Source organism: Flexivirga aerilata (assembly GCF_013002715.1).
Classification (GTDB): Bacteria; Actinomycetota; Actinomycetes; order Actinomycetales; family Dermatophilaceae; genus Flexivirga; species Flexivirga aerilata.
Map to the genome: position 1 here is coordinate 561,417 of NZ_JABENB010000003.1, position 57,009 is coordinate 618,425.

The following is a 57,009-nucleotide window of genomic DNA, read 5'->3' on the forward strand; positions in this document are numbered from 1 at the left end:
CGTTCGGCATGGTCGGCCGACAAACCCTGGGCGGCACGAGACTCCACCCACAAAGCGGCGAACCGCTCCTCGTCGCCCGGGCTGACCCGCGCGACCTGTACGGCCGATCTGGCCATTGACGTCCCTCCGTGGGAGACCCGGGTGAGTAACTGAGTAATTGGAACCCAGCAGTCGAAACCCGGTAGTCGAAAACCCAGTAATTGAAACTACGACTGCAAAGACTGCAAAGACTGCAGACCGCAGCGTACGCCTCTCACCCGGGTGCCCGACATAGGCCCTGCACAGTCAGGCGTCAAAACCGACTGGCCAGTAGCCCCAGCACGCCGACCCGGTCAGCCGCCGAGGTATGCCGCCTTCACCGAGTCGTCGGCGGCGAGCTCGGCGCCGCTGCCCTCACGGGTGATCCGGCCGGTCTCCAGGATGTAAGCCCGGTTGGCGAGCTTGAGCGCCTGGTTGGCGTTCTGCTCCACCAGCAGCACCGTGGTGCCCTGCTGGTTGACCTCCTTGATGATCCGGAAGATCTGCCGGATGAACTGCGGCGCGAGCCCCATCGACGGCTCGTCCAGCAGCAGCAGCTTCGGGTGCGCCATCAACGCCCGGCCGATCGCGAGCATCTGCTGCTCGCCGCCGGACATCGTGCCGCCGCTCTGCTTCTGCCGCTCCTTCAGGCGCGGGAACAGGTCGAAGACCCGGTCGAAGTCCGCCGACATGCTCGACTTGTCCTTGCGCGCGTAGGCGCCCATGTCGAGGTTCTCCAGCACGGTCATCGAGGGGAAGATGCCCCGGCCCTCCGGGGTCAGCGAGATCCCGCGCACCACCCGCAGATGCGCCTTGGTGCGCGAGATGTCGTCGCCGTCGAAGGTGATCGACCCGCCCGACAGTCCGAGCAGGCCGGCGACGGCCCGCATCGTGGTGGTCTTGCCGGCGCCGTTGGCGCCGATCAGCGAGACGATCTCGCCCTCCTCCACGTGGATCGACATGTCGTGGATGGCCTGGATGCGCCCGTAGTGGACGCTCACGTCGTCCAACTCAAGCAACGCCATCGTCGTCCTCGTCTTCCTCAACGCCAAGGTATGCCGCGATCACGGCCGGATCCTGCTGAATCTGCTGCGGTGCGCCTTCGGCGATCTTGCGCCCGAACTCGAGCACCACGATGCGGTCGGTCACGCCCATCACGAGCTTCATGTCGTGCTCGATGAGCAGCACCGTGTATCCGTCGTCGCGGATCTGCCGGATGAGCTGCATCAGCTCCTGCTTCTCCGCCGGGTTGAAGCCGGCCGCCGGCTCGTCCAGGCAGAGCAGCTTCGGCTCGGTCGCGAGCGCCCGCGCGATCTCCAGGCGCCGCTGGTAGCCGTAGGGCAGGCTGCGCGACGGGGAGGTCGCCTGGTCGGCGATGCCGACGAACTCCAGCAGCGCCATACCCCGGTCGATCGACTCCCGCTCCTCGCGAACATGCCTGGGAGTGCGGAAGATTGCGCCCGGGACGCTCGTGCGGTGCCGGGCGTCCAGCCCGACCACGACGTTCTCCAGGGCGGTCATCTCACCGAACAGCCGGATGTTCTGGAAGGTGCGCGCGATGCCCGCACGGGTGATCGCGTGCCGCTTCTTGCCGAGCAGCGACACCCCTTCCATCGTGACGTTGCCGGAGGACGGCTTGTAGACGCCGGTCATCGCGTTGAAGCACGTCGTCTTGCCGGCACCGTTCGGTCCGATCAGGCCGAGGATCTCGCCGCGCTTGATGTCGAACGTCACATGGTCCAGTGCGGTGAGGCCGCCGAATTGCACTGTCAACTCGTCCAATTGGACCAGCGGCTCGCCCTCGCTGACCGCGATCTCGCGGTCGGGCGCGACGATGTCGGCAATCTCCTCCTGGCTGATCGGCACCCCGTCCGGGCCGGTCACGGCCTCCTGCGGGCCGGACGACTCGCTCACTTGTCCTCCTCCTTGCGCAGGCTGATCGAGGTCGCGCCGGTCGCCGCCTCGGTCGCGGTGCCGGACGGGGCGCTGCCCACCCAACTCCGCAATCTGCCGATGGCCGCCAGCAGATGGTTCCGCGCGCCGAGCAGCCCCTGCGGACGGAAGATCATCAGGATCACCAGGATGATGCCGAAGATCAGGTACTTCTGATCGGCGAGGGACAGGAAGCGGTTGGGGATGTAGGACACGATCGCACCGCCGAGCACCGCACCGAACTTGTTTCCGGTGCCGCCGAGCACGACGGCGGCCAGGAAGAGCATCGACGTCGGCACGTCGAACTTCTGGTTGTTCACGTAGCCGATGCCGCCGGCGAAGATCGCGCCGGAGAGGCCACCGATCGCCGCACCCATCGCGAACGCCCAGAGCTTGAATTTGAACGTCGGCACGCCCATGGTCTCGGCGGCGTCCTCGTCCTCCCGGATCGCGATCCAGGCCCGCCCCACCCGGGAGCGTTCCAGGTTTCCGAGCAGCAGCATGATCACAATGATGATGGCGACGGTGAGCCAGTACCACGGGGTGAGGTTCTCCGGGGAGAACCACGGGTCGCTCTTGCTGCCGCCGGGCGGGTGGCCGATGTTCTGAAAGCCCGAATTTCCTTTGAGGGCAGGGATGATCGTGGCCAGGATGCGGATGATCTCACCGAATCCGAGGGTGACGATCGCCAGATAGTCGCCGCGTAGTCGCAACGTCGGTATGCCGAGCATGATCCCGAAGAAGACGGTGACGACCATCGCCAGCGGCAGCGTCCACAGGTAGGGGATGTGCACCAGCGAGGAGTCCGGACTCGTCCAGAGTGCCGCCACGTAACAGCCGACCGCGAAGAAGCCGACATAGCCGAGGTCGAGCAGACCGGCCTGTCCGACGACGACGTTGAGACCGAGCGCGGCGAGCGCGAAGCGGGCCATGTCGAAGCACGCGGTCGGGAAGTCGTACCCCGGCTCGGTGGTGATCAGCGGCGGGTTGATCATCGGCAGCAGGAACACCAGCAGCGCGACCACCGAGAGCACCAGCCACTGCTGCCAGCGCTCGAGGTTGTTCCACCAGGTGCCGAGCCCGGCGAACCTGCCCTTGCGGGTGCTCATCGCGAGCTGCTGGTCCTGCTTGTCCTGCGCCTGCGCGGCGCCGCCCATCGGCGCGTTTCCCATGCTCATGCCGCGCCTCTTCCCTCGCCTGCGGGCCTCACTGCGTTCGTGTCCTCGGCTCGGTCGCCGCTCAAGCTCATGCCGCGCCTCTTTCCTCGGTGCTGCTCATCATCACGCACGCACCTTCGCCAGATTGGAGCCCAGGATGCCTTCCGGCCGCACCATCAGCACCAGGACGAGCACCACGAAGCAGACGACGTCGGTCCAGTCGGACCGGCCGAGCAGCACCTGGCCGTAGTTGCCGATCACGCCGAGCAGCAGGCCGCCGAGGAGCGCCCCGCGGATGTTGCCGATGCCGCCGAGCACCGCCGCCGTGAAGGCCTTGATGCCGAGGATGAAGCCGCCGTTGTAGACCGCGCCCGACGGGATCTTCATGATGTAGAACAGCGCGCCGGCGCCGGCCAGCACACCACCAATGACGAACGTCGTCATGATGATGCGCTCCTTGTTCACGCCCATCAGCGTCGCGGTGTCGGGGTCCTGGGCAACGGCGCGGATGCCGCGCCCGAGGCGGGTGCGCCGGATGAACTGGTCGACCGCGACCATCATCACCACGGCGGCGGTGACGATGATGACCTGGTCGCTGGTGATGATGGCGCCGAAGATGTCGAAGACCGGCTTGGCCTGGAACATGATCACCGCCTCCTCCTTGTTGGCGCCGCGCCACCAGAAGATCGCGTACTGGATCACGAAGGACATGCCGATCGCGGTGATCAGGAAGACCAGCCGCGGGGCACCGCGGTCACGCAGCGGCTTGTACGCCACGCGCTCGATGATGAGCGCGACGATCGCGGCCGCGGCCATCGCCGCCAGACACGCGAGGACGAGGTCGCCGATGATCGCCACCGTGGACAGGTTCGGCGGCGACGCCCCGAAACCCAGCCAGGAGAGGGTGAACACGACCGCGTAGGCGCCGGTGATGAACACTTCGGAGTGCGCGAAGTTGATCAGGTTGAGCACGCCGTACACGAGCGTGTAGCCGAGGGCGACCAGCGCGTAGATCGCGCCGAAGGTGAGCCCGTCGAAGGTCGCGCTCCAGAACTGGTCGTGCAATGCGGTGAAGTCGAAGCTGACCCAGGTGTCAGCAGGCATGGCGGCAAGCAAGGGTGAGACCCTTCATCTTTTGACGAATAGTATTCAGTGAGAACCGAACCCGGCCGAGCACGGGCATCCGTGCCCGGCCGGTTCCGTCGTGTGCGATCCGGATGCGATCCGGTGATCAGTCGATCTTGCCGACGGAAACGATCTTGCCGTTCTCCACCTTGTAGCCGTAGACGACCAGGTCGGACAGCTCCCCCTTGCTGTCCCACTTGTACTTCTTGGACAGTCCGCTGGCGTCGTAGTTCTTGACGAAGTCCTTCAGCTTGGCGCGGGTGGTGTCGCCCTTGTCGATGCCGGTGAGCAGGATGGTCGTGGCGTCATACCCCTCGACCGAGTAGGTGCCGGCCGCCTTGCCGCCCGAGACGCTGTTGTATGCCGAGGCGAAGCTCGGGATCAGGTCGCCCGGGATGCAGGGGCAGGTGAAGTAGGCGTTCTTGCTGGAGTCGCCCGCGAGCTTGATGAACTGGTCGTCCTTGACACCGTCGGGGCCGAAGAAGACGCCCTTGAAGCCCTTCTGCACCAGCTGCTGGTCCAGCGGCGAGCCCTCGTTGTAGTAGCCGGCGTAGAACACCGCGTCGGCCTTGGAGTCGATGACCTTCTGAGCCGTCGAGGAGAAGTCGGTCTGCTTGCCGACCGTGTGGTCCTCCCCCGCCGTCATGCCGGCCTTGTCCAGGCCTTCCTTGGCGGTCTTGAACAGGCCGGAGCCGTAGTCGGAGTCGTCGCCGATGACGAAGACCTTCTTGGCGCCCAGCTTCTTGGCGAGCTTGGCGACGGCCGGACCCTGCACGTTGTCGTTGCCGAGACCGCGGAAGAACGTGGTCCAGCCGTTGGCGGTCAGCGTCGGGTTGGTCGCCGACGGGGTGATGTGCACCAGACCCGCCGACTCGAACGCGGCGCCGGTCGCCTTGGACTCACTCGAGAACGGCAGGCCGATCACGCCGACGACGTTCTGGTTCTTGGTGATCGCGGCCACCGGACCGGTCGCCTTCGTGGCGTCACCCTCGGTGTCGGACTTGATGAACTTCACCTGGCAGCCCGGGTTGGCCTTGTTGTGCTCGTTGATCGCGAGCTGCACGCCGTTGTAGATGTTGATGCCGAGCTGCGCGTTGTCGCCGGTCATCGCACCGACATACGCGATGGTGGTGTTCGGGGAGCACTTGGCCTTGCCGTCACCGGCCGGCTTCACCGCGTCCGCCGGGACGTCGATCTTGGACTGCGCGGGCAGGTTCTTGAGGTCACCGCCGAGGGCCCCACCCGAACCGCTGCCCCCTCCACTGCCGGAGCTGCTGTTGGCGCAGCCGGCCACGGCCATCACTGCCACGATCGCCGGGATGGCGAGTTTCTGCGTTGCACGCACGAAGGTTCCTCCTGAGACAGGACACGCGTTCGCCCAGTGCGCTCGCGCGTGGAACCGAAGATTAGAGCGAATTCGTGCAGATGGCGCGCAATTTCAGACCTTTCGAGGCCGGTTCGTGATGAAACGACCGTCCAGATGCTGCGAATTGCAAAGTCCTGGACGCCCGACCAGTCAGGACGACGGGTGCTCGGCCCCGTTGATCACCGCGTCGGCGACCTCGCGCATGCCGAGTCGGCGGTCCATCGCGGTCTTCTGGATCCAGCGGAACGCACCGGGCTCGTCGAGTCCGAGCTGCTTCATCAGGATGCCCTTGGCCCGGTCCAGGCTCTTGCGGGTCGCGAGCCGGTCACCGAGGTCGGCGACCTCCTGCTCCAGCGCCTTGCGCTCCGACCAGCGGGACCGTGCGACGGTGATCGCCGGGCGCAGGTCGTCGATCGTGAAGGGCTTGAGCACGTAGGCCATCACGCCCGCGTCGGACGCGCGCTCGACCAGCTCCTTGTCCGAGAACGCGGTCAGCATCACCACCGGCGCGATGCCGGCCGCGCCGATCTCGTCGGCGGCGCTGATGCCGTCGAGCACGGGCATCTTCACGTCCATCACGACCAGGTCGGGGCGCAGCTGCGCGGCCTGGTCGACCGCCTGCCGGCCGTCGCCCACCTCGGCGACGACCTCGTAGCCGGCGTCGCGCAGCATCTCGGCGATGTCGAGGCGGATGATCGCCTCGTCCTCGGCGACGATCACGCGCAGGGGGCTGGTTTCGTTGCTCACGTCCTCCAGCCAATCACAGCCATGTTTCGCGCATGCTACGGCGCGTCAGCCACGCACGTGCCGGCCGGAGGACGGACAGACAGGCATCGCGTGGCTGCCGGACGACGAGGCACGAGTCGTCCGTCAGCCACGCAGGTGCGCGACACCGGCCCAGCCGGGGTCGGCCTCGACCGAGACCTTGACCTTGCCGTCCGGCCAGCCCGCGACCGCCGCCCTCACCTGGTCCGCGGCGGGGGTGGAGCCCTCGGCATACACGTGGAGCAGGCAGGTGCCGCCGCTGCTCTCGCGCGCGACCACGCGGCCCTGGCCCTCGAGCCGGTCGGTGATGTGGTCCTGCAGCCGGCGCAGCGCGGTCAGTGAGCCGTTGCTCGGCAGGTCGTTGTCGTCCTTCTGCGCGTAGGGCGCGGCGACCACGATGTGGCTGTCCAGGTGCGGAGCCCACGCGGCCGCGAGCGGCACCTGCGCGACCGCCGACACCGGGCCTTTCGGACCGGATCCCTGCAGCACGAGCCACTGCGGCTCGCCGTCGGCGGCGGTGAACTCCTCGCGCAGGTCGCGCACGACCGCCCGCAGCCCGGCGAGGCCGAACCCGTCGAGCGGCGGCTCGGTGCTGGTCACCAGCTCACCGATCCAGGTCTCCGTCGCCTCCTCGCCGAGCGCCGCGTCGAGCGCCAGGAAGGAGATCGAAAGTCGTTGCTGCTCGCGCAGATCCGCCAGCCGCGGGTGGTAGAAGGTGACGTCGACGCGGCTGCCCTGACGGCGTACGCCGACCCGGGCGTCGTCGAGGCCGACCTGCACGTCGTCGATCTCGATGCCGTGCCCGGCGAGGTCGGCGACCGGCTGCCGCGAGTCGGCGTAGGACCACACCAAGTCCGCCTCCGGCGCCCGGCGCAGCCAGCGGCGGGCGACCGCCCGCAGCTCGGGGTCGCCGGCGGCGGTGACCACCAGCAGATGCGCGGACTCGCGCCCGCGGGCCAGCTCCCAGGCGAGGCCCTCCTCGATGGCGGCAACCCGTTTGCTGAGCTCGATCGCGGTCTCCGGGCCGGCGGTGTCCATCGCGATCGTCCGCGAGCCGCCGTCGGCCCACCACGCCCAGAAGGCGTCGATCGCGGCGGCCGGGTCGTCGCGGCGCTTGCCGAAGAATGCCATGCGGACTATCCAACCCCCTCTCAGAACAGCGCGCGCACCTGGGCGAGGGCCTTGTCGGCATACCCCTGCCACATGCGGCCGAAGACCGGCAACGCGATGCTGCTCAGGGCCATTCGCGGGTAGACCCGCCACGCCCAGGTGACCTGCGTCTCGGCGCCGCGCGGCGTGAACGACCAGCGGCCGTCGACCCCGCCGGCGAGCGGTCTCAGCGCGCCGGTGATGTCACCGATGTGGTAGCTGAACGCGGTCGGTGACTCGACCGACACCAGCTCCTCGCGCATCGTGCCGCCGTCGGCGAGCACGATCGTGCGGGTCTGCCCGACGGTGCCCCACACCCCCTGCTGACCGCGGACCTCCTTGATCGGCGGCAGCGCGAGGTGACGCTTGGCGAAGAGCTGAGGCAGCGGCGCGACGAGCACGTCGCGGAACGCCCGCTCGGGGTCGGCCGGCACGAGCACGGACGCACTGACGTCCAACGGTGAGTTCATGGCCGCACGCTACTCGCGCGGCTCAGCGGGCGGCCAGGTATGCCGCAGCGGTCGCGCGCAACCGGGCGTGGCTGCCGCCATAGAGGTCGGAGGGGCTGGGCAGGAACCTCTTGCCGACCTTGGCGACGGACGTGTAGTTGGTGTCGCACACGTTGGCGAGCGGCGACTCGACCGCCTGCGACAACAGCTGGTAACTGTCGAGCTCGCTCATCCCGGTGGACGCCGAAACCCATTGCAGCAGATCGAGTTGCGCGATCCGGAACGCGTCTTCGAGGGGCCGGGCGGACCCGGCGGACATCACGTGGGTGTCGGTCTCGATGCGCGGCCAGGGCGTCGCGACTCCCTTGATGAGTTCGACCGCGATGACCGTGTCCATCGCACACTCGATCGCGGTGCCGCACGTCTCCCCCTCGCCCTGCCGGGCGTGCCCGTCGCCCAGGCTGAGCAATGCGCCCTCGACGTTGACACCGAGGTAACACGTTGCACCCGAACGCATTTCGGGGGTGTCGAGGTTGCCGCCGTGGGCGTCCGGCACGAGCGCGGATCGCACCTCCAGATTGGCCGGGGCAACTCCGACGGTGCCGTGCATCGGGTCCATCGGCAGGGTCATCGTGTGCTCGCTGTCGAGCGCGTGGAAGGTGCACTCTCGCGCGGCGGCGTCGACGTCCCAGATCCAGACACGCTCCGGCAGCGGCGGCTGCAGCGTGGCGGTCAGGTGCGTCGAGGTGAGCGCCCCGAAGAGCGGCACCGTGGTCGACGCGCCCCAGTCCCGCGCGGGCCGCAGGTCGACGAAATGCACCGCCACGGTGTCCCCCGGCTCCGCGCCGTCGATGTAGAACGGCCCGGTCTGCGGGTTGAGGAAGGGGAAGTCGCAGACCTCGCTGACCAGATCGGTCGCGCGGCGCACCTTCCCGGCATAACAGTCCTCGGTGAAGACCTCCAGCACGGCGCCGGACGGGACGCGCGCGATCGGCGCGGCTCCTCCGAAGGTCCAGGCGAACTGCTCCGGGGTCGGCGAGAAGGAACGGACGTCGAGGTCGCTGGCCATGATCGCAGCGTAGCCATCCAGCGTTTGCTCGACGTTCAATTGAGTTCTGCCCGAACGGCACTCGCCCCGCCATACCGTCTTGCGTTGGTTCGCTATGGATGCGATGTGAAGGCGTTGTGAGGGTGGGAGCCGATGGAGACAAGTGCCGTCGTACGCGCGCGGCAGGTCAGCAAGTCGTTCGGTGAGATCGTGGCGCTCGACGCCGTCGACCTCGACGTCCCGGCCGGGCAGGTGCACGGCCTGATCGGGCCGAACGGGGCGGGCAAGACGACTCTGCTGGGCCTGCTGCTCGGCCTGGCGCGTGTGAGCTCGGGCTCGCTCGAGGTGCTCGGTGCCGACCTGGGTATGCCGGGGGTCCCGCCTGCCGGGGTCGCCGGATTCGTCGACGGCCCAGGGCTTTACCCGTCCCTGACTGCCCGGCAGAACCTCGCCGCGCTCGCCGCACTCCGCGGTGGTCGTCGTGGTGGTCGTCGTGGTGATCGTCGCGGCAGCGGCCGCCACACGACCGATGCGCGCGTCACCGCGGCACTGGACGAGGTCGGTCTGGGCGAGGTCGCGGACGACCGCCTGCGCGGCTTCTCGCTCGGCATGCGGCAGCGTCTCGGGCTGGCCGCAGCGCTGCTCACCGAGCCACGGCTGCTGGTGCTGGACGAGCCGTCCAACGGGCTCGATCCAGCGGGCACCCGCCAGGTGCACCGGGTGCTCACCCGGCTCGCCGACACCGGCGTGGCGATCGTGATGTCCAGCCACCGCATGGACGAGCTCGCGGCGCTCTGCGACGAGGTGACGATCCTGCACACCGGCCGCGTCGTCTTCTCCGGGCCGGTCGGCAAGCTCGCCGCCGAGAGCGGCGACCTCGATTACCGCGTCGTCACCTCTCGGCCGGACGAGGCGGCGCGAATCGCGGCAGCCACCAACGGTGTTCGGCTGGTCACGGGCGGCGCACGATCGGCCGCGGCACCCGACGCGCTGACCGTGCACGGGCCCGTCGCGGCGATCGACGACCTGGTCGGCAGTCTCGTGCGCGGTGGCATCGCGATCCGTGAACTCGGACCCGTCGTCCCGCCACTCGAGGCCGCCTTCCTCGCCCTCACCGACGGCACCGAGGAGGGTGCTCGATGACCACGCTCGCCCCGACAACCGCCGCACCGACTACTACGGGCACTGCCGGCGCCGCCGGGCTCGCACCCACCCTGCGCTTCGAGCTGGCAAAACTCCTGTCCCAGTGGCGGATTCGCATCGTGCTGATCGCCTGCTGGGTCGCACCCGGGCTCTTCGTAGCGGTGGTGAGCCAGCAGAGCTCACTGCCCACCGACACCGTCTTCGGACGCTGGATGCACGCCACCGGCTGGGCCGGCCCGCTCGTGGTCCTGAGTTTCTGCTGCACCTGGGCACTGCCCTTGCTCACCGCGCTGGTCGCCGGCGACGTCTTCGCCGCCGAGGACCGGCTCGGCACCTGGCGGCACCTGCTGGTCTCGGTGCGGTCCGCCCGGCGGATCTTCGTCACCAAGGCCGTCGCCAGCATGAGCGTGATCCTCGCGATGGTGCTCGGCCTCGCGGTCTCCGCGATCGCCGGCGGCCTGCTGGCCGTCGGGAACCACCCGCTGGTCGGGCTCGACGGGCACCAGATCGGCTCCGGCGACGCTGCCCGGCTGGTGGGTGCCGCGTGGCTCTACGTGACCGTCGCGGCACTCGCCTTCGCCGCGGTGGGCCTGCTCGGTTCGGTGGCGTTCGGCCGCTCCCCGATGGGCCTGCTGCTGCCGGCGGTGCTGGCAATCTGCCTGCAGTTGCTGCAGATGCTGCCGCTTCCGGTCGCGTTGCGAATGGCGTTGCCGAGTCAGCCGTTCCTCGCCTGGCGTGGCCTGTTCACCGCCCCGGTCCAGACCGCGCCGATGGTGGTCGGGCTGCTGGTGAGCCTCGCCTGGACCGTCGCCGCGACCGTCGTCGCCTACCTGCTCTTCCGCCGCAGGGACTTCACCGACCTGGCGTATGACGGTGCCGGCCGCCGGGCCCTGGTCGCAGGTGTGGTGCCGCTGGTCGCGCTGACCGCAGTCGCCGCCGCGGCGGTCGCGGCCGGCTTCGGCGGCGGTGGCTCCGGCATCAGCAAGCACGCGGTCGAGGAGACGGTCGGCACGGCATACGGCCACCTCTATCGGCTGCAATCCCGAGAACTGCACCGGCCCGACGTCCCCGAAGCCCAGCTGCGCAGTGCCGCCACCTGCACCAAGGGTGGCAGCAGCGACGCGGCCGGACCCGGGAACGACTGGCGGTGCGTCGTCACCTGGCGGCTGCCGGGCGTCACGTCGACCGGCTCTGCGATCTATCAGCTCGACGTGCAGGCCGACGGCAAGTTCGTCGCCGACGGCGACGGGCCGGCACCGGTCAACGGCTACTTCCAGGTGCAAACTCCCGCAGGAGATTCGCCCAACCCCCTCTGGCAGATCGACGGACTCGTCGACCTGCTCCACTCCCCGAAAGGCTGAACATGCACGTCACACGGCAACGTCGTAGTGCCCCGCAGGGACCACGCAAACTCACCGGCCGCCGGCTTCGGCTCGCGGTCGCCGGAGCCGCCGCGCTCACCGTCGCCGGTGGTGGCCTCGCCGCCGCCTCGACCAGTGCGTTCAAGGACCACCAGGTCGGCAGCACCTACGCCGACGGCCTCCAGGTCTCGAGCAACCAGGTGATCAAGCCGATCGGCGAGCGGCTGCTCACCGAGAGTGGCAAGTTCATGGGCTCGACCGTGAGCCCCGACCAGCGCTACCTGGCCGCGTCCAGCGCCGACAGGAAGGTGTCGCTGCAGATCGTCGATCTGTCGACCTACAAGGTGATCTGGAAGGTCGGCACCGCCGCCGGCGTCAACCAGAGGCTGTCCGACCTGACCGTCGGCCAGGAAGGCCCGACCTACTCCCCCGACGGCAAGGTCCTCTGGCTGCCGCAGAAGAACGGGCTCACCCGATTCCCGGTCAACCCCGACGGCACGCTGGGTGCGCCGACCACGGTGAAGCTGCCGAAGGACGGCGACAAGTCGGCGCTGCCCGCGCAGAGCACCTACTCCGCCGACGGCAAGACCCTGTATGTCGCGCTCAACGGCCAGAACGCCGTCGCCGAGCTCGACCCGGCCACGGGTGCAGTGCGCAAGAAGCACGCCGTCGGCATCGCTCCCCGGCAGATCACCGTGGTCGGTGGGAAGATCTACGTCAGCAACGAAGGCGGTCGACCCGCGAAATCCGGTGAGACCACTATCAATTCGTACGGCACGCAGGTCCCCGCTGATCCCTACCTCGGCACCTCGACCACCGGCACGGTCAGCGTCATCGACGCCACGTCTGGCGCGGTGAAGTCGATCGACGTCGGCCTGCACCCGACCGCCCTGCACACCGACGGCAAGGCGCTCTTCGTCGCCAACACCGGCAGCGACACGGTATCGGTGATCAACACCGGCAGCGACAAGGTCGTGCAGACGGTCAACACCCAGCCCTACGCATCCTCGAAGGTCGGTTACGAGCCGACGAGCATCGCCGTGCAGAACGGCAAGCTGCTGGTCTCGCTCGGCCGCGCCAACGCTGTCGCGGTCTTCAACTACGCCGGCAACCCGCAGGAGCCGGTCGGGCTGGTCGGGCTGCTGCCGACCGACTACTTCCCGATGACGCTCGCCACGGTCGGCAAGCAGGTCGTGGTCACCAACACCCGCGGCATCGACGCGCGCGGCCCGGCCGTCACGATCAACAAGGGTCCGCAGGTGCCGGTGGTGAGCGGCCACGGCACGCACAGCACGACGGCGTCGCTGACCCGCTTCACGCTGCCCAGTGACACGGAGATCAAGAAGGCGACCAAGACCGTCTTCGACCAGAACGGCTGGGGAAACAACGACGTCCAGCAGGCGACCGGCAACCGCCAGGCTGCCGTCCCGGTGCCGGCCAAGATCGGCGACCCGTCGACGATCAAGCACGTCTTCCTGCTGGTGAAGGAGAACCGCACCTACGACCAGGTGTATGGCGACGACCCCCGCGGCAACGGCGACCCGAGCCTGGCGCAGTTCGGCAAGCAGGTCACCCCCAACCAGCACAACCTGGCCAAGCAGTTCGGCCTCTACGACAACGTCTACGACATCGGCACCAACTCGGCCGAGGGTCACAACTGGCTGATGCAGGGCGACAACCCGGCGTACACCGAGTCCAGTGCGGGCGAGTACGAGCGCAGCTACGACACCGAGGACGACGTGCTCGGCCACCAGCGGTCCGGATTCCTTTGGACCAGTGTGGAATCGGCCAAGAAGTCGGCGCGCAACTTCGGGGAGTTCACCCAGTTCCTGACCAAGCCCGCGGGCGCGGACTGGCAGTCCTACTACTGCGCGGCCAAGGGCGTCGAGGGCGGCGCGGACCCGAGCACGCTGACGACGCCGGCGCTGAAGTCGGACACGTCCTCGCCGATCCCGTCGCTCAACGACATCACCGTGCACGACTACCCGAAGTTCGACACCGAGATCCCGGACATCTACCGCTACCAGATCTGGAAGAAGGATTTCGAGAAGAACGGGCCGGCCAACCTCAACATGTTCTGGCTGTCGAGCGACCACACCGGGGGCGCACCGTCGTCCCGGGCGCAGGTCGCCGACGGTGACCTGGCGGTCGGCAAGATCGTCGACCAGATCTCGCACAGCAAGTATTGGAAGGACTCGGCGATCTTCGTCGTCGAGGACGACAGCCAGGACGGCGCCGACCACGTCGACGGGCACCGCGCGCCGGTGCAGGTGATCAGCCCGTGGGCCAAGCACGGCACGGTGAACAGCACGTTCTACTCCCAGATCAACATGGTGCGCACCATCCAGCAGATTCTCGGTGCGCAGCCGCTCAACCAGAAGCTCGCGGCGGCCACCCCGATGTACGACGCGTTCACCAAGAAGCCGGACTTCACGCCATACACGGCGACGCCCAACCAGGTGCCGCTCACCGAGAGCGTCACCCCGCCGCCCGCGTGTGGGCCGGACACCCCGGCAGGTACGGCGGGAGCCGCGGCCAAGCCGCGGACCGTGCCCAAGGCGCAGCAGGCAACCGCTGCGGCGTGGGAGTCCTGGCGCACAAAGCAGTCGTTCACCGGCCCCAACCCGACGCCCGACTCGGCGTCGCCGGAGCTGATGAACCGCTTCACGTGGTACCAGGCGAACAACTGGTCCAAGCCCTACCCGGGCGACCAGAAGATCTACACCCCGTCGCAGGTGCCGGGCGGTTACCTGCCCAGCAACGAGGTGGAATGACCTGACAGCCCACGAGATTCGCCCCGGCCGGTCGGCCGGGGCGAGTTTCGTGTGCGCTGCTGTCGGGGTGCTGCCCAGGGTGTTGTCGGGGTGCCGTCGAGTCCGCGACGGCTGCGTCAGCGAGGGGTGCCGGAGGCGGGATTTGAACCCGCACGCCCTTTCGAGCAAAGCATTTTGAGTGCTCCGTGTCTGCCGTTCCACCACTCCGGCGGGAGTGCTGCGCCAGTGTACGGGAGCGAGCGACGACGCCCCCAATCGGCGTACGGGCGCGCGCATCCACCCGGTCCCACCGCGCATCTCGTAAGCAACAGTGCCGCTGACATCACCCTCGCTTACGAGACCAACAATCCTGCGCGTCTCGTAAGCAACAGTGCCGCCGGCGTCACCCTCGCTTACGAGACCAACAATCCCGCGCATCTCGTAACCAACGGTGCCGCTGACGCCACCCTCCCTAACGAGACCAACAAACCCGCGCATCCCGTAAGCAACAGTGCCGCTGACGCCACCCTCCCTAACGAGACCAACAAACCCGCGCATCCCGTAAGCAACAGTGCGGCTGACGCCACCCTCGCTTACGAGACAGCGACCGCTCGCGGCCGGCTTCTCAGCGCAGCTCTTCGTATGCCGGCGCGACGTGGTTTCTCGCGTCGCCCAGCTTGTGCACGCGCAGCGCGTTGGTGGAGCCGGGGATCCCGGGCGGCGAACCGGCGACGATGACGACCAGGTCACCCTCCTGGGCGCGGCCAGTCTCGAGCAGCGTCTCGTCGACCTGCATCGCCATCTGATCGGTGTGCTGCACCTGCGGCATCAGGTAGGTCTCGACACCCCACACCATCGCCAGCTGTGACCGGGTCGATTCCTTCGGGGTGAAGGCGAGCATCGGGCGCGGGCTGCGCAGCCGGGCCATCCGTTTGGCGGAGTCACCGGACTCGGTGAAGGTGACCAGGTAACGCACCCCGAGCAGATCGCCCACCTCGGCCGCGGCCGCGGTGACCGCGCCGCCCTTGGTGTGCGGCCGGGTGCCGAGCGGCGGGACCCGGTCCAGGCCGTGCTCCTCGGTGCTGGAGATGATGCGGGCCATCGTGCGGACCGCGTCGATCGGCCAGGCACCGACACTGGTCTCCCCCGACAGCATGATCGCGTCCGCGCCGTCGAGCACCGCGTTGGCGCAGTCGCTCGCCTCGGCGCGGGTGGGCCGGGAGTTCTCGATCATCGACTCGAGCACCTGGGTGGCGACGATCACCGGCTTGGCGTTGCGGCGGCACATCTCGATCGCGCGCTTCTGCACGAGCGGCACCTCCTCGAGCGGCAGCTCGACACCGAGGTCACCGCGCGCGACCATCACCCCGTCGAACGCCTCCACGATCGCTTCCAGATTGTCGACCGCCTGCGGCTTCTCGACCTTCGCGATGACCGGGATGCGGCGACCCTCCTCGTCCATGATCTGGTGCACCCGCTCGATGTCCTTGGCGTCGCGCACAAAGGACAGCGCGATCACGTCGGCGCCGAGCCCGAGCGCCCACCGCAGGTCGGCCTCGTCCTTCTCCGACAGCGCCGGCACGCTCACCGCCACGCCCGGCAGGTTGATGCCCTTGTTGTTGGAGACGACGCCGCCCTCGACCACCTCGGTGAGCACGTCGGTCGGGCTCACCTCGATCGAGCGCAGACACACCTTGCCGTCGTCGACGAGCAGCAGATCCCCCGGCTGCACGTCACCGGGCAGGCCCTTGTAGGTCGTGGACACCCGCGTCTGGTCACCCTGGATGTCGTCGACTGTGATCGTGAACCGGTCGCCCTTGGCGAGCGTGATCGGCCCGTCGGCGAAGCGGCCGGTGCGGATCTTCGGGCCCTGCAGGTCGCACATCACGCAGACCGCCCGGCCCGACTCGGCGCTCGCCGCGCGGATCTCGGAGTAGACCTTCTCGTGGTCGGCATACGACCCGTGCGAGAGGTTCAGCCGGGCGACGTCCATGCCGGCGTCGACGAGGGCACGGAGCTTGTCGGGTGCAGAGGTCGCAGGTCCAAGTGTGGCAACGATTTTGGCTCGACGCATGCCCCCAAGCCTAGTGAGGGGCACGTATGCCGGAACCCCCGTCCGGCATACGTGCGAGTAACCCTCACGTCACCCCGTGCGCCCCTCAGACGACGAGCGGCCGATCGGTCGGCGCGATCGGCGCAGGCAGGTCGGACTGGCCCGAGAGGTAGGCGTCGACGCCACGCGCCGCGGCCCGTCCTTCGGCGATCGCCCACACGATGAGCGACTGCCCTCGACCGGCGTCGCCGGCGACGAAGACGCCGGGCACCGACGACATGAAGTTGTCGTCGCGGCGGACGTTGGAGCGCTCGTCGAGCTCGACGCCGAGCTGTTCGACGAAACCCTCGCCCTCCGGCCCGAGGAAGCCCATCGCGAGCAGCACCAGGTCGGCCGGGATCTCGCGCTCGGAGCCCTCGACTTCCTCGAATCCGCCCTGACCGGAACGCACTTCGACCAATCGCAGCGCCTTGACGTTGCCGTTGCCGTCGTCGATTGCGGCCTTGGTGCTGATCGAGTAGACCCGCTCCCCGCCTTCCTCGTGCGCGCTCGCGACGCGGAAGATCATCGGGTAGGTCGGCCACGGATGCGCCTCGGACCGCTCCTCGCCGGGCTGCGGCATGATCTCCAGGGAGGTCACCGACTTCGCGCCCTGCCGGTGCGAGGTGCCGATGCAGTCGGCGCCGGTGTCACCGCCACCGATGACGACAACGTGCTTGCCCTCCGCGGTCACCTGGTCGGCGACGGTCTCGCCGAGTGCGACCCGGTTGGCGTCGGGCAGGAAGTCCATCGCCTGCACGATGCCGCCGAGCTCCCGGCCCTCGACCGGCAGATCGCGCGGCACCGTCGCGCCGACCGCGAGGACGACCGCGTCGTAGCGCTGCCGCAACTCCTCGGCCGTGACGTCCACACCGATCTCGGTGTTGCACCGGAAGCGCGTGCCCTCGGCGGTCATCTGCTCGATGCGCCGGTCGAGGACGGACTTCTCCATCTTGAACTCGGGGATCCCGTAGCGCAGCAACCCGCCCGGCTTGTCGGCGCGTTCGTAGACCGCGACGGTGTGCCCCGCGCGGGTCAGCTGCTGGGCAGCGGCGAGACCGGCCGGGCCGGAGCCGACCACCGCGACCGTGCGGCCGGTCAGCCGGACCGGCAGCTCGGGCGTGACCTTGCCGGCGGCGAACGCCTGCTCGATCGTGGTCACCTCGACCTGCTTGATCGTGACCGCGGGCTGGCTGATGCTCAGCACGCAGGCCGACTCGCACGGCGCCGGGCAGAGCCGGCCGGTGAACTCCGGGAAGTTGTTGGTGGCGTGCAACCGGTCGATCGCGTCGCCCCAATCCCCGCGCCAGGCAAGGGTGTTCCACTCCGGGATCAGGTTGCCGAGCGGGCAGCCCTGGTGACAGAACGGGATGCCGCAGTCCATGCAGCGACCGGCCTGCTGCTGCAGGTCGCCCAGCTGCTGCTCCTCGTAGACCTCTTTCCAGTCCTTGATGCGGACCGGCACGGGCCGGCGCTGCGGGAGGCTGCGCTCCCTGGTCTTCAGAAAACCGCGGGGGTCAGCCACGGGACACCTCCATGATGCGATCCCACACGACGTCTCCGTCGGGGTCGAGTCCTTCGGTTTCGGCCTGCGAGCGGACATCCAGCACGCGCTGGTAGTCACGCGGCAGCACCAGTGAAATGCGTTCGGCGCTGACCGGCCAGTCCGCGAGCAGCTTTGCGGCGACCGCGGATTCGGTCCATTCGACGTGCTTGGTCAGCAGCTTGTGCACGAGTTCGCGGTCCTGTTCGCGCAACGGCATCACGTCCACGAGCTCGGTGTTGACCAGCTGCTCGTCGAGGTCCAGCACGTAGCCGACGCCGCCCGACATACCCGCGCCGAGGTTGCGCCCGGTCGGGCCGAGGATGAGTGCCGTGCCGCCGGTCATGTACTCCAGACCGTGGTCGCCCACGCCCTCGACGACCGCGGTCGCGCCGGAGTTGCGCACGCAGAAGCGTTCGCCGACCAGACCACGCAGGAAGATCTCGCCGCTCGTCGCGCCGTAGCCGATGACGTTGCCGCCGACGACGTTGCGCTCGGCGACCAGTGAGGCGTCCCGCGTCGGGCGCACGACGACCCGGCCACCCGAAAGGCCTTTACCGACATAGTCGTTCGCCTCACCGAACAGCCGCAAGGTGACGCCCTTGGGGAGGAACGCGCCGAGCGACTGACCGGCCGCACCGGTCAGGGTGACGTCGATCGTCTGGTCCGGCAGACCTTCGGGATGCCGCTTGGTCACCTCGTGGCCGAGCATCGTGCCGACCGTGCGGTTGACGTTGGAGACGGGCAGGTCCAGCCGCACCGGCGTCTGTTGCTCCAGGGCGTCGCGGCTCATCGTGATCAGCTGCTGGTCGAGGGCCTTCTCCAGCCCGTGGTCCTGCGCCACCAGGTGCCGCCGGGCGGCACCGTCGGGCAGGTCGACGTCGGTCAGGATCGGCGTCAGGTCCAGGCCCGCCGCCTTCCAGTGGTCGACCGCTCGCTCGGTGTCGAGCGTGCCGACCTGGCCGATTGCCTCGTCGAGGCTGCGGAAACCGAGCGATGCCAAGAGTTCTCGGACTTCCTCGGCGATGTACTCGAAGAAGGTCTCCACGAACTCCGGCTTGCCGGTGTAACGCTCACGCAGCTCCGGGTTCTGGGTGGCGATGCCGACCGGGCAGGTGTCGAGGTGACAGACCCGCATCATGATGCAGCCGCTGACCACCAGGGGCGCGCTCGCGAAGCCGAACTCCTCGGCGCCGAGCAGCGCCGCCACGACCACGTCACGGCCGGTCTTGAGCTGGCCGTCGGTCTGCACCACGATGCGGTCGCGCAGCCCGTTGAGCAGCAGCGTCTGCTGGGTCTCGGCCAGGCCGAGCTCCCACGGACCGCCCGCGTGCTTCAACGACGTGAGCGGCGCCGCGCCGGTGCCGCCGTCGTGACCGGAGATCAGCACCACGTCCGCGTGTGCCTTGGAGACTCCCGCGGCGACGGTGCCGACGCCGACCTCGGACACCAGCTTCACGTGGATGCGGGCCGCCGGGTTGGCGTTCTTCAGGTCGTGGATCAGCTGCGCCAGGTCCTCGATCGAGTAGATGTCGTGGTGCGGCGGCGGCGAGATGAGGCCGACGCCGGGCGTCGAATGCCGGGTGCCGGCGACCCACGGGTAGACCTTGTGGCCGGGCAGCTGACCGCCCTCGCCGGGCTTGGCGCCCTGCGCCATCTTGATCTGGATGTCATCGGACTCGGTCAGGTAGACCGAGGTGACACCGAACCGGCCGGACGCGACCTGCTTGATCGACGAGCGGCGGGTCGGGTCGAGCAGGCGGTCCAGGTCCTCGCCGCCCTCGCCGGTGTTGGAACGCGCACCGAGCCGGTTCATCGCGACCGCGAGCGTCTCGTGCGCCTCCTTGCTGATCGAGCCGTAGCTCATCGCGCCGGTCGAGAAGCGCTTGACGATCTCCGAGACCGGCTCGACCTCCTCGATCGGCACTGCGGGCCGAGTCTGCTTGAAGGAGAACATCCCTCGCAGGGTCATCAGGCGCGACGACTGGTCGTCGACCCGTTGGGTGTACTGCTTGAAGATGTCGTAGCGCCGCGCCCGGGTGGAGTGCTGCAGGCGGAAGACCGTCTCGGGGTCGAACAGGTGGGGCTCGCCCTCGCGCCGCCACTGGTACTCGCCGCCGGTCTCGAGCGTGCGGTGCGACTGGTGCTGCCCGCCGCGCGGGTAGGCCGTCTGGTGGCGCTCGGCGATCTCGCGCGCGATCGCGTCGAGGCCGATGCCGCCGAGGCGGGAGACCGTGCCGGTGAAGTATTCGTCGATCAGCTCCTGCGAGAGCCCGATCGCCTCGAACACCTGGGCCCCGCGGTATGACGCGACGGTGGAGATGCCCATCTTCGACATCACCTTGAGCACGCCCTTGCCGAGCGCCTTGATGAGGTTCTTCACCGCCTGCTCGGGGGTGACGCCGGTGATCGCGCCCCGGCGGACGAGGTCCTCGACCGACTCCATCGCGAGGTAGGGGTTGACGGCTGCCGCGCCATACCCGATGAGCAGCGCGACGTGGTGCACCTCGCGCACGTCACCGGCCTCGACGAGCAGGCCGACCTGGGTGCGGGTCTTCTCGCGCACCAGGTGGTGGTGCACGGCCGCGGTGAGCAGCAGCGACGGGATGGGCGCGAACGCCGCGGTGCTCTCCCGGTCGGACAGCACCACGAAGCGGTGGCCGTCCTCGATCGCCTGCGACACCTCGGCGCAGATGCCCTTGAGGCGTGCGCGCAGCGCGCTCGTGCCGCCCGCGACGCGGTAGGTGCCGCGGATGACGTAGGTCTCGTAGCCGGGGAAACTGCCGTCGTTGTTGAGGTTGACGATCTTGGCCAGCTCGTCGTTGTCGAGCACCGGGAAGTCCAGCTCGAGCTGCCGCGCGTGCTGCGGGCCGACCTCGAGCGCGTTGCTCTCCGGGCCCATCAGCGTGCCGAGCGAGGTGACGAGCTCTTCGCGGATGGCGTCGAGCGGCGGGTTGGTCACCTGCGCGAACAGTTGGCTGAAGTAGTCGAACAGCAGCCGCGGGCGGTCCGACAGCACCGCGATGGGGGTGTCGGTGCCCATCGACCCCAGCGCCTCGGCGCCGCCCGCGGCCATCGGGCTGAGCAGCACCCGCAACTCCTCGTGGGTGTAGCCGAAGGTCTGCTGCCGTCGTACGACCGAAGCCGGTGTGTGCCAGACGTGTTCGCGGTCCGGGCGGTCGGACAGCTTGATGATGCCGGCGTGCAGCCACTCCTCGTAGGGGTGCTCGGTCGCCAGGTCGCGCTTGATCTCGTCGTCGCTGATGATCCGGCCCTGAGCAGTGTCGACCAGGAACATCCGGCCCGGCTGCAGGCGGCCACGGCGTACGACGCGGGACGGGTCGAGGTCGAGCACCCCCGCCTCCGAGGCGAGTACGACGAGGCCGTCGTCGGTGACGGCGTAGCGGCCGGGACGCAGCCCGTTGCGGTCGAGCACCGCACCGACGAGCGTGCCGTCGGTGAACGCGACACAGGCGGGCCCGTCCCAGGGCTCCATGATCGCCGAGTGGTACTCGTAGAACGCCCGGCGGGCGGGGTCCATGGTCGCGTGGTTCTCCCACGCCTCGGGGATCATCATCAGCACCGCGTGCGGCAGGCTGCGGCCGCCGAGGTGCAGGAGCTCGAGCACCTCGTCGAAGGTGGCCGAGTCGGACGCCTCCTGGGTGCAGATCGGGAAGAGACGCTCGAGGTCGCCGCCGAAAACGTCACTGCGCAAAGTGGATTCGCGTGCCCGCATCCAGTTGCGGTTGCCGCGCACGGTGTTGATCTCGCCGTTGTGCGCGATCAACCGGTAGGGGTGCGAGAGCGGCCACGACGGGAAGGTGTTGGTCGAGAAGCGGGAGTGGACCAGTGCCAGCTCGGTGGCGAAGCGGCGGTCGGACAGGTCCGGGAAGAACGGTTCGAGCTGGCCGGTGGTGAGCATGCCCTTGTAGACGATCGTGCGTCCGGACAGCGACGGGAAGTAGATCTCGCGCTCGCCCTCGATGCGCTTGCGCAGCGCGTAGGCCTTGCGGTCGAGGTCCAGGCCGGACAGGTCGGTGTCGGCCCCGGCGACGAACGCCTGCCGGAAGACCGGCATGACCTCGCGCGCGGCCTCGCCGACGAGCGTCGGGTCGGTGGGCACGTCGCGCCAGCCGACGACTCGCAGGCCCTCCTCGGCCGCGATCTGAGCGAACCGCTCGCCGATGAACCACTGCTCGTCGGCGTCGGTCGGCAGGAAGGCGATGCCCACGGCATACGAGCCCTTGGCGGGGAGCTCGAAGTCGCAGACCTCGCGGAAGAACTCGTCGGGGACCTGGGTGAGGATGCCGGCCCCGTCACCGACCGACGGGTCGGCCCCGGTCGCACCACGGTGCTCGAGGTTGCGCAGCGCGGTCAGCGCGTGGTCCACGATGTCGTGGCCGGGCGTGCCGCGCATCGTCGCGACCATCGCGACACCGCACGCGTCGTGCTCCTGTGCCGGGTTGTAGAGACCCTGCGCCGCAGGGATGCCGGAGAAGGCGCCGCTCACGGGGAACCACCGTCCTCACCTTGTAATCGAACGAGACATAAGGCTCGGGGGACGTCGCTGGCCACCGGTCGGGTCAGACTATCTGTCGCCGCCTGGTGTTCACAACCTGGACGCAACGTCTCGGACTATGAGACACCCTGCGGATCGCTCAGTGCACCCGATTGAGGGGTGCCTCGCCGCCTGCTCAAGCGACGGAGGCCGTGGCCTCATCCTCCTCGGCGACGTGCTCGCGCACGCCGTCCGGGTGGCGCCGGCCCATCAGCACGAAGCCGATGAGGCCGATCAGGAAGACCAGCACCGAGACCCACACGTTGACCCGCTGCCCGAGGATGCGGTTGGCCGGGTCGTTGCGCAGCCACTCCATCCAGATGCGCCCGACCGGGTAGAGCATCACGTAGAGGAAGAACGAGCGGCCGCGGCCGAGCGTGAACCGGCGGTCCAGCAGCACGATCACCAGCGCGATGACCAGGCAGAAGATCGACTCGTAGAGGAAGGTCGGCTGGAAGTAACCGGCCACGACCGGGTCACCGGCCGCGTCCTTCACCGCGTGGCCGGCGCTCTCGTCCCACTCGTAGACCTTCAGCCGCCACGGCAGGTCGGTGGTGCGCCCGTGCAACTCGTTGTTGAAGTAGTTGCCCCACCGGCCCATCGCCTGGGCGAGCACCACGCCTGGGGCGGCCGCGTCGGCGTAGTCCCAGAACGAGATGCCGTGCCGGCGGCAGCCGATGTAGGCGCCGACCGCGCCGAGCGCGATCGCCCCCCAGATGCCGAGGCCGCCCTTCCAGATCGCGAAGGCGTCCAGCGGGTTGCCGTCCTTGCCGAAGTAGGGCTGCGGCGAGGTGATGACGTTGTAGAGCCGGCCGCCGACGATGCCGAACGGCACCGCCCACCAGGCCACCGTCAGCGCATCCTCGCTGCTGTAACCGCGGTCGGCCAGCCGCCGCCCGCAGATCCAGATGGCGGCGACGATGCCGGCGAGGATGCACACGGCATACATCCGGATCGGCAGGGGGCCGAGCCAGAAGACGCCGACGGTCGGGCTCGGCAGGTATGACGCTTCGGTGGTCACCGGCGCACACCCGCGGCGAGCTCGCGAGCCAGCGTGTCGAGGCGGGCGAGGCCCCGGTCGAGGTCGTCCGGTGCATCGACGAGGCACGACACCAGGGCCGAGCCGACGATGACGCCGTCGGCGAATTGCGCCACCTGGTGGGCCTGTTCGGCGGTGGAGACGCCGAGCCCGACGCACACGGGGATGTCGCTCACCTGCCGGACCCGGTCGACGAGCACGGCCGCGTCGCTGCCGAGCGCCGAGCGCGCGCCGGTCACGCCCATGAGCGCCGCGGCGTAGACGAACCCGCGGCTCGCGGCGGTCGTGGACACCAGCCGCTCGGTGGTGGAGCTCGGAGCGACTAGGAAGATGCGGTCGAGGTCGTGGGCGTCGCTGGCCGCGAGCCAGTCGGCCGCCTCGTCGGGCACCAGGTCCGGCGTGACCAGGCCGGAGCCACCCGCGGCGGCGAGGTCGGCCGCGAACTTCTCGACCCCGCGGCGCAGCACCGGGTTCCAGTAGGTCATCACCACGCAGGCGGCGCCTTCGTCGGTGACCGCGCGCGCCGCGCGGAAGACGTCGTCGACGTGCACGCCCGCGGCGAGCGCACCGGTGGCGGCGGTCTGGATCACCGGACCGTCCATCAACGGGTCGGTGTAGGGCAGACCGATCTCGACGATGTCGACGCCGGCGCGCACCATCGTGCGCATGGCCTCGATGGACCCCTCGACACTGGGGTAGCCGACGGGGAGGTAGCCGACCAGCGCGGCACGGTCCTCTCCCCGTGCGGTGGCCAGCGCCCGGCTGACCGCCGTCTCGGTGCGGGTCTCACTCACAGCTGCACACCTTCACCCTCGGCGCCGTCGGGCGACTGCCCGATCGGCTCGGCGTCGATCGGGTCGTCCTCGTCGAGCAGGCCGAACCACTGGGCGGCGGTGTGCACGTCCTTGTCGCCGCGACCGGAGAGGTTGACCAGGAGCAGGGCCTCGGGTCCGAGCTCGCTGCCGAGCTGCATGGCGCCGGCAACCGCGTGGGCGCTCTCGATGGCGGGCAGGATGCCCTCGGTGCGGGACAGCGCGCGAAACGCCTCCATCGCCTGCGTGTCGGTGATCGGCCGATATTCGGCGCGGCCGGCATCACGCAGGTAGGAGTGCTCCGGGCCGACGCTCGGGTAGTCCAATCCGGCTGACACCGAATGAGATTCGATGGTCTGTCCCTCATCGTCCTGCAGCACGTAGGTGAACGCGCCGTGCAGCACACCAGGGGTCGCCTCGCCGCTGAAGCGGGATGCGTGGCGGCCGGACGAGATGCCCTCGCCGCCGCCCTCCAGGCCGATCAGCCGCACGTCGCCGTCGTCGATGAACCGGTGGAAGATGCCCATCGCATTGGACCCGCCGCCGACACAGGCCAGCACCGCGTCGGGCAGCCGGCCGTACTCGTCGAGCATCTGCGCCCGCGCCTCGACACCGATCACCCGGTGGAAGTCACGGACCATCTCCGGGAAGGGGTAGGGCCCGGTCACGGTGCCCAGCACGTAGTGGGTGTGGTCGACGTTGGCGACCCAGTCGCGGAATGCCTCGTTGACCGCGTCCTTCAAGGTGCGCGAGCCGTGGTCGACCGGCACCACCTCGGCCCCGAGCAGCCGCATGCGAGCGACGTTGAGCGCCTGCCGCTCGGTGTCGACGCGGCCCATGTAGACCGTGCAGTCCAGCCCCATCAGCGCCGCGGCGGTCGCGGTGGCGACACCGTGCTGACCGGCGCCGGTCTCGGCGATCACCCGGGTCTTGCCCATCCGTTTGGTGAGCAGCGCCTGGCCGAGCACGTTGTTGATCTTGTGCGAGCCGGTGTGGTTGAGGTCCTCGCGCTTGAGCACCACCTGCGCTCCCCCGCAGTGCTCGGCGGCGAACCGCGGCACCGACGTGAGGATGCTCGGGCGGCCGGTGTAACTGCGCTGCAGCTCGGTCAGCTCACCGAGGAACGCCGGATCGGCCATCGCCTTGCGGCGGTGCTCGTCGAGTTCCTCCAGGGCAGCGACCAGGGCCTCGGGCACGTAGCGCCCGCCATACGCGCCGAAGCGGCCGAGCGGGACGGAAGTCGGATCAGTCATGAGTCGTACCAATGAGTTCGGGTATGGCGTGCTGCGGGTCGCCGCCGGTGACCAGCGCCTCCCCGACGAGCACGACGTCGGCACCCGCCGCGACGTAGTCGGCGACATCGCCGGCGTGCCGGATGCCGGACTCGGCAACCCGCACCCGGTCGTCCGGCACCCGCGGGGCGAGCCGGGCGAAGGTGCCACGGTCGACCTCGAGCGTCTTCAGGTTGCGGGCGTTGACCCCGATGACCTGGGCCCCGACCGCGAGCGCGCGGTCGATCTCGGCCTCGTCGTGCACCTCGACCAGAGCGGTCATCCCGAGGGCGTCGGCGTGCGCGAGCAGGTCACGCAGGGCGCTGTCGTCGAGGGCGGCCACGATGAGCAGCACGATGTCGGCGCCGTGCGCCCGTGCCTCGTCGACCTGGTAGTGCTCGACCATGAAGTCCTTGCGCAGCACCGGGATGCCCACCCGGGCGCGGACGGCGTCGAGGTCGTCGAGCGTGCCGCCGAAGCGGCGCTGCTCGGTCAGCACCGAGATGGCCGTGGCGCCGCCCGCCTCGTAGGCGCCGGCGAGTTGGGCCGGATCGGGGATCGTCGCGAGGTCGCCCTTGCTCGGGCTGCGCCGCTTGACCTCGGCGATGACCTTCACCGGGCCCGGTGCGCGGAACGCGGCGAGCGCCGACCGCGGGCTCGGCAGCTCGGCGGCCAGCCGGGCGATCTCACGTGCCGGGATGCGCGCTTGGCGTGCGGCGAGGTCCTCGCGGACGCCGGTGATGATCTCGTCGAGGACGGTCACTGCGTCTTGGCCGAGGCGGACCGCACCTGCTGCACGCCCTGCTCCTGCTGGTCGGCGGGCAGCGGCGGCGCGACGTGGACGTGCTTGTTGCCGAAGCCCATCGACGCCAGGATCTTGCCGGCGGCCACGCCGATGATCGTGAGAGCGGCGCCGAGGTAGTAAAAGAAGTGCAGGCCCCAGGCGACGCCGATCGAGACGGACGCGGCGGCGAGCAACAGGAGCACGACAGCGGTCCAGGCGGCGACGCTGTGCCCGTGGTCCTCGTGGGGGACTTCTTCAGCCATGACGGCGGTGCTCCTTCGTTCGGACGGTCGGCGCGGCATCGTCAGTCGGACGACCGCGGCTGCTCGATTGTGTCAGACCCGGATGGGCGATCCGTGGGGTCCTCGCCGTCGCTCAGCAGGTCCCAGTCCGATCGCGTGGCCGCCTTGCGCGCGGCCGGTGCGTCATACCGGCTGGACAGGCCCGACCAGGCACGGGCGCCGATCACCGCGAGGCCGCCGGTGAGCAGCAGGAGGACACCGCCGAGCAGCCCCACCCAGGGCCAGAACGTCAGGTGTGCGGTGACCGCCTGGTCGCCGGTGTGGCCGGTGAGGCTGGTGGCGCTGTCCCGCAGCGCGCCCTTCGGACCTCGTATGACGACCAGGGTCGCGACGATCGCGACGACCCCGGCCAGCACAGCGATGACGGCAGCGATCCACCGGGCGATGCGCCCAGTGGTGATCGCGGCGAGCACGGCGGCGGCGCCGACGAGGGTGGCCGCGAGCACCGCGGGAGCGGCCTTGCCGCCGGACGCGGTGGTGTGTGCGCTCTGCACGACGGCGTCGCTGACGGAGCCCTCGACCCACGTGCGGGAGTTGGCGAGCAGCAGCAGCGCGACGGCGAGGACGCCGGACAGCAGCACGGTGCGTTTGGTGGCGAGCATGGGCTATCCGATCTCGCGCATGCCGGTCGCGGTGGCGACCGCGCGCAGGGCGGCCGCCGCCTTGTTCACCGACTCCTGGAACTCCAGCTCCGGCACCGAGTCGGCCACGATGCCACCACCGGCCTGCACGTAGGCGGTGCCGTCCTTGATGAGCGCGGTGCGGATGGCGATCGCCATGTCGAGGTCACCGGCGAAGTCGAAGTAGCCGACGACTCCGCCGTAGAGCCCGCGGCGGACGCCCTCCAACCGGTCGATGATCTGCATCGCCCGTGGCTTCGGCGCCCCGGACAGGGTGCCCGCGGGGAAGGTCGCGCGCAGCACGTCGTAGGCGGACCGGCCGTCCGCGAGCCGGCCGACGACCGTCGACTCCAGATGCATGATGTGGCTGTAGCGGCGGATCTGCATGAACTCCACGGTGTCGACCGTGCCGGCGTCGCAGACGCGCTGCAGGTCGTTGCGCGACAGGTCGACGAGCATCAGGTGCTCGGCGCGCTCCTTGGGGTCGGCGCGCAGCTCGTCGGCCAGCTCCTCGTCGTGCTCGGGGCTCTTGCCGCGCGGTCGCGAACCGGCGATCGGGTGGGTGATCACCCGGTCGCCGGTGACCTTGACCAGCGCCTCGGGGCTCGAGCCGACCACGTCATACGTCGAACCGTCCGGGTGCGGCAGGCGCAGGAGATACATGTAGGGGCTGGGGTTGCCGACCCGCAGCGCACGGTAGACGTCGAGCGCATCGACCGGGCACGGCACCGAAAACCGTTGGGACACAACGATTTGGAAGGCCTCGCCAGCTCGGATGTCTTCTTTGGCAATCTCCACCATGTCGTGGAACTGCTCGCGCGTGTGCGTGCTGGCGGGGGTGAGCTCGACCGGCTCGGGGACCGCGACGGTGCTTGGCGCGTCGACCGCGAGCGCGTCCTGCATCCGGTCGAGGCGGTCGACGGCGTCGGCCCAGGCGGCCTCGGCGCGGGCGTCGGTGTTGTCGTAGTTGATCGCGTTGGCGATCAGCAGCACCGAGCCGTCGCTGTGGTCGAGCACGGCGAGGTCGGTCGCGAGCAGCATCGCCAGCTCGGGCAGGTGCAGTTCGTCGCGGGCGCCGTCCGGAAGCTTCTCCCAGCGGCGTACGGCGTCATATGTCACCGCACCGACCAGCCCGCCGGTGAGCGGCGGCAGTCCGGGGATGCGCGGGGTCGCGAGCACCTGCAGGGTCTCGGCGAGCACGTCGGTCGGGGCGCCGTCGGTCGGCACGCCGACGGGGGCGGCGCCGATCCAGTGGGCCCGGCCGCCGGTCTCGGTCAGGGTGGCGCTGCTCGCGGCGCCGATGATCGAGTAGCGCGACCAGACCCCGCCGTGCTCGGCCGACTCCAGCAGGAAAGTGCCGGGGCGGTCGCCGGCGAGCTTGCGGTAGATGCCGAGAGGGGTCTCACCGTCGGCGAGCAGGCGGCGTACGACGGGGATCACCCGCCGGTCACGGGCGAGCTCGAGGAAGGTCGCGGCCTCCGGCCAGGTCGCGCCCCACCCGGTTTCGGCGTGTATGCCGGGGGTGTGCGGGGCGTCGGCGTGCGGGCCCGCGGGTTCGGTGCGGGTGCTGCTCATCCTGCGATCGCACCGAGGTCGGTGAAGAAGCAGGTGCGCTCTCCGGTGTGGCAGGCGGCGCCCGTTTGGTCCACCCGCACGAGCAGCGTGTCTCCGTCGCAGTCGAGCGCGACCGACTTGACCGCCTGCACGTGGCCGGAGGTGTCGCCCTTGCGCCAGTATTCCTGCCGGCTGCGCGACCAGAACGTCACGCGCCCGGTGGTGAGCGTGCGGTGCAGCGCCTCGTCGTCCATCCAGCCGACCATCAGCACCTCGCCGGTGTCGTGCTGCTGGACGACGGCGGCCACCAGGCCGTCGGCGTCTCGCTTGAGACGCCCGGCAACGGTCGGGTCCAGGGCGGTGGAAGTCACCCTCGCCATTCTGCCGCACCGGTGCCGGGCCCCGAAAACGGCACCGGTGCCGCGCTGTCGGCAATCTCACGGTCGCTGTTCACGACGTGTTCAGGACGGTCGTCTAGCCTCGTCTTCATGGGGTGGGACGACTGGTTGAACAGCATCGACGACGCGCTCGCGCCGCCCACGGTCCCGCAGGACAAGGGCAAGCCGACCGACGTGGCGTTCGAGGTGACCGAGCCGCTCTCGCCGCACCGTTCGGCGCGCGAACGCCGCAAACCCGCCGAGGCCGACCACGACGAATAACGACGAATAACACTGTCGTGCGCGATGATCGGCGGTATGACGGATTACGCACAGTCCGAGCGCGCCGGCCTTTCCGACACGTTCCTGCAGGTCGGACCGGACGCGCCGACGCTGTCCGGGGACTGGACCACCCGCGATCTGGCCGCGCACCTCGTCGTCCGTGAGTCGCGGCCGGACGCCGCCGCCGGGATGTTCCTCCCGCCGCTGCGCGGGCACCTGGAGTCGGTGCAGTCGAAGATCGCCGCGCTGCCGTGGGAGCAGCTTGTGGAGAAGGTCCGCTCGGGTCCCCCGCGGCTGAGTGTCTTCGGACTGCCGCGGGTGGACGAACTCGCCAATCTCGGGGAGTTCTTCGTGCACCACGAGGACGTGCTGCGCGCCGGCGACCGCGGTGCCGCCCGGCGGGAGTTGCCCGAGGGCGAGCAGGCTGCGCTCTGGGGTGTGCTCCCCCGCCTCGGCCGGCTGACCCTGCGCGACGCGCGGGTCGGGGTGGTCGCCGAGTCGCCGGGCCTCGGGCGGCGTTCGTTGCGCCCGCCGCGCGACGACCACGGCAACGTCGTCCTCTCCGGCGCCCCCGCGGAGATCCTGCTCCACATCTACGGCCGGCAAGCGGTCGCCGACGTGCAGCTGGACGGTGCCGACCGGGATGTCGCCTCCTTCCGGGACGCGACGCTCGGCTTCTGACCGCTCGTTTCAGGCGCCCCCGCTCCACACATCGTGCGCTATCCCGCACGATGTGCCCAGCCGGACGGACTCATCCACAGGGCGCTCTCCGCCGCCGGCGCATCTCGGGGAGCATCGAACGATGGATGGCCAGCTGCACGCAGGCGTCACCGAACCGCCGAGGCCCGCCCACCGGCGAAGCATCGCGGCCGAACTCGCGGCTGAGTGCGGTGGAGTCGTGCACCGGGAGACGTTGGCGCAGCACGGAATTGACCGTTTCGCGGTGCGCAATGAGGTCGCGGCGGCGCGTTGGTTTCTCGCCGGGAGGCACACGGTCGTCATCGGAGGGCGCGAGCCGTCCGGGACAGGCCGGCTCTGGCACGCCGTGTGGGAGACCGGAGCCGAGGCGAGACTGGACGGGGCCGCGGCGCTCATTGCCGCAGGGATGACCGGTTTCCAACCCGAGTTCATCGATGTGACTGTGCCGGCAGGAGCCCGGGCCCAGCGGGTCGACGGCGTCGTCCTGCACCGTCCACGCATTGCGGTGCCCGCGCAAGGAGCCGGCCTCGCCCGTGTCGGGGTCGAATGGGCCACGATCCACGCTGCGCAGTGGGCGGTGAGCGACCGTCAGGCTGCGCTGCTGGTCTGCCTTCCGCTACAGCAGCGACTCACCTCACCTCCCCGATTGCTGCTGACCTGGAAGGGAGTCGGGCGATCCGCCCGCCGGCCGTTTCTCGACCTGGTGATGCGCGATGTCTGCAGCGGCGCGGAATCGCTGGGTGAACTCGACTTCGCCCGCATGTGCCGCCGTGCCGGATTGCCGCCTCCGACAAGGCAGGCGGTGCGCCGTGGCAGTCGTGGCCGGGTGTTCCTCGATGCGAGCTGGGACGACGTCGGACTGGTCGCCGAGATCGACGGCGGTCACCACTTCCTCGCGCTCAATCCCATCGACGACGCGCTGAGACAGAACGACAGAGTCGTCTCGGGTGACTACGTGCTGCGCATCCCGGTGCTCGGGTTACGACTTCGGCCCGAGCTGTTCCTCGACCAGGTCCGCGCCGCCTACCGTTCCCTCAGCGCGCGCCCCGGCTAGACGAAACGTGCGCCATACCGCACGATCTGTCCAGCCGAACGCGCTAGCGCACCTCGTGGCCCGCGGACCGGAGCGCGTCCTTGACCTGGCCGACCGTGAGCTCGCCGAAGTGGAACACCGAGGCGGCGAGCACCGCGTCGGCACCGGCGTCGACTGCGGCGACGAAGTCCTCGACCCGGCCGGCACCACCGCTGGCGACGATCGGCACGTCGACCTCGGCCCGCACTGCGCGGATCAGCTCGAGATCGAAGCCGGCCTTGGTGCCGTCGGCGTCCATCGAGTTGAGCAGGATCTCGCCGACACCCAATTGCGCTGCGCGAGAGCACCATTCGATGGCGTCGAGATCGGTCGACTTCAACCCGCCGTGCGTGGTGACCTCGAAGTTGCCGTGCTGCGACCGCCGCACGTCCGCCGACAGGACCAGCACCTGCGAGCCGAAGCGGTCGGCGATCTCGGCGATCACCTGCGGGCGCGCGATCGCGCCGGTGTTGATGCCCACCTTGTCGGCGCCGGCCCGCAGCAGCCGGTCGACGTCGGCGACCGTGCGCACTCCCCCGCCGACAGTGAGCGGGATGAAGACCTGCTCCGCGGTGCGGCCGACCACGTCGTACGTCGTCTCGCGGTCGCCCGAGCTCGCGGTCACGTCGAGGAAGGTCAGCTCGTCGGCCCCCTGCCCGTCGTACCGCCCGGCCAGTTCGACCGGGTCGCCGGCGTCGCGCAGGTTCTCGAAGTTGACGCCCTTGACCACCCGCCCGGCGTCGACGTCCAGGCAGGGTATGACGCGCACCGCAACACTCACGACGGTCAGCCTAGATTGGTCTGCCGTGACCGGTCATCGGCAGTCTCGCAGCGACGGCGTGCGAGGGCACCTGCGAGAAGACGTGGGGCACGTCGCCGGCCTCGCGCGGGCCGCCGGCGCCGCCCCGACGATCGTCACGATCGACGGGCGCAGCGGATCCGGCAAGACCACCTTCGCCGACGCGCTCGCCGCCGACCTGGGCGACGCGGCCGTGGTGCACCTGGACGACCTCTACCCCGGGTGGGACGGGCTCGCTGCGACCCCGCGGATCGTGACCGCGTGGGTGCTGGAGCCACTGCGTGCGGGACGACCTGCGGCATACCGCCGATTTGACTGGGAGACGGGCGAATACGCCGACCAGGTCCTCGTGCCCGTCCAGCGCTTCGTCGTCGTGGAGGGCGCCGGCAGCAGTGTCGGCCCGGCGGGTGCGTATGCCGATGTGCGGGTCTGGCTGGAGGCCGCGCGAGCGACGCGCAAGGCGCGCGGACTGGCCCGCGACGGGGACGCCTACGCGCCGCACTGGCAGCGCTGGGCAGACCAGGAGGACGCGGTGTTCGGCGCCGACCGCACCCGCGATCGTGCCGACGTCGTCATCGCGACCGACTGATCGTCGCGGCCCGACTAATCGTCGCGGCTGGTGCGGTTGTGCGCGTCGACGAGCGCCGCCAGGCGCTGCGCCTCCGCCATCGCAAAATCACCGTCCGACCGCTGGACCGCCATCACCGAAAGGGTCTCGGTGTCGGCAAGTTCGAGGATCAGCCACGGCGGGCCGCCACCGAACTGCACGTTGACGATCTCCGCCCACGGGATGTCGCGGGAGGCGATGAGGTTCTGCACGTGCAGCCCGGTCTCGGTCGGCTTGGCGTGCACCAGCGCGTAGCGCAGCAGGAACAACGCCATCGCGGCCCCGAAGACCACCATTGCGATCGAGTCCTGGCCGGTCCAGCCGTTCTCCCCGCCGTGCGGGATGCGACTGGCCACGACCGCGAAGACGACCACCATCGCGACGGCCGCCAGGACGGCGACGATGCGCGACCGGCGCGGACGGAAGGTGGCGTATGCCGCGGCCCGCTTCGCGGGGGTGCTCACAGTCGGCACGCCGCGATCTCGGTGACGAGGATGGCGCGCGCGCCAACTTCGTACAGCTCGTCCATCACCGCGTTGGTGCTGCTGCGCGGGACCATCGCGCGCACCGCGACGTAGCCCTTGTCGTGCAGCGGGGAGACCGTCGGCGACTCGAGGCCGGGGGTCAGCGCGCAGGCACGTTCGACGAGTTCGACCTTGATGTCGTAATCCATCATCACGTAGCGCCGGGCGGTGAGCACGCCCTGCAGACGGCGCACCAGGACGTCGATCGCACTGGTGTCGCCGGCCCGGTCCTGCGGCCGGATGAGCACCGCTTCACTGGTCAGGATCGGCTCGCCAAAGACCTCGAGGCCGGCGTTGCGCAGCGTCGTGCCGGTCTCGACGACGTCGGCGATGACGTCGGCGACGCCGAGGGTGACGGCAGTCTCCACCGCCCCGTCGAGACGCACGACGCTGGCGTCGATCCCCTTGTCCGCCAAGTCTTTTCGGACCAGTCCGGGGAAGCTGGTGGCGATGCGCTTGCCGTCGAGCTCGGCGACCGAGGTGGCCTGACCGGGGCGCGCGGCGTAGCGGAACGTCGAACCGCCATACCCGAGCTGCATGACCTCGACGGCCGGCGCCTGCGAGTCGAGCAGCAGGTCACGGCCGGTGATCCCGACGTCGAGGGTGCCCTGCCCGACATACACGGCGATGTCGCGCGGGCGCAGGTAGAACAGCTCGACGCCCTGCTCGGCGTCGAGCACGACGAGCTCCTTGGACTCGCGGCGGCCGCGGTAGCCGGCCTCGCGCATCACCTCGGCGCTGGCCTCGGCGAGGGCGCCCTTGTTGGGCATCGCGACGCGCAGCACCGGGCGGGTTGCGCTCTCCGTCTCAGAGGTGGGCATAGACGTCCTCCAGCGTGATGTTGCGGGCGAGCATGAGCACCTGCAGGTGGTAGAGCAGCTGGCTGATCTCCTCGGCGGTGCGCTCGTCGCCCTCGTGCTCGGCGGCCATCCACACCTCGGCCGCTTCCTCGACGATCTTCTTGCCGATCTGATGGACCCCGGCGTCGAGCTCACGCACGGTGCCGGAATCGGCAGGTCGCTCCTGGGCCTTGAGGGTCAGCTCGGCAAACAGCTGATCGAACGTCTTCACGTCGGACAAGGCTACGTGAGCGCTGCGCCGGGTCCGTCCACGCGCCCGCCGATCGGGACGCCGCGCAGCGTCACCGCGGTCGCGATCGCCGCGGTGCTCGCCTCGAAGCCCTTGTCCTCGGGTGAGCCGGGCAGTCCGGCGCGGTCGAGCGCCTGCTGCTCGGTGTCGCAGGTGAGCACGCCGAACCCGATCGGCACGCCGGTGCGCACGGCGACATCGGTCAGGCCATTGGTGGCCGACTGGCAGACGTAGTCGAAATGCGGTGTGCCACCGCGGATCACGACACCCAACGTCACCACCGCGTCGTATGACGCAGCCAGTCGCGCGGCAGCCACCGACAGCTCGAAGGTGCCGGGCACCCGCACGACCACGCTGTCGGTGACCCGGCATGCCTCCAGACCGCGGCGCGCGCCGTCGAGCAGCCCGTCCATCACCTCGGTGTGCCAGGACGCCGCCACGACCGCGACCCGCAGGCCGCTGCCGTCGACGACGGTTGTGGGAGCGCCGGATCCGCTCATGATGCCTCCAAGGTGTGTCCCATGCGGGTGCGTTTGGTTTCGAGGTAGCCGCGGTTGCTGGGGGTGCTCGGCACCTGCAGGCCGACCTGCTCGACGTGCAGGCCGAGGTCGCGCAGGGCGATCACCTTGGCCGGGTTGTTGGTGAGCAACCGGAGGGAGTCGACTTCGAGATCGGTGAGAATCGCTGCGGCGGCGTCGAATTCGCGGGCGTCGACCGGCAGGCCCAGTGCGGTCTGCGCGTCGACGGTGTCGAGACCGGTGTCCTGCACCGCGTAGGCGCGCAGCTTGTCGACCAGGCCGACGCCGCGCCCTTCGTGCCCGCGCAGGTAGACGATCGCTCCGGCATACGTGGCGACGCGGCGCATCGACTCGGCCAGCTGCGGCCCGCAGTCGCAGCGCTGGGAGCCGAAGACGTCACCGGTGAGGCACTCCGAATGCACTCGCACGAGGGGCGATTGGTCGGTGAGCCCGAGCGGCGAGACGAGCGCCACGTGCTCGGCGCCGGTGCGCTCGTCGCTGTAGGCGACCGCGGTGAAGATGCCGTGCTCGGTGGGCAGGGTAGTGGTGGCACGGCGGACCACCCGGTCGTGCCGGCGCCGCCAGGCGACAAGGTCGGCGATGGTGACGACCAGCAGCCCGTCGCGTTCGGCGAGTTGCTCGGCGTCCGCCAGCCGCATCATCGAACCGTCGTCGTGGACCAGCTCGACGATGGCGCCGACCGGTGGCTGTCCGGCGAGCCGGCACAGGTCGACGGTGGCCTCGGTGTGACCGGCCCTCTCGAGCACGCCGCCGGGCCTGGCGCGCAGCGGGAAGACGTGCCCGGGACGTGTGAGAGCGTCGGCGGTCGAGGCCGGATCGGCAAGCACCGCAATGGTTCTGGCGCGTTCGTCGGCACTGATGCCGGTGCTCACCCCCTCCCGCGCGTCGACGGAGACGGTGTAGGCGGTGCCCTTCGGGTCTTCGTTGGTGGTGACCATCGGCGGCAGGCCGAGCCGGTCGGCGACGGCGTCCGGCATGGGCGCACAGATGACCCCGGAGCCGTGACGCACCGCCCAGCCGACCCACTGCGGGTCGACGTCGTGACCGGCGATGACCAGGTCGACCTCGTTCTCGCGGTCCGCGTCGTCGGCGACCAATACCGGTCTACCGGCTGCGATTTCGGCGATCGCTCGCTCAATGGTCGCGATCATGACGGCACCACCTGCCCGGTCGGTTCGGTCGTCCTGCCCTTCGCCCGGCTGATCCGCAGCCAGACGAAGAAACCCCAGACGACGAACGCCGCGTAGATCGCGTAGAGCGCCGCCGAGGGGTAGTACTGGAAGTGGATCAGCTCCGGCACGCCGACCAGGTCGACGGCCAGCCAGGCCAGCCAGAAGTCGACCCAGCCGCGGGCCATCGCGAAGGTCGCGACGATGGAGCCGACGAAGATCCAGGCGTCGGCCCAGTAGTAGAAGTCGGGCGGGTTCCAGCCGACCCCGATGACACGGAAGAGCCACTGGCAGACCAGGACTCCGACGATCCAGAAGCCGATGTAACCGGCGCGTTCGGTCATGGTCGCCCACCGCGGCTGCACCGCCGGGGCATCGTCGGCGCGGCCGCGGCGGTTGCGGTGCCACAGCATCCAGCCGTAGAGCGAGGTGAGGATGAAGAAGACCTGCCGGCCGGCCTGGCCGAACATCACCTGACCGCCGTGCGCGGTGAAGCCGAGCGCGAAGAAGACGGTGAAAAGCAGTGCGTTGCCGATGATGCCGATCGGCCAGGCCCAGACCTTGCGGCGCATGCCGCCGATCGCCGAGGCGAGCCCGAAGAGGTTGCCGACGATCTCGCGCCAGGTGATGCCATGGCCGCCGATGGTGATCGACGCGTCGTAGAGCCGCTCGAAGACGTTCATGCACGCCCCGCTTCCTGCGCCACGCGGCCGGTGGCGACCAGCCGCTCGACATACTTGGCCAGCACGTCGACCTCGACGTTGACGACGTCACCCGGCTCGCGGCTGCCGAGCGTGGTCAGCGCGAGCGTGGTCGGGATCAGACAGACGGTGAACGTGTCAGCGGTGACCGCGGCCACCGTCAGCGACACGCCGTCCAGCGCGACCGACCCCTTCTCCACCACGTATGGCGCAAGACTCGTCGGCAGGGCGAAGACCACCTCGGTCCAGTGCTCGCGCTCGGTGCGGGACACCAGCGCCGCCGTGCCGTCGACGTGACCCTGGACGATGTGGCCGCCGAGGCGTCCGTCGGCCCGCATCGCGCGCTCCAGGTTGACCGGTGCGCCCGGTCGCAGACTGCCGAGACTGCTGCGGTCGAGCGTCTCGGCCATCACGTCGACGCCGAAGTGGGTGTCGTCGAAGTCGACCACGGTCAGGCAGACGCCGTTGACCGCGATCGACGCGCCGTGCTCCGCGTCCTCCAGGACGGTCCTGGCCGCGACGCGCAGAGTTGCCGAGTCACCTTGCAGCTCAAGGCTTTCGATGGTGCCGAGTTCTTCGACGATGCCGGTGAACATGTCATTTCCTCCGATAGGTCAGCCGCACGTCGTCGCCGACGCGGGTGAGGTCGTGCAGTCGCAGGGAGACTGCGTCGGCGAGGGTCTCGATGCCCAGCGCGCCGACCGCGCTGCTGCCGGCACCGAGCAGTGTGGGCGCGAGATAGGCCACCACCTCGTCGACCAGGCCGGCGGCGACGAAGGCTGCGCCGAGCGTCGGTCCGCCCTCGAGGAAGAGGTGGTGGATGCCGCGGTCGTGCAGTTCCTTCAGGACGCGCTCCGGGTCATGGGTGCGCAGGTGCACCGTCGGGGCGGCATCGTCGAGCACCCTTGAGGCTGCTGGGATCTCACGCTCTCCGATGATCACGCGCAACGGCTGGTGCGACGCCGGCTCCCCGTCGGAGCCCCGCACGGCCAGCTGCGGGTCGTCGGCGAGCACGGTGCCGGTGCCGGCGGCGATCGCGCCGGCCGTCGCGCGCAGCCGGTGCACGTCGGCCCGCGCCTGCGGCCCGGTGATCCACATGCTGGTGCCGTCGGCCGCAGCCGAATAACCGTCGAGCGTCGCGGCGAACTTCCAGGTCACCCAGGGGCGTCCGTGGGTGACCGAGAACGTCCAGTGCGCGTTGAGGGCGGCCGCCTCGCCGGCGAGGGCGCCGGCATACACCTCGATGCCGTGGCTGCGCAGCACCTCCGCGCCACCCCGGGCGATCGGGTTGGGGTCGCTCTGGGCGAAGACGACGCGCGCCACCCCTGCGTCGGCGAGGGCGTCGGCGCAGGCGCCGGTGCGGCCGACGTGCGCGCACGGCTCGAGGGTGACGTAGGCGGTGGCCCCAGTCGCGTCGCCGGCGTCGGCGAGGGCGGCGATCTCGGCGTGCGGCGTGCCAGCGCCCCGGTGCCAGCCACGGCCGATGACCGCGCCGTCGCGCACCAGGACACAGCCGACGCGCGGGTTGGGGTCGACGGAGGGACCGCGGGTGGCAAGCGAAATCGCTTCGCGGACAAAGGTTTCGGTTGTCGTCATGTCACTCCTTCCCGGGTCCGATCGGACTCCGGGGGTGACGGACGACCGCGCGAATCCGCCGGCGTCAGTGCCGACGAACGCGTCGCCGCGGGTCGCGTCGTCGACGCGACCCCTCGTGCTGCCTCCCATCCGGACTTTAACCGTCGGTCCTGGAGTTCCACCAGGTCAACCGGCCGCCGAAACGACCGGGTCGCGGACTATCACCGCCGGCTCGGAATTTCACCGACCCCGGAGCACGTACGCATCAGTATGCCACGGCGGGCAAAACGGTCCCGGTCAGGCGTGCGCGGCGCAACCCTTCGCGAGCTCCCGCAGCTCGTCGACCGCGGCGGCCGCGTCCTCGGCGCCATACACGGCCGAACCGGCCACGAAGACGTCGGCGCCGGCCTCGGCGCACTGCTCGATCGTGGTAGCCGACACGCCGCCGTCGACCTGCACCCAGACCTCACCGCCGCGCCGCTGCACGGCCTCCCGCACCTGCTGCACCTTCGGCAACTGGTCGGCCATGAACGTCTGGCCGCCGAAGCCCGGCTCGACGGTCATCACCAGCACCATGTCGAGGCTGTCGAGCAGTTCCTCGTAGGGCGCGAACGGCGTCGCCGGCTTCAGCGCCATCGCCGCCCGGGCACCCGCCGCCCGCAGGTCGGCGGCAAGCTTGCGCGGCTCCTTGGACGCCTCGATGTGGAAGGTGACGCTCTGCGCCCCCGCCTCGGCGTATGACGGTGCCCACCGGTCGGGGTCGTCGATCATCAGGTGACAGTCGAGCGGGATCGGCGACACCTTCAGCAGCGACTCGACGACCGGCAGCCCCAGCGTGAGGTTGGGCACGAAGTGGTAGTCCATGACGTCGACGTGCGCCCAGTCGGCGTTGGCGATCCGGTCCAGGTCGCGCTGCAGGTTGGCGAAGTCGGCGGACAGGATGCTCGGGGCGATCAGCATGTGTCGGATCTCCTGGTCAACAAAATCTGGTCAACAAGATCTGGGCAACGAGTTCAGTTCAGCAAAACAAGTTCAGCGAATCTTCTTGCGCAGCAACGCGAAGAACATCGCATCGGTGTTGTGCACGTGCGGCCAGAGCTGCACGGTCGGCCCGTCGCCGAGGTCGGCGACCTGCTCCCCCGCGGCGTCCCGGAAGAGCGGCCGGGCGTCCTCGACGGTGACGTCGTCACGATCTTCGACGGCGGCGCGCACGATCTCGGCGGTCTCGGCGACGTGCGGGCTGCAGGTGACATAGGCGACGAGGCCGCCGGGCTTGGCGGCGTCGAGCGCGGAGCCGAGCAGTTCGCCTTGCAGCCGGGTCAGGGTGGTCACGTCCGCCGGCGTGCGGCGCCAGCGTGCCTCCGGGCGGCGGCGCAGTGCGCCGAGTCCGGTGCACGGCGCGTCGACGAGCACCTTGTCGTAGGTGTCGGGTTCCTCGGCGCCGAGCTCACGCCCGTCGCCGGTGCCGACCATCACCTCGATGCCGGAGTCGATGGCGGCGGACAGCGTGCGGCGGATCAGGTCGGTCCGGTGCTCGCTCACCTCGTTGACGAACAGCACCGAATCCTGTTGGGCAGCAAGGGTGGCCAGCAGCGCCGCCTTGCCCCCGGGGCCGGCACAGAGGTCGAGCCACTCCTCGGCATCGGTGCCGGTCGCGTCGGCCGCGGCGAGGGCGAGCGCGACGAGCTGGGACCCTTCGTCCTGCACGGCGGCGCGCGTCTGCCGGACCGCAGGTATGTCGGCCGGGTCGCCACCGGGCAGCGTCGCGCCGACCGGCGACAGCGTCGACGCCTCGGCTCCGGCCTCCACCAGCTCGGCCACGGTCGCCAGGCCCGGGCGGGCCACGAGCGACACCGCCGGCGGGGCGTTGTCGGCCTCGAGGAGCTTCACCAGCGCCGTGTCCAGCTCGGCGTCGTCGGTGATCCCACCGGCCCGCAGGGCGCCCCGCAGCGCGCGCACCACCCACGCCGGATGGGAGTGCTCGACCGCGAGCGCGTCGATGCGGTCGCGCCCGGCGGTGACCTCGGCGATCCACTCCTCACGGGTGCGCTCGGTGATGCGGCGCAGCACCGCGTTGACGAAGCCGGACGCGCCCGCGCCGTTGACCTCGCGTGCCAGCGCCACCGTCTCGGACGCTGCCGCGTGGGCGGGCACCCGCATGTTGAGGATCTGGTGCGCGCCGATGCGCAGCGTGTCGAGCACCGGCGGGTCGATCTGGCTGACCGGTCGGCCGGCCGCGAACTCGATGATCGCGTCATACAGTCCGCGCATCCGGATGGCGCCGTAGGTCAGCTCGGTCGCGAATCCGGCGTCCCTGCCGTGCAACTCGGCGGTGCGCAGCGCCTTGGGCAGCTCCAGGTTGGCGTAGGCGCCGTCGGCGACCGCCCGGATGACCTGCCAGGCGACCTTACGCGCCGGGTCGCCCCCACGGCGGCGGTCGGCCGGTCTGGTGGCGGTGCGCTTGCCGGCGCCGTGCCGACGTGACTCCGGCCGTTGCCGGCCCTTGGCGTCGCGGTAGCCGCCGGACGGATTTTCACTCATGTCAGCAATTCTCCCGCGTCCACCCGCACACCCCGCGCCCAGTCCGCCGCCGGCATCGTCTTCTTGCCGTGCGGCTGCACCTCGCCGAGCACCACCGGGGTCGTCCCGGTGCCGACCAGCACCTCGCGCTTGCCGGCCGAGAGCCTCCCGGCTGCGAGCTTCTCGGCATCGTCCGTGGCGGCCGTGACCGGCCCCAGCTTCAACCGTTCTCCGCGGAAGGTCGTCCACGCTCCGGGTGCGGGCGTGCACGCGCGGATGCGGCGGTCGACGGCGAAAGCCGGTGCGGACCAACGGATTTCGGCATCCTCGGTGGTGATCTTGGGGGCCATCGACACGCCATCGGCCGGTTGCGGGACCGGGGTGATCGATCCGTCGGCGAGGCCGTCGAGGGAGGCCACCAGGAGACCGGCTCCGGCGTCGGCCAGCCGGTCGAGCAGCGCACCGCTGGTGTCGGTGGGGCGGATCGTCTCGGTCATGGTCCCGAGCACCGGCCCGGTGTCCATGCCCTCCTCCAGCAGGAAGGTCGTCGCGCCGGTGACCTCGTCACCGTGCAGGATCGCGTGCTGCACCGGAGCCGCACCGCGCCAGGCGGGCAGCAGCGAGAAATGCAGGTTGACCCACCCGTGCGTCGGTATGGCGAGCGCCGCACGTGGCACCAGTGACCCGTAGGCGACCACGGGACACGCGTCGGGCCGCAGCGCTGCCAGCTCCTCGGCGAAGCCGGGGTCCTTCGCCGAGCGGGGCGTGAGCACCGGCACCCCCAGCTCGGTGGCGAGCTCCTTGACCGGTGACGGTCGCAGGCCGCGGCCGCGTCCGGCGCGCGCGTCGGGCCGGGTCACGACCGCGACGAGTTCGTGCGCGGAGTCGGCGACCGCGCGCAGGGCGGGCAGCGCGACCTCGGGGGTGCCGGCGAAGACCAGACGCATGGTTCAGCCCTCGAAGGTCGGGTTGGCGTGCGGGCTGTCGCGGACGATCGGGCCCGGCAAGCCGGCCCACTCGGCGGCGCGGATCTCCTTCAGCGCCAGCTTGCGCTGCTCCTTGTCGAGCCGGTCGATGAAGAGAATGCCGTCGAGGTGGTCAGTCTCGTGCTGGATGCAGCGCGCCATCAGGTGGCTGCCCTCGATCGTGAGCGGTTCGCCATACATGTCGAAACCCTGGGCGACCGCGCGCAGCGCGCGCGGCGTCGGCCACGCGAAGTCGGGGATCGACAGACAACCCTCGTCGTCGACCTGCTGCTCGGCCGACAGGTCGAGGTCGGGGTTGACGAGGTGACCGAGCTCGCCGTCGATGTAGTAGGTGAAGACCCGCAGCCCGACGCCGAGCTGCGGCGCCGCGAGCCCCGCGCCCGGGGCGTGCATCATCGTGTCGGTGAGGTCCTTGACGAGGGTGCGCAACTCCTTGTCGAAGTCGACGACGGGCGCGGCGGGCGTGCGCAGCACCGGGTCTCCGTAGAGCCGGATCGGGGTCACAGACATCGGCGCAATCCCTACTCTTGTCCGACCGGCAGGCCGCGCACCAGCAGGTCGGCGCGCAGCTCCTCGGGCGAGGTGAAGGCGATCGCGTCCATGCCCGCGACCGCGGCCGCCTGCACGTTGGCGAGGCTGTCGTCGATGAAGATGCAGTCGTCGAGGCCGCCGACGTGCCGCACGCGCTCCTCGAGCACCTCGAAGATCTCCGGGTCCGGCTTGGCGACGCCCTCCTCCCCGGAGACCACGATGTCCTCGAAGTAGTCGAGGAAGTCGAAGCGGTCCAGCGCGATCGGGAACGTCTCCTCCGGCCAGTTGGTCAGCGCGAACAACGGCACGTCGGCCGCATGCAGCTGCTTGAGTATGGCGACGGTTCCGTCCACCGGACCGCGCAGCGCATGCTCGAAATTGGCTCGGTACGAACGGATTTCGTCGGCCAGCTCGGGATGCTTGGCGATCGCGTCGGCTTCGCCGTCGGCGAAGCTGCGGCCGGCGTCCTGGGCGAGGTTCCACGACGCGAAGTCGAAACCGGAATCGTGCAGGAAATGGCGGGCCCGCTCGGGGCCGACACCGGCGGCGATCGCCGGCAGCGGGTCCCACCGGATCAGCACGTTGCCGAGGTCGAAGACGACGGCGTCGACGGGCGCCGGGTCGAGGTTCGGCCGGTCGCCGCGGTCGGCGGTCTGCTGGTCTGTCACCCGGCAGACCCTATCGACGCCGGGGCGGCATGCCTAAAGCAGTGCACCGCTCGGGTCGACCCGCACGGTGACGGTGCCGGGGGTCTTGCGGGCGCTGCGGCCGGCGCGGGCGGCCATCACCGCGCGTGCCGCGGCCGGACCGTGCGCCAGCGGGGCGCGCAGCAGCAGGCGTGCGCCGCCCTCGGGCGCTCCGGGGCCGCCGTCGAGCGGCAGCGGGCCGAGGCGTTCGACGGTGATGCCGTCGGGCAGCGCGTGGTCGACCGCGTCGGCGAACGCGGTCAGGTCGGCGATCGCGCCGGTCAGGGCAGCGACCCACTGCGCCGGAGGCAGCTGCAGCTCGCGCCGCTCGGCGAGTTCGCGGGCCGCGAAGGTGTGGGGCGCCCAGCGCACGACCGACTCCACGGCGGGCTGGGGCGCGTCGGTCGCCACCCCGCAGACGACCACGGTGCCCCCGGCTCGCGAGGGCCGGGTGAGCGCGGCCGCCGCCAGCCAGCGGCGCAGCGTCTCCTCCCCCGCGTCCAGCGCGGGCCGGTCGAGCAGCGCCCAGCCGTCGAGCAGCAGCGTTGCGGCATACCCGCCGTCGGCCACCGGCTCCGCACCCGGCGTCGCGATCACCAGCGCCGGGCCCGAGTCGACGCGCGCGACGATCTCGCCGGCACCGGACCGCACCACCTCGACGCCGGGGAACGCCCGGCCCAGCTCCTCGGCGGTGCGGCGGGCACCGACCACGGCCGCGCGCAGCCGGTCGGCCCCGCACTCGGTGCAGCGCCAGGGCTCCGCGACCCGGCCGCACCACCGGCACACCGGGGGCCCGTCGGCGCTGCGCAGGCCGAGCGGCCCGTGGCAGTGCCCGCAGCGCGCCAGGGTGCGGCAGTGGGCGCAGCGCAGCGTGGGCAGGTAGCCGCGGCGCGGCACCTGCACCAGCACCGGACCGGCCCGCAGCGCCTCGTGCGCCGCCGACCACGCCACCGGCGGCAGGTGCGCGTGTGCGGCCGCACCGGCCCGCTCCACCTGCACGTCGTCGCCCGCGACGATCACCCGCGGCAGATCGCCCCGGGCCGGCCGGGACTCGACCGACTGCACCACGCCGTCGTCCAGCCACTGCTGGACCGCGACCGATCGGGCGAAGCCGCCGAGCAACAGCGCCGCGTGCTCGCGCCGGGCGCGGAGGCGCAGCACCTCCCTGGTCTGTGCGTATGGCGAGCGCGGCTCGGCCAGCAGGTCGTCCCCGTCGTCCCAGCACGCGACCAGGCCGAGATCGCGCACCGGCGCCCACGCGGCGGCGCGAGTGCCGACCACGCAACGCACGTGGCCGCGCAGGATCTTCAGCCACGCGGTGTAGCGCGCCTGCGGGCCCTGCTCGGCGGTGAGCCGCACGTGCCCGTCCTCGCCGAGTTGCGCGACAAGCGCGCGCTCGACGCGGTCGACGTCGCGGTGGTCGGGCACGACGATCAGCACCCCGCGGCCGCCGGAGAGCGTCGCCCGGGCGGCCTCGGCCAGCGCCGCGGGCCAGTCCTGGGCGTCGTGGGCGTCCTGCGCGCTCGGCGCGGCGAGCCAGCTGGCCGCCGGGTCGCCACCGTCGGCCAACCGGCGCAGGAAGGCGGCACCGGCCGGATAGCGTTGCCACGCAACGCCATCCGGCACCTCAGGTCGCTCGAAGGGCGGGGTGTCCTTGGCGTCGAGGGCCTTCTCCGCCGCCGCGTGACGCGGTGGCACGGCGAGCCGCAGCACGTCGGCGAGCGGGCCGGCGTAGTGGTCGGCCACCTGTCGGGCGGCGTCGAGCACGGCGGGGGTCAGCACCGGCTCCGGGCTCACCACCCGGCGCAGCGGGGTCAGCCGGCCGACGTGCTCGGCGGTCTCGGCGCGGGCGACCACGAAGCCGCCCGCCTCCTTGCCGGCGAAGCGCACCTTGACCCGCACCCCCGGCTGCGCCGCCTCGGCGAGGTCCGCGGGCACGGCATATTCAAACGGCCGGTCCAGGTGCGGCAGCGGCACGTCGAGGACCACGCGCGCGACCGGCAATTGCACTGCCGGGTCACCGGTTTCGGCCGCCGGCTGCTTCGGTCTGGCGGCCGAGTGCAGCAGCTGGAGCTGCTCCGTCGTCGCCCGGTGCGGCGCGTCGTCGGAGTCGGGCATGCCCCTTGTTATACGCGACGGCACCGACACCCGAAGGTGCCGGTGCCGGTGATCTCGCGTGTGCGGGGTGATCTCGATACGCGGCTCGTTCCTCGCCGCTACTCGATCGGCGTGGCTCGGCGTTCCTCGCCGCTACTCGATCAGCGTTTGTGGTCAGCCCTTGACGGCGCGCTGCAGGTCCTCGACCTTGTCGGTGCGCTCCCAGGTGAAGGCGTTCTCGACACCGTCGGCCTTGGTGCGGCCGAAGTGACCGTAGGCGGCGGTCGGCTTGTAGATCGGGCGGAGCAGGTCCAGCTCCTCCACGATCGCGGCCGGGCGCAGGTCGAAGACCTCGTTGATCGCGGCCTGGATCTTGTCCAGGGGCGCGGTCTCGGTGCCGAAGGTCTCGACATACAGGCCCACCGGCTGCGCCTTGCCGATCGCGTAGGCGACCTGCACCTCGCAGCGGTCGGCGAGGCCGGCGGCGACGACGTTCTTGGCGACCCAGCGCATGGCGTATGCCGCCGAGCGGTCCACCTTCGAGGGGTCCTTGCCGGAGAAGGCGCCACCGCCGTGGCGGGCCATGCCGCCGTAGGTGTCGACGATGATCTTGCGGCCGGTGAGGCCGGCGTCGCCCATCGGGCCGCCGATCTCGAAGACGCCGGTCGGGTTGATCAGCTTGCGGTAGCCCGAGGTGTCGAGGGTGTTGCCGCTCGCGGCGAGCTCCTCGAGGACGGGCTTGATGACGTGGGTGTCGATGTCCGGCTCGAGCATCCCGTCGAGGGAGATGTTGGGCGCGTGCTGGGTGGACAGCACCACGGTGTCGAGGCGGACCGCCTTGTCGCCGTCATACCCGATGGTGACCTGGGTCTTGCCGTCCGGACGCAGGTAGGCCAGCTCGCCGCTCTTGCGGACGCTGGTGAGCCGCTCGGAGAGGCGGTGGGCCAGGAAGATCGGCAGCGGCATCAGCTCGGCGGTGTCCGAGCAGGCGTAGCCGAACATCAGGCCCTGGTCGCCGGCACCCTGGCTGTCGCGCTGGTCGGTGCCGCCCTCGGTGCGGTGCTCGTGGGCGGTGTCGACGCCCTGGGCGATGTCGGGCGACTGCTCGCCGATGGAGATCGACACGCCGCAGGAGTGGCCGTCGAAGCCCTTGAGCGACGAGTCGTAGCCGACCTCGACGATCGTGTCGCGCACCAGCTTGGCGATCGGCACGTAGCTGTTCGTCCGGACCTCACCGGCGACGTGCACCAGACCGGTGGTCACCATCGTCTCGACGGCGACGCGGGAGCTCGGGTCCTCGGCGAGCATCGCGTCGAGGATGGAGTCGCTGATCTGGTCGCAGATCTTGTCGGGGTGTCCCTCGGTGACGGATTCGGACGTGAAGAGTCGTGCCACGTTGGTGTGCTCCTTTGTTGCAGCGGCTGCTGGCTGAGGTCCGGATCCGGACCGCCGGTTCGCGAGTTTAGACCGTCTCGATCTGATCCTGTATGGCGTCCCACACAGCCGACGCCAGCGTGCGTTTGTCGGCCGGACCGATGACGTTCTCGTCGCCGCCGTCGCGGCGCAGAATCCGGATGGTGGCGCTGTCCTGCCCGAAGGTGACGCCCGGACCGACCTCGTTGACGACCTGCAGGTCGCTGCCCTTGCGGGCGAACTTGGCACGGGCGTGCTCCATCACCGAGCCGCTGGCGTCGCCGGTCTCGGCGGCGAAGCTGACGATGAACGGTGTGCGGCCCTCGCCGCGGGCATCGACGAGCCCGCGCACGATGTCGGGGTTTTCGACCAGGTCGAGGTCGAGCCCGGTGCCGGAGCCGGACTTCTTGATCTTGTGGTCGGCATAGGCCGCCGGGCGGAAGTCGGCCGGAGCTGCGGCCATGACGACCACGTCGGCGTCGCGGGCGGCGGCGGTGACCGCCTCCTGCAGCTCGAGGGTGGTCTCGACCTCGACGACCTCGACCGCGGGCGGCACCGGCAGCGTGGCGTTGACGCTGACGAGGGTGACGGCGGCGCCGCGTTGCGCGGCGACCTCCGCGAGCGCGTAGCCCTGTTTGCCGCTGCTGCGGTTGCCCAGGTAGCGCACCGGGTCGATGGGTTCGCGGGTGCCACCGGCGGAGACGACCACCTTGCGGCCGGCGAGCGGCGCGGACCGGTCGGCGCCCGCGACACCGAGCGCGAAGTCGGCGATGTGCTCCGGCTCGGGCAACCGGCCCGGCCCGGTGTCGACGCCGGTGAGCCGGCCCGAGTCGGGGTCGAGCACGTGCACGCCGCGTTCGCGCAGGGTCGCGACGTTGGCGACGGTCGCCGGGTGCTGCCACATCTCGGTGTGCATCGCCGGCGCCAGCACGACCGGACAGCGCGCGGTGAGCAGGGTGTTGGTCAGCAGGTCGTCGGCCAGGCCGTGCGCGGCCTTGGCCAGCAGGTCGGCGGTGGCCGGCGCGACGATGACCAGGTCGGCGCTCTTGCCCAGCCGGACGTGCGGCACGTCCTCGACCCGCGTCCACACGTCGTCGGCGACCGGCTTTCCGGAGAGAGCCGCCCAGGTGGGGGCCCCGACGAAGTGCAGGGCCGCGGCCGTCGGGATGACGGTGACGTCGTGGCCGGCTTCCTTCAGCAGGCGCAGCAGCAGGCACGCCTTGTAGGCGGCGATGCCGCCGCTGACGCCGAGAACGATCCGCATCGAGGGTGTCGAGGTGTCGGGGTTGTCGAAGACGTGATGTGGCTGAGGGTGGGTGCGGGCTGACCCGACGACCCGGGCCTCAGGCCTCGATCTTCTCGATCGAGAGCAGGCCGTCGTTGACCTCGCGCAGCGCGACCGACAGCGGCTTGTCGTTGACCTGGCTGTCGACGAGCGGGCCGACATACTCCAGCAGGCCCTCGGACAGCTGCGAGTAGTAGGCGTTGATCTGCCGCGCACGCTTGGCGCCGTAGATGACCAGCGCGTACTTGGAGTCGGCGACCTTCAGCAGGTCGTCGATCGGCGGGTTGGTGATGCCCTCGGGGGCAGCCTTGGTGCCAGACACGAAAGAACTCTCGTTTCGTCGGTGGTGGTTCGGTGGTGGTGGTTCGGGTCGCAGCGGACGCGTCAGGGGACGCAGATGTGCTGCTGCATCAATTGTACGAGTTCCTCGGCGGCCCGCTGCACGTCGTCGTTGATGATCGTCGTGTCGAACTCCGATCGGGCGGCGAGCTCGCGCCGTGCGGTGTCGAGCCGCACGGTCCGCTCCGCCTCGGTCTCGGTGCCGCGCCCGACCAGCCGGCGGACGAGTTCGTCCCAGCTCGGCGGGGCGAGAAAGACGAAGTAGGCCTCGGGCATCTGCTCGCGCACCTGCCGGGCGCCCTGCAGGTCGATCTCGAGCAGCGGGAGCTTGCCCTCCGCTGCCGCCCGCAGCACCGGCTCACGCGGGGTGCCGTAGCTCGCCCGGCCGTGCACGACCGCGTGCTCCAGGAACTCCCCCGCCGACACCATCGCCTCGAACCGCTCGTCGGTGATGAAGTGGTAGTGCTTGCCGTCGACCTCACCCGGGCGCGGCGACCGGGTCGTCGCCGACACCGAGAGCCACACCTCCGGATAGTGATCGCGGATGTATGCCGACACGGTGCCCTTGCCGACCGCGGTCGGACCGGCCAGCACGACCAACGGGGCGCAGGTCTTCTGCTCCGTCTCCGGTGTGGTGCCAGAAGTCACGAATTCTGTTCCCGTTCAAAGTGTTCCAGCAGGTGCTGCACCTGGTTGGCGCCGAGGCCGCGGACTCGCCGGGTCTCGGCGATGCCGATCTCGGCCATGATCTGACGGGCCCGCACCCGGCCGACGCCGGGCATCGACTCCAGCAGCGCGGACACCTTCATCTTGCCGATGACCTCGTTGTCCTTGCCGGCCTCGATCACCTCGCGCAGCGAACCCTGCGCATACTTCAGGCGGTTCTTGACCTCGGCCCGTTCCCGTCGCGCTGCAGCGGCCTTGGCGAGTGCTTCGGCGCGCTGTTCCGGCGTCAACTGGGGTAGGGCCACGGGTACTTCTCCTGCGTCGTCCGGCGGAACGGGTGGGTGACGGACGGCCGTCCGCGACCGGGCCACCCGCACCCGGCGAACCTAGCGACTGAACGGTGCGTTCGGCAACGCGGCCCGACACGCGCACCCCGCGGCCCTGGCGGGCGAGCACTGATCTCGTTAAGGTCGGGCGCCGTTGCCCATGTGACGTCAATGGACCCGGAGTTGATTCGGTGAGTTCCACTCACCCGACCACGAAGACCGTCCCGCCCTCCACCTTGCGACGTGCCGTCGCCGCCTCCGCCCTCGGCAATGCCGTCGAATGGTTCGACTACGGCATCTACGCCTACGGAGTCACGCACATCAGCAAGGCGTTGTTCCCCTCGGGGTCCGACGACGCAGTGGCGTTCACCCTGCTGGGGTTCGCGCTGTCCTTCCTGATCCGCCCCATCGGCGGCTTCTTCTGGGGTCCGCTCGGCGACAAGATCGGGCGCAAGCGGGTGCTGGCCATGACGATCCTGCTGATGGCGGGATCGACGGTGCTGGTGGGCGTGATCCCGTCATACGAAACAATCGGGATCTGGGCCCCCGTGCTGCTCTACACGCTGCGCATGCTGAAGGGCTTCTCGACCGGCGGTGAGTATGGCGGTGCGGCGACCTTCATGGCGGAGTATGCGCCGGACAAGCGCCGCGGCTTCTGGGGCAGCTTCCTGGAGTTCGGCACGCTCGGCGGCTTCAGCGCCGGCGCGCTGATCATGCTGCTGCTGATCAACGTGCTCGACACCTCGCAGATGGACAGCTGGGGCTGGCGCATCCCGTTCCTGATCGCCGGGCCGCTCGGCCTGATCGGCAGCTACCTGCGCTCGAAGATGCAGGACACCCCGATCTACCGCGAGTTGGAGGAGAAGGACGAGGTCGAGGACAACCCGGCCCGCACGCTGCGCGACCTGGTCGCCAAGTATTCGCCGCAGATCTTCCAGCTGACCGGTCTGGTGCTGGCCCTCAACGTCGCCAACTACACGCTGATCAGCTACATGCCGACCTATCTGCAGGACGCGGTCGGACTGTCCGACAACGGCGCGCTGATCGTGCCGATCATCGGTCAGCTGCTGATGATGGCGGTGCTGCCGTTCCTCGGCGCGCTGTCCGACCGGGTGGGCCGCAAGCCGATGTGGGCGACGTCGCTGATCGGTCTCGGGATCATGTCGGTGCCGATGTTTGCGCTGATGGGCACCGGCACCGGCGGGGCGGTCGTCGGGTTCGCGGTGCTCGCGCTGCTCTACGCGCCGCAGCTGTCGACGATCTCGGCCACCTTCCCGGCGTTCTTCCCCACGCACGTGCGTTATGCGGGGCTCGCGCTCAGCTACAACGTGTCGACGTCACTCTTCGGTGGCACCGCTCCCCTGGTGAACGACCGGCTGATCAGCTGGACCGGCGACAACCTCTGGCCCGCCTACTACATGGTGATCGCCTGCGTCATCGGTCTGGCCGCACTGTGGTTTGTGATCGAGACGAAGGGAGTCTCGTTGCGCGGCACCGAGATCCCCGGCACGCCCGAGGCCGAGGAGGAAGCCGCTGCCGACGCGGCCGGCGCCTCCAGCTCGCGCATCCCGTAAGAGGTGGTGACACCCACGTCACGCTCGCTTACGAGATGAGCGCCTCCCGCATCTCGTTAAGCGATGGTGACCCCAGCGTCACGGTTGCTTACGAGACGAGGCCGCAAGCACGCTGACCACCTCACTCCCCGCATCTCGTAAGTAGAAGTGTCGCCAGCGTCACGGTTGCTTACGAGACGAGGCCGCCCGCGCGACCAGCGCCCCACTTCGCGCGTCCCGTAAGCGATGGTGATCCCAGCGTCACAGTTCCTTACGAGACGAGCGCCTCCCCGCATCCGTAAGCGATCGTGACCCCAGCATCACGGTTCCTTACGAGACGAGCGCCTCCCCGCATCCCGTAAGCGATGGTGACCCCAGCATCACGGTTCCTTACGACGAGACGAAGCCGCCCGCGCGACCAGCGCCCCACTCCCCGCTTCTCGTAAGCGATGGTGACCCCCGCATCACGGCTGCTTACGAGACGAGGCCGCCCGTGCGACCAGCGCCCCACTCCCCGCATCCCGTAAGCGATGGTGACCCCCGCATCACGGCTGCTTACGAGACGAGACCGCCCGCGCGACCAGTGCCCGCGCCCGCATCTCGTAAGCGATGGTGACCCCAGCGTCACAGTTCCTTACGAGACGAGACCACCCGCGCGACCAGCGCCCCACTTCCCGCATCTCGTAAGCGGAAGTGACGCCAGCGTCACGCTCTCTTACGAGATGAGCGCCTGGCGGCCCCTCACGAGATGAGCAGTCACGCCGTACTGGCGCGTGGCGCGGGTTGGTCGCCGGGGCGGGTGAGGTAGGTGTACCCGCCGGGGCTGATCCAGGTGCAGCTGCCGTCGTGGGTCATCGTGACCTGCCAGCCGCCTTCGTGCTTGGCGCGGTGGTGGTGCCGGCAGAGGCACTGCAGGTTGAAGGCAGCTGTCGGGCCGTCGGGATAACGGACAACGTGGTCGATGTCGGTCATCGTGGCCGGCCGGGTGCAACCGGGGAAACGGCAGTGCTGGTCGCGGGTGCGGATGTGCCGGGCGAGCCTAGCGCCGGGCGTGTAGGAGTGGCAGGCGGTTTCGGCAACGACACCGGTCGCGGAGTCGACCAGTGCACGGCTTGCCGTGGTGCCGAGCAAACCAGCGAGAGCGCGGACTGCGTCGGCGGGAACGGTGCCGATGCCGGGGACGAGCACGTCACCGATCGAGCACTGCGGTGTGCGGTCAGGCGGCTCGCCCGGTGGACCGAGATACAAACCCGGTGTCGCGAGGAGGCGTTCGACCTCTTCCTCGAGCAGCGCCTCGGGTGTGTGGTGGACGTAGTCGAGCCAGTCGTCGAGGTCCGCCGGGTCCGGGATCGCCGCGGCATCGGTGGTGGCGACGCCGCCGATGGTCATGAGTTGTCGATGACGCGCGTCGATGTCGGCGACCTGGTCCAGGTAGTCCTCGGCAGTGATTGGGGACTCGGCGCCGACCTGCACGTGCACCTGACCCGCCGATTGCGCCGGCTCCTTGGAGTCGTCGCCCGCTGCGGCACCGGGCGCAACTGTGCCGGACGGGGCGGATGGGGTGTGGAACGGGACGTGCAGCACCAACTCGGTCCTCACCTGCACGTCGGAAAGCAACAGGTCGGTCAGGGCGTCGAGCCGGTGCTCGCCGATGGTCTTGCCGGTGGTCGTCGATTCGTTGAGCAGGCGGGCGTGGGTGTTGATGGCTGCCATCACCTTTGCCGCATCCAACGCCGGCATGACGGCGGTGAGGCTGGACATGCCCGGCTCCCAGTGCGGTTCGCAGGTGACGTTGGTGCACTCACGGCGACGATCCACCGCGGCCCGGTCGGCCTCCACCGGTGCGTGCTTGGCCCGGAGCCGTCGCGCCCTCCGGGTGAGTTTGGTGGAGGTCCACGCTTCGGGGTCCTCATCGAGCAGCTGATCCTCGATGACGCTGGCGACGGCCGGTCCATCTGCGAGCACGCCGGCAACGGCGGCGACCTTGCGGCCGTCCATGACGCCGGCTCCGGCACGATCCAACAGGCGCGGTGCGTGCCGGACGGCGTCGCCGGCTTCGACGAGCCGATTACCGGCTTGCCGATCGGACCAGCCCAGCCGGGCACCGACTTCCAACGGGGTCCAGCTGTCCGGGCAGTCCGGATGCTTGCGCAACTCGTTGGCTGCCAGCCGATCCAGGCACACGGTCTGCGTCGCCCAGGCGGAGTTTTGCACCTGCTGCGTCGCGCGCACCCGGTCGAGCAACTCGACGTCCGACGGGCCGGCGGCGTCTGCTCCTGCGTCATCCCTCACCGTGTCGAACGCGGCCCGCAGCAACACCTGCGCAGCCTCCAAGAGCTCGCCGGTGGAGGCACCGGAGATCACCTCTGGGGTGAGTGCTCGGTGCAGGTCCGCCATACCCCACATCATACACCTGTTCGAACGCCGTAGAAAGTGATTCGCTGAGTCGATTGCGAGCATTTGCAGTCTGATTCACCCCTCACGTGGCTCCCCTGCTCGCTGCCACCTCCCCAACTCGTGAGCGATAGTGACCCCAGCGCCACGGGTGCTGACGAGATGCGCCTGCAGCCCAGCAGACTGTGCACATGCATCTCGAGCCCCGCCCAGCAACCGCCGCTGACGCCCCGGCCATCCACGAGCTGCGCCGGACGCTCGCGATCGGACTGCTCGATCGCGGCATCGATCAGTGGCGCCCCGGACGATGTCCCGCTGGAAACCATCCGAGCGCAGGTCGCCGCCGGAGAATGGTTCGTCGTCGCCGGCACGGGCACGATCATCGGGACCGTGCGCTACCTGCATCGCGACGACGACGTCTGGCCCGGCGACGAGACCCCGGCGGCATACGTGCACGGGCTCATGCAACGTGACGCACCCGGGCTCGGCGCACACCTGCTCCGCTGGGCCGCACGACGCGCCGCCGACGAGGGCCACTCCCGGCTCCGGCTCGACTGTGTCGACACGAACCACGCTCTGCGCAATTACTATGCAGCGCAAGGATTTCGGGAGGTCGGACGCCGCGCCTTCGAGGACCGGCAGTGGCACCCGGTGGCGCTCTTCGAGAAGCCAGTCGCTCAGGCTACGACGTAGTCGAGCAGGTCGGCGATCGGTGGTGGCACCCGATCGAGCGGTATGGCGCCGGCGGCCTCGCCCGCGAAGAGTTCCTTGCGGCCGGAGGTCGTCCCCACGAAGCGGTGCAGCTGGTCGACGATGGGCTGGGACTGCCAGGCCGGCTGCCGGCAGAAGGTGGCGAAGCGCTCGCCGAGCCCGAGGCGGTCGAGCAACGACATACACCCCGGGACGCCGAGCCCGCGGATGAGTTCGTCCTCCAGGTCGCGATCGCACACGAAGAAGCCGCGCGCCGCGAGATCGCCCATCACCTGCACGTCGGGGTGGAAGCGCCGCAGCGCACGCACCACCACGTCGACCTCGCCTCGGTCGCAGAGCCCCGCGGCGCGGGTGACCTCCGGCCGGATGCTGAGCCGCTCGAGGCGGCCACCGATGTTGGTCACACCGCCGAGGTCGACCAGCTCCACCCCGTCCAGCTCGCCCGCGGCACGCCTGCGAGCGAATGACGCGACGGCGACGACGTCACTGCGCCCCTCGAGCAGGACGACGGTCGGTGGCGGTGGCACCCGCTCATCCTGCGCCGAACGACGTGGGGGCGCCACCGAATTCACTCGGTCAGCTGGCGTTCAGTCTGTCAGCTCCCGCGCCTCGTCCTGCACGCGCCGCAGCGCGTCACGCAGCGAGTCCACGTCCGGACCCGCCGCGAGCACCGCCCGCGATGTCGTCGGGAGCACCAGCCGGCTCGCCGCCCCGAAGCCGGCGGCGATGTCGCCGATTGTGGCGCCCTGAGCGCCGAAACCGGGCGCCAGCAACGGTGCCCGCGAGTCGAGCAGCCGCTCGGTCAGCCCGAGGGCGGCGATGTCCTTGCCCACGGTCGCGCCGACCACCATCCCGACATCGCCGAACTCACCGGCCGCGGCGAGAGCGTTGTGTTCGCCGACCGCGTCGATCACGGCTCCGGCGACGGTCTCGCCCTCCCAGGTCGCGTGCTGGACGGACGCGCCCTCCGGGTTCGACGTCAGCGCGAGCACGAAGACACCCCGTCCCGTGCGGGCCGCGATGTCCAAAGCCGGTGTGAGAGAACCGAATCCGAGGTAGGGGCTCACCGTGACGGCATCGGCACGCAGCGGCGAGTCGTCGCCGAGATATGCCTCGGCATACGCCTGCATGGTGGAGCCGATGTCCCCGCGCTTGATGTCGAGGAGGCTGAGCGTGCCGGTCTCGCGCAGACCGCAGAGCGTGTCCTCGAGCACCTCCACACCAGCGGCGCCGAAGCGCTCGAAGAACGCTGACTGCGGCTTCACCATCGCGACCGCGCCACCGAACGCATCGACCGCGGTCTCGGCGAACCGGCGCAGCCCGCGCACCGACACCGGCAGCTCCCACTGCTCCAGCAGCGACGGATGCGGATCGATGCCCACACAGATCGGCCCGTGCTCGCCGATCGCCGCACCGAGCCGAATGCCGAAGGGTTCCAACGGTTTTGGTGTGTCAGTCATGATGTGCCCGCCCGATCAGATCTTTCACAGATGGTATGCCGAGCCGCTCGCACTCCGCGAGCAGGCCCGTGCTGACCCGCTCCGCGGCGGAGGGGTCGTGAAGGAGTGCGCTGCCCAGCTGGACCGCCGACGCACCGGCCGCCAGCGCCTGCACCGCGTCCCCCGCGTGAGCGATGCCGCCGACCGCCACGACGGCGACATTGGGCAGTCTCCCGGACAGCACCGCTGCCCGCAGGTCCCACACCGCCCGCAGCGTGATCGGCAGGATGGCCGGCCCGGACAGGCCCGTCACGTCGGGCGTCAGGCGGGGCCGCAGCGTCGGCAGATCGATCGCAAGAGCCCGCAGCGGACTGGTCACCACCAGCCCGGTGGCGCCGGATTTCACACAGCCCCGGGCGATTTCGACCAGATCGTGCACGTCCGCGCTCAGCTTGGCGAAGAGCGGCAGGTCGCGCGGCAGCTGCTCCCGCACCCGCGCGATGACCTTGGTCGCCCCGAATGCGTCGTGCGCGAACGGCCGGCCGTCGTTCTTGCGGTCGCCGCACGCGAGGTTGACCTCGACGCCCGCGACCCGTCGCATCAGGCTGCGGCGGCGCAACTGGTCGGCGGCCTCGGCATACGCGCCGGAGAGGTTGCCGGCCAGCGACACGATCACCGGTGGCACGCCCTCCGCGTCCCACGGCAGCCGCGTCGCCTCGAGTTGGCCGGTGCCGATGCTCGGCCGGTCGGTCGGCGACACCAGACCACTCGGCACCTCGAGCAGCACACCGCGATGGTCCGACGACTGCGTGCGGGCGGTGAGCGACGGCGTGACGATCGCGGAGAGGTCACCGCCGCGCCCGAGGCGCAGCAACTCGTGCCCGAACCCGCAACATCCCGAGGCGCCGATGACCGGGGTGCGCAGCGCCAGCCCACCGGCGTTGACCGTCAGATCGACTGGTGCAGAGGCGGATTGGGCCGTCACCGCGCGCCTTCCCACAGCTCCGACACATAGCGATCCCACTGCACCAGATCACCGCGTATGACGGCACCTTCGGTGCAGCAGCGAATCGTGCGACCGATGCCGTCCGATCCGGTCACCGGCACCTCGCAACTGCCGCACAGCCCGGTGCCGCACGGCATCGCCTCGTCGAGCAGCGCCTGCACGGTGACCCCGAACGGCCGGGCCACCTCGACGACCGCGGACAGCTCGGCGGCGCGAGCCGCGGCATACACCACGGAGATCTCGGTCGCCCGCAGCGTGCGCTGCAGCTCGTCGCGCAGCACGGGCAGCAGACCGCTCGGGCCGGGAGTCACCACCGACACCGTCCCGATCACCCGCCGTGCCTCGATGACCCCGACCAGGTGGCGGTCGGTCTCGCCCGCGAGCATCAGCTCCACCCGGCAGCCGCGATCGCGCAGCGCGGTCGACAGCCAGCCGAGCGGCGCGGCGGACGCGCCCACCCCGAGCACCATCGCGTCGACGCCGTGTGCCGGCAGCGGAAAGGCCCGGCCGAGCGGCCCGATCACGTCCACCTCGTCGTGCACCCGCAGACCCGCGAGCCAGCGCATCCCGGCATCCCGCGCGGGATCGACCACCACCTCGATGGTGCCGCCGTAGGTGCCGCTCGGGGTGATCGCCGCGAGCGGCAGCGTGCGTCGCCCGACCAACGCCGACGTGCGGCCGCCGACGGCGAACGAGGCGAGCTGCCCGGGCCGGGCCCGGTCTGCCAGCTCCGGCACCACGATCGTGTGATGCTGGAAGGCGCCCATCCGCCGGCTCGCGATC

General features: G+C 70.2%; 55 protein-coding genes, 1 tRNA gene and 1 riboswitch (2 of these 57 running past the window's edge). Of the genes, 9 read left to right on the forward strand and 47 right to left on the reverse strand.

The features are described 5' to 3' along the window. From HJ588_RS18210 to HJ588_RS18255, 10 genes are all read right to left on the reverse strand, one after another. A protein-coding gene (locus HJ588_RS18210; protein ID WP_171158299.1) for a GNAT family N-acetyltransferase crosses the window boundary here: on the reverse strand, positions 1-116 show its 5' portion. 472 nt of this gene lie to the left of the window's left edge; the window shows 116 of its 588 coding nt (coding positions 1-116); its start codon is at positions 114-116; the stop codon falls past the left edge of the window. 216 nt (positions 117-332) lie between these two features. Continuing rightward, entirely contained in the window at positions 333-1,043 is a 711-nt protein-coding gene (locus HJ588_RS18215) for an ABC transporter ATP-binding protein (RefSeq protein ID WP_171158301.1), read from the reverse strand. Next, positions 1,030-1,884, reverse strand: coding sequence for an ABC transporter ATP-binding protein (locus HJ588_RS18220; protein WP_343036810.1), 855 nt, complete (start codon positions 1,882-1,884; stop codon positions 1,030-1,032). Before HJ588_RS18220 ends, HJ588_RS18215 begins: the two co-directional genes overlap by 14 nt. Before the next feature lie 44 nt (positions 1,885-1,928). Next, positions 1,929-3,128: a branched-chain amino acid ABC transporter permease gene (locus HJ588_RS18225; RefSeq protein ID WP_212756133.1), complete on the reverse strand. Its 1,200-nt coding sequence runs from the start codon at positions 3,126-3,128 to the stop codon at positions 1,929-1,931. A gap of 102 nt (positions 3,129-3,230) precedes the next feature. Then, positions 3,231-4,211 carry a branched-chain amino acid ABC transporter permease gene (locus HJ588_RS18230; protein WP_171158305.1) on the reverse strand — a complete coding sequence of 327 codons (981 nt, stop codon included), beginning with the start codon at positions 4,209-4,211 and terminating at the stop codon, positions 3,231-3,233. Positions 4,212-4,338: 127 nt separating this feature from the next. Further along, positions 4,339-5,577, reverse strand: coding sequence for a branched-chain amino acid ABC transporter substrate-binding protein (locus tag HJ588_RS18235; RefSeq protein WP_343036793.1), 1,239 nt, complete (start codon positions 5,575-5,577; stop codon positions 4,339-4,341). Between the two features lie 171 nt (positions 5,578-5,748). Beyond that, on the reverse strand, positions 5,749-6,345 hold the full coding sequence (locus HJ588_RS18240; protein WP_343036794.1) for an ANTAR domain-containing response regulator: 597 nt from the start codon (positions 6,343-6,345) through the stop codon (positions 5,749-5,751). Between the two features lie 123 nt (positions 6,346-6,468). Further along, positions 6,469-7,494 carry a DUF695 domain-containing protein gene (locus tag HJ588_RS18245; RefSeq protein WP_171158307.1) on the reverse strand — a complete coding sequence of 342 codons (1,026 nt, stop codon included), beginning with the start codon at positions 7,492-7,494 and terminating at the stop codon, positions 6,469-6,471. Positions 7,495-7,514: 20 nt separating this feature from the next. Continuing rightward, positions 7,515-7,982 (reverse strand): SRPBCC family protein, encoded by a 468-nt coding sequence (locus HJ588_RS18250; protein WP_171158309.1) that lies wholly within the window; start codon positions 7,980-7,982, stop codon positions 7,515-7,517. A 22-nt stretch (positions 7,983-8,004) separates the two neighbouring features. Beyond that, on the reverse strand, positions 8,005-9,030 hold the full coding sequence (locus tag HJ588_RS18255) for an acetamidase/formamidase family protein (RefSeq protein WP_171158312.1): 1,026 nt from the start codon (positions 9,028-9,030) through the stop codon (positions 8,005-8,007). 132 nt (positions 9,031-9,162) lie between these two features. On the opposite strand from HJ588_RS18255, the gene HJ588_RS18260 reads away from it, so the two are divergent. Genes HJ588_RS18260 through HJ588_RS18270 form a run of 3 tightly spaced genes read left to right on the forward strand, consistent with a single transcriptional unit; the run spans position 9,163 to position 14,287 of the window. After that, positions 9,163-10,152, forward strand: coding sequence for an ABC transporter ATP-binding protein (locus HJ588_RS18260; RefSeq protein WP_171158314.1), 990 nt, complete (start codon positions 9,163-9,165; stop codon positions 10,150-10,152). Next, complete coding sequence (locus HJ588_RS18265) at positions 10,149-11,513, forward strand: ABC transporter permease (RefSeq protein ID WP_212756134.1); 1,365 nt, start codon at positions 10,149-10,151, stop codon at positions 11,511-11,513. The genes HJ588_RS18260 and HJ588_RS18265 overlap by 4 nt, the downstream gene beginning before the upstream one ends. A 2-nt stretch (positions 11,514-11,515) precedes the next feature. Next, positions 11,516-14,287: a bifunctional YncE family protein/alkaline phosphatase family protein gene (locus HJ588_RS18270; protein WP_171158317.1), complete on the forward strand. Its 2,772-nt coding sequence runs from the start codon at positions 11,516-11,518 to the stop codon at positions 14,285-14,287. A gap of 127 nt (positions 14,288-14,414) precedes the next feature. On the opposite strand, the gene HJ588_RS18275 is transcribed toward HJ588_RS18270, so the two are convergent. From HJ588_RS18275 to hisI, 12 genes are all read right to left on the reverse strand, one after another. Next, positions 14,415-14,497, reverse strand: a tRNA-Leu gene (locus HJ588_RS18275). Between the two features lie 394 nt (positions 14,498-14,891). Further along, a complete protein-coding gene (gene pyk / locus HJ588_RS18280) occupies positions 14,892-16,340 on the reverse strand; it encodes a pyruvate kinase (protein ID WP_171158319.1) in 1,449 nt (482 codons plus the stop codon). Between the two features lie 85 nt (positions 16,341-16,425). Next, entirely contained in the window at positions 16,426-17,883 is a 1,458-nt protein-coding gene (locus HJ588_RS18285; RefSeq protein WP_171158321.1) for a glutamate synthase small subunit, read from the reverse strand. Continuing rightward, positions 17,876-22,411, reverse strand: coding sequence for a glutamate synthase large subunit (gltB, locus tag HJ588_RS18290; RefSeq protein WP_171158323.1), 4,536 nt, complete (start codon positions 22,409-22,411; stop codon positions 17,876-17,878). Before gltB ends, HJ588_RS18285 begins: the two co-directional genes overlap by 8 nt. Positions 22,412-22,595: 184 nt before the next feature. Beyond that, complete coding sequence (gene lgt, locus HJ588_RS18295) at positions 22,596-23,480, reverse strand: prolipoprotein diacylglyceryl transferase (protein WP_171158325.1); 885 nt, start codon at positions 23,478-23,480, stop codon at positions 22,596-22,598. Beyond that, positions 23,477-24,292 carry a tryptophan synthase subunit alpha gene (gene trpA, locus HJ588_RS18300; RefSeq protein ID WP_171158327.1) on the reverse strand — a complete coding sequence of 272 codons (816 nt, stop codon included), beginning with the start codon at positions 24,290-24,292 and terminating at the stop codon, positions 23,477-23,479. Before trpA ends, lgt begins: the two co-directional genes overlap by 4 nt. Then, positions 24,289-25,563: a tryptophan synthase subunit beta gene (gene trpB, locus HJ588_RS18305; protein WP_171158329.1), complete on the reverse strand. Its 1,275-nt coding sequence runs from the start codon at positions 25,561-25,563 to the stop codon at positions 24,289-24,291. The genes trpA and trpB overlap by 4 nt, the downstream gene beginning before the upstream one ends. Beyond that, a complete protein-coding gene (trpC, locus tag HJ588_RS18310; RefSeq protein WP_171158331.1) occupies positions 25,556-26,344 on the reverse strand; it encodes an indole-3-glycerol phosphate synthase TrpC in 789 nt (262 codons plus the stop codon). Before trpC ends, trpB begins: the two co-directional genes overlap by 8 nt. Beyond that, positions 26,341-26,628, reverse strand: a complete 288-nt coding sequence (locus HJ588_RS19645; protein WP_246242757.1) for an HGxxPAAW family protein — start codon at positions 26,626-26,628, stop codon at positions 26,341-26,343. Before HJ588_RS19645 ends, trpC begins: the two co-directional genes overlap by 4 nt. Positions 26,629-26,669: 41 nt before the next feature. Then, complete coding sequence (locus HJ588_RS18320; protein WP_171158333.1) at positions 26,670-27,269, reverse strand: Trp biosynthesis-associated membrane protein; 600 nt, start codon at positions 27,267-27,269, stop codon at positions 26,670-26,672. A 3-nt stretch (positions 27,270-27,272) separates the two neighbouring features. Then, a complete protein-coding gene (locus tag HJ588_RS18325; RefSeq protein ID WP_171158335.1) occupies positions 27,273-28,862 on the reverse strand; it encodes an anthranilate synthase component I in 1,590 nt (529 codons plus the stop codon). After that, positions 28,859-29,221 carry a phosphoribosyl-AMP cyclohydrolase gene (gene hisI / locus HJ588_RS18330; protein WP_171158338.1) on the reverse strand — a complete coding sequence of 121 codons (363 nt, stop codon included), beginning with the start codon at positions 29,219-29,221 and terminating at the stop codon, positions 28,859-28,861. Before hisI ends, HJ588_RS18325 begins: the two co-directional genes overlap by 4 nt. 108 nt (positions 29,222-29,329) lie before the next feature. Between hisI and HJ588_RS18335 the strand changes: the two genes are divergently transcribed. From HJ588_RS18335 to HJ588_RS18345, 3 genes are all read left to right on the forward strand, one after another. Further along, a complete protein-coding gene (locus HJ588_RS18335) occupies positions 29,330-29,500 on the forward strand; it encodes a hypothetical protein (protein ID WP_171158340.1) in 171 nt (56 codons plus the stop codon). Positions 29,501-29,536: 36 nt separating this feature from the next. Beyond that, the gene (locus HJ588_RS18340; protein WP_171158342.1) at positions 29,537-30,181 is read left to right on the forward strand and encodes a TIGR03085 family metal-binding protein; all 645 of its coding nucleotides are present in this window, start codon (positions 29,537-29,539) and stop codon (positions 30,179-30,181) included. Positions 30,182-30,302: 121 nt separating this feature from the next. Then, a complete protein-coding gene (locus HJ588_RS18345) occupies positions 30,303-31,253 on the forward strand; it encodes a hypothetical protein (protein WP_171158344.1) in 951 nt (316 codons plus the stop codon). Positions 31,254-31,296: 43 nt separating this feature from the next. Here the strand turns inward: HJ588_RS18345 and hisF are convergent, their stop codons facing one another. Next, entirely contained in the window at positions 31,297-32,052 is a 756-nt protein-coding gene (gene hisF / locus HJ588_RS18350) for an imidazole glycerol phosphate synthase subunit HisF (RefSeq protein WP_171158346.1), read from the reverse strand. A 25-nt stretch (positions 32,053-32,077) separates the two neighbouring features. Between hisF and HJ588_RS18355 the strand changes: the two genes are divergently transcribed. Beyond that, a complete protein-coding gene (locus HJ588_RS18355; protein ID WP_343036795.1) occupies positions 32,078-32,659 on the forward strand; it encodes a nucleoside/nucleotide kinase family protein in 582 nt (193 codons plus the stop codon). A gap of 14 nt (positions 32,660-32,673) precedes the next feature. Here HJ588_RS18355 and HJ588_RS20080 read toward each other — a convergent pair whose 3' ends face one another. From HJ588_RS20080 to mihF, 19 genes are all read right to left on the reverse strand, one after another. Continuing rightward, a complete protein-coding gene (locus tag HJ588_RS20080) occupies positions 32,674-33,141 on the reverse strand; it encodes a PH domain-containing protein (RefSeq protein ID WP_171158348.1) in 468 nt (155 codons plus the stop codon). Continuing rightward, positions 33,138-33,986 (reverse strand): ATP phosphoribosyltransferase, encoded by an 849-nt coding sequence (gene hisG, locus HJ588_RS18365; protein ID WP_171158627.1) that lies wholly within the window; start codon positions 33,984-33,986, stop codon positions 33,138-33,140. The genes HJ588_RS20080 and hisG overlap by 4 nt, the downstream gene beginning before the upstream one ends. Positions 33,987-34,008: 22 nt before the next feature. Next, positions 34,009-34,272: a phosphoribosyl-ATP diphosphatase gene (locus HJ588_RS18370; protein ID WP_171158350.1), complete on the reverse strand. Its 264-nt coding sequence runs from the start codon at positions 34,270-34,272 to the stop codon at positions 34,009-34,011. A gap of 11 nt (positions 34,273-34,283) precedes the next feature. Beyond that, positions 34,284-34,790 (reverse strand): 6,7-dimethyl-8-ribityllumazine synthase, encoded by a 507-nt coding sequence (gene ribH, locus HJ588_RS18375; RefSeq protein ID WP_171158351.1) that lies wholly within the window; start codon positions 34,788-34,790, stop codon positions 34,284-34,286. After that, a complete protein-coding gene (gene ribB, locus HJ588_RS18380) occupies positions 34,787-35,980 on the reverse strand; it encodes a 3,4-dihydroxy-2-butanone-4-phosphate synthase (protein WP_171158352.1) in 1,194 nt (397 codons plus the stop codon). Before ribB ends, ribH begins: the two co-directional genes overlap by 4 nt. Beyond that, entirely contained in the window at positions 35,977-36,681 is a 705-nt protein-coding gene (locus HJ588_RS18385) for a nicotinamide mononucleotide transporter family protein (protein ID WP_171158354.1), read from the reverse strand. Before HJ588_RS18385 ends, ribB begins: the two co-directional genes overlap by 4 nt. After that, complete coding sequence (locus HJ588_RS18390; protein WP_171158356.1) at positions 36,678-37,295, reverse strand: riboflavin synthase; 618 nt, start codon at positions 37,293-37,295, stop codon at positions 36,678-36,680. Before HJ588_RS18390 ends, HJ588_RS18385 begins: the two co-directional genes overlap by 4 nt. A gap of 1 nt (position 37,296) precedes the next feature. After that, positions 37,297-38,295, reverse strand: coding sequence for a bifunctional diaminohydroxyphosphoribosylaminopyrimidine deaminase/5-amino-6-(5-phosphoribosylamino)uracil reductase RibD (gene ribD / locus HJ588_RS18395; protein WP_171158359.1), 999 nt, complete (start codon positions 38,293-38,295; stop codon positions 37,297-37,299). Between the two features lie 112 nt (positions 38,296-38,407). Beyond that, positions 38,408-38,535, reverse strand: a riboswitch (FMN riboswitch). Between the two features lie 36 nt (positions 38,536-38,571). Then, complete coding sequence (rpe, locus tag HJ588_RS18400) at positions 38,572-39,234, reverse strand: ribulose-phosphate 3-epimerase (RefSeq protein WP_171158361.1); 663 nt, start codon at positions 39,232-39,234, stop codon at positions 38,572-38,574. A gap of 72 nt (positions 39,235-39,306) precedes the next feature. Further along, on the reverse strand, positions 39,307-40,815 hold the full coding sequence (locus HJ588_RS18405) for an RsmB/NOP family class I SAM-dependent RNA methyltransferase (protein WP_171158363.1): 1,509 nt from the start codon (positions 40,813-40,815) through the stop codon (positions 39,307-39,309). After that, positions 40,812-41,741, reverse strand: coding sequence for a methionyl-tRNA formyltransferase (gene fmt, locus HJ588_RS18410; RefSeq protein WP_171158365.1), 930 nt, complete (start codon positions 41,739-41,741; stop codon positions 40,812-40,814). The genes HJ588_RS18405 and fmt overlap by 4 nt, the downstream gene beginning before the upstream one ends. Positions 41,742-41,744: 3 nt before the next feature. Beyond that, a complete protein-coding gene (gene def / locus HJ588_RS18415) occupies positions 41,745-42,290 on the reverse strand; it encodes a peptide deformylase (protein WP_171158367.1) in 546 nt (181 codons plus the stop codon). Positions 42,291-42,301: 11 nt separating this feature from the next. Continuing rightward, entirely contained in the window at positions 42,302-42,979 is a 678-nt protein-coding gene (locus HJ588_RS20085; RefSeq protein ID WP_171158369.1) for an HAD-IA family hydrolase, read from the reverse strand. A 33-nt stretch (positions 42,980-43,012) separates the two neighbouring features. Next, on the reverse strand, positions 43,013-45,115 hold the full coding sequence (locus HJ588_RS18425) for a primosomal protein N' (RefSeq protein WP_171158371.1): 2,103 nt from the start codon (positions 45,113-45,115) through the stop codon (positions 43,013-43,015). Between the two features lie 153 nt (positions 45,116-45,268). After that, positions 45,269-46,489, reverse strand: a complete 1,221-nt coding sequence (gene metK, locus HJ588_RS18430) for a methionine adenosyltransferase (RefSeq protein ID WP_171158373.1) — start codon at positions 46,487-46,489, stop codon at positions 45,269-45,271. Between the two features lie 67 nt (positions 46,490-46,556). Beyond that, entirely contained in the window at positions 46,557-47,771 is a 1,215-nt protein-coding gene (coaBC, locus tag HJ588_RS18435; RefSeq protein WP_171158375.1) for a bifunctional phosphopantothenoylcysteine decarboxylase/phosphopantothenate--cysteine ligase CoaBC, read from the reverse strand. A 79-nt stretch (positions 47,772-47,850) separates the two neighbouring features. Beyond that, positions 47,851-48,114: a DNA-directed RNA polymerase subunit omega gene (gene rpoZ / locus HJ588_RS18440; RefSeq protein ID WP_171158377.1), complete on the reverse strand. Its 264-nt coding sequence runs from the start codon at positions 48,112-48,114 to the stop codon at positions 47,851-47,853. 62 nt (positions 48,115-48,176) lie between these two features. Next, positions 48,177-48,779: a guanylate kinase gene (gmk, locus tag HJ588_RS18445; protein WP_171158379.1), complete on the reverse strand. Its 603-nt coding sequence runs from the start codon at positions 48,777-48,779 to the stop codon at positions 48,177-48,179. After that, a complete protein-coding gene (gene mihF, locus HJ588_RS18450; protein WP_171158382.1) occupies positions 48,776-49,102 on the reverse strand; it encodes an integration host factor, actinobacterial type in 327 nt (108 codons plus the stop codon). The genes gmk and mihF overlap by 4 nt, the downstream gene beginning before the upstream one ends. Before the next feature lie 212 nt (positions 49,103-49,314). On the opposite strand from mihF, the gene HJ588_RS18455 reads away from it, so the two are divergent. Next, on the forward strand, positions 49,315-50,697 hold the full coding sequence (locus HJ588_RS18455) for an MFS transporter (RefSeq protein WP_171158384.1): 1,383 nt from the start codon (positions 49,315-49,317) through the stop codon (positions 50,695-50,697). Between the two features lie 735 nt (positions 50,698-51,432). Here the strand turns inward: HJ588_RS18455 and HJ588_RS18460 are convergent. Continuing rightward, a complete protein-coding gene (locus HJ588_RS18460) occupies positions 51,433-53,073 on the reverse strand; it encodes an HNH endonuclease signature motif containing protein (protein ID WP_171158386.1) in 1,641 nt (546 codons plus the stop codon). Between the two features lie 387 nt (positions 53,074-53,460). Here HJ588_RS18460 and HJ588_RS20230 point away from each other — a divergent pair, with 387 nt between their 5' ends. Further along, complete coding sequence (locus tag HJ588_RS20230) at positions 53,461-53,763, forward strand: GNAT family N-acetyltransferase (RefSeq protein WP_425483564.1); 303 nt, start codon at positions 53,461-53,463, stop codon at positions 53,761-53,763. Here the strand turns inward: HJ588_RS20230 and HJ588_RS18470 are convergent. The 4 genes in view from HJ588_RS18470 to HJ588_RS18485 are tightly spaced (at most 60 nt apart) and all read right to left on the reverse strand, a layout consistent with a single transcriptional unit that may run on beyond the window. After that, positions 53,748-54,308: a hypothetical protein gene (locus HJ588_RS18470; RefSeq protein ID WP_171158388.1), complete on the reverse strand. Its 561-nt coding sequence runs from the start codon at positions 54,306-54,308 to the stop codon at positions 53,748-53,750. The genes HJ588_RS20230 and HJ588_RS18470 overlap by 16 nt on opposite strands. Before the next feature lie 60 nt (positions 54,309-54,368). After that, positions 54,369-55,241 carry an orotidine-5'-phosphate decarboxylase gene (gene pyrF, locus HJ588_RS18475; protein WP_171158390.1) on the reverse strand — a complete coding sequence of 291 codons (873 nt, stop codon included), beginning with the start codon at positions 55,239-55,241 and terminating at the stop codon, positions 54,369-54,371. Continuing rightward, positions 55,234-56,205 carry a beta/alpha barrel domain-containing protein gene (locus tag HJ588_RS18480; protein ID WP_171158392.1) on the reverse strand — a complete coding sequence of 324 codons (972 nt, stop codon included), beginning with the start codon at positions 56,203-56,205 and terminating at the stop codon, positions 55,234-55,236. Before HJ588_RS18480 ends, pyrF begins: the two co-directional genes overlap by 8 nt. After that, positions 56,202-57,009, reverse strand: partial view of an iron-sulfur cluster-binding protein gene (locus HJ588_RS18485; protein ID WP_171158394.1) — the 3' portion only. Its footprint extends 29 nt past the window's final position; only the last 808 of its 837 coding nucleotides appear in the window; its start codon lies off the right edge, out of view — the gene reads right to left on this strand; it ends in the stop codon at positions 56,202-56,204. Before HJ588_RS18485 ends, HJ588_RS18480 begins: the two co-directional genes overlap by 4 nt.

Coding starts and splice junctions, on each gene's coding strand:
- HJ588_RS18215 (WP_171158301.1), bottom strand. CDS start 1,043: ATGGCGTTGCTTGAGTTGGACGACGTGAGCGTCCACTACGGGCGCATC.
- HJ588_RS18225 (WP_212756133.1), bottom strand. CDS start 3,128: ATGAGCATGGGAAACGCGCCGATGGGCGGCGCCGCGCAGGCGCAGGAC.
- HJ588_RS18230 (WP_171158305.1), bottom strand. CDS start 4,211: ATGCCTGCTGACACCTGGGTCAGCTTCGACTTCACCGCATTGCACGAC.
- HJ588_RS18245 (WP_171158307.1), bottom strand. CDS start 7,494: ATGGCATTCTTCGGCAAGCGCCGCGACGACCCGGCCGCCGCGATCGAC.
- HJ588_RS18250 (WP_171158309.1), bottom strand. CDS start 7,982: ATGAACTCACCGTTGGACGTCAGTGCGTCCGTGCTCGTGCCGGCCGAC.
- HJ588_RS18255 (WP_171158312.1), bottom strand. CDS start 9,030: ATGGCCAGCGACCTCGACGTCCGTTCCTTCTCGCCGACCCCGGAGCAG.
- HJ588_RS18260 (WP_171158314.1), top strand. CDS start 9,163: ATGGAGACAAGTGCCGTCGTACGCGCGCGGCAGGTCAGCAAGTCGTTC.
- HJ588_RS18265 (WP_212756134.1), top strand. CDS start 10,149: ATGACCACGCTCGCCCCGACAACCGCCGCACCGACTACTACGGGCACT.
- HJ588_RS18270 (WP_171158317.1), top strand. CDS start 11,516: ATGCACGTCACACGGCAACGTCGTAGTGCCCCGCAGGGACCACGCAAA.
- pyk (WP_171158319.1), bottom strand. CDS start 16,340: ATGCGTCGAGCCAAAATCGTTGCCACACTTGGACCTGCGACCTCTGCA.
- trpB (WP_171158329.1), bottom strand. CDS start 25,563: ATGACTGATCCGACTTCCGTCCCGCTCGGCCGCTTCGGCGCGTATGGC.
- HJ588_RS19645 (WP_246242757.1), bottom strand. CDS start 26,628: ATGGCTGAAGAAGTCCCCCACGAGGACCACGGGCACAGCGTCGCCGCC.
- HJ588_RS18320 (WP_171158333.1), bottom strand. CDS start 27,269: ATGCTCGCCACCAAACGCACCGTGCTGCTGTCCGGCGTCCTCGCCGTC.
- HJ588_RS18325 (WP_171158335.1), bottom strand. CDS start 28,862: ATGAGCAGCACCCGCACCGAACCCGCGGGCCCGCACGCCGACGCCCCG.
- hisI (WP_171158338.1), bottom strand. CDS start 29,221: ATGGCGAGGGTGACTTCCACCGCCCTGGACCCGACCGTTGCCGGGCGT.
- HJ588_RS18335 (WP_171158340.1), top strand. CDS start 29,330: ATGGGGTGGGACGACTGGTTGAACAGCATCGACGACGCGCTCGCGCCG.
- HJ588_RS18340 (WP_171158342.1), top strand. CDS start 29,537: ATGACGGATTACGCACAGTCCGAGCGCGCCGGCCTTTCCGACACGTTC.
- HJ588_RS18345 (WP_171158344.1), top strand. CDS start 30,303: ATGGATGGCCAGCTGCACGCAGGCGTCACCGAACCGCCGAGGCCCGCC.
- ribH (WP_171158351.1), bottom strand. CDS start 34,790: ATGAGCGGATCCGGCGCTCCCACAACCGTCGTCGACGGCAGCGGCCTG.
- ribB (WP_171158352.1), bottom strand. CDS start 35,980: ATGATCGCGACCATTGAGCGAGCGATCGCCGAAATCGCAGCCGGTAGA.
- HJ588_RS18385 (WP_171158354.1), bottom strand. CDS start 36,681: ATGAACGTCTTCGAGCGGCTCTACGACGCGTCGATCACCATCGGCGGC.
- HJ588_RS18390 (WP_171158356.1), bottom strand. CDS start 37,295: ATGTTCACCGGCATCGTCGAAGAACTCGGCACCATCGAAAGCCTTGAG.
- ribD (WP_171158359.1), bottom strand. CDS start 38,295: ATGACGACAACCGAAACCTTTGTCCGCGAAGCGATTTCGCTTGCCACC.
- rpe (WP_171158361.1), bottom strand. CDS start 39,234: ATGCTGATCGCCCCGAGCATCCTGTCCGCCGACTTCGCCAACCTGCAG.
- HJ588_RS18405 (WP_171158363.1), bottom strand. CDS start 40,815: ATGAGTGAAAATCCGTCCGGCGGCTACCGCGACGCCAAGGGCCGGCAA.
- fmt (WP_171158365.1), bottom strand. CDS start 41,741: ATGCGTCTGGTCTTCGCCGGCACCCCCGAGGTCGCGCTGCCCGCCCTG.
- def (WP_171158367.1), bottom strand. CDS start 42,290: ATGTCTGTGACCCCGATCCGGCTCTACGGAGACCCGGTGCTGCGCACG.
- HJ588_RS18425 (WP_171158371.1), bottom strand. CDS start 45,115: ATGCCCGACTCCGACGACGCGCCGCACCGGGCGACGACGGAGCAGCTC.
- coaBC (WP_171158375.1), bottom strand. CDS start 47,771: ATGCGGATCGTTCTCGGCGTCAGCGGCGGCATCGCCGCCTACAAGGCG.
- HJ588_RS18460 (WP_171158386.1), bottom strand. CDS start 53,073: ATGGCGGACCTGCACCGAGCACTCACCCCAGAGGTGATCTCCGGTGCC.
- pyrF (WP_171158390.1), bottom strand. CDS start 55,241: ATGACTGACACACCAAAACCGTTGGAACCCTTCGGCATTCGGCTCGGT.